The organism is Burkholderia sp. AU18528 (assembly GCF_002223215.2).
In the GTDB taxonomy this organism is placed as follows: domain Bacteria; phylum Pseudomonadota; class Gammaproteobacteria; order Burkholderiales; family Burkholderiaceae; genus Burkholderia; species Burkholderia semiarida.
Window position 1 is genome coordinate 282,397 of sequence record NZ_NKFC02000004.1, and the last position, 56,171, is coordinate 338,567.

At 66.9% G+C, this 56,171-nt stretch carries 52 protein-coding genes (2 of these 52 only partly in view); 33 read left to right on the forward strand and 19 right to left on the reverse strand.

Annotated elements, in window-relative coordinates:
- Positions 1-1,099: the 3' portion of an alanine--glyoxylate aminotransferase family protein gene (locus tag CFB52_RS03925; protein ID WP_059574237.1), read on the forward strand. 113 nt of this gene lie to the left of the window's left edge; 1,099 of the gene's 1,212 nt are visible here — the last part of the coding sequence; its start codon lies off the left edge, out of view; it ends in the stop codon at positions 1,097-1,099.
- A gap of 27 nt (positions 1,100-1,126) precedes the next feature.
- Here the strand turns inward: CFB52_RS03925 and CFB52_RS03930 are convergent, their stop codons facing one another.
- Entirely contained in the window at positions 1,127-2,062 is a 936-nt protein-coding gene (locus CFB52_RS03930) for an AraC family transcriptional regulator (protein WP_059574236.1), read from the reverse strand.
- Between the two features lie 134 nt (positions 2,063-2,196).
- On the opposite strand from CFB52_RS03930, the gene CFB52_RS03935 reads away from it, so the two are divergent.
- From CFB52_RS03935 to CFB52_RS03945, 3 genes are all read left to right on the forward strand, one after another.
- Complete coding sequence (locus CFB52_RS03935; RefSeq protein WP_059642048.1) at positions 2,197-3,087, forward strand: DMT family transporter; 891 nt, start codon at positions 2,197-2,199, stop codon at positions 3,085-3,087.
- 124 nt (positions 3,088-3,211) lie between these two features.
- Entirely contained in the window at positions 3,212-3,862 is a 651-nt protein-coding gene (locus CFB52_RS03940; RefSeq protein ID WP_089464960.1) for a hypothetical protein, read from the forward strand.
- Between the two features lie 58 nt (positions 3,863-3,920).
- Positions 3,921-4,202 carry an RES domain-containing protein gene (locus CFB52_RS03945; RefSeq protein ID WP_257219948.1) on the forward strand — a complete coding sequence of 94 codons (282 nt, stop codon included), beginning with the start codon at positions 3,921-3,923 and terminating at the stop codon, positions 4,200-4,202.
- Between the two features lie 31 nt (positions 4,203-4,233).
- Here CFB52_RS03945 and CFB52_RS03950 read toward each other — a convergent pair whose 3' ends face one another.
- Complete coding sequence (locus CFB52_RS03950) at positions 4,234-5,448, reverse strand: MFS transporter (RefSeq protein WP_099316102.1); 1,215 nt, start codon at positions 5,446-5,448, stop codon at positions 4,234-4,236.
- A gap of 332 nt (positions 5,449-5,780) precedes the next feature.
- On the opposite strand from CFB52_RS03950, the gene xdhA reads away from it, so the two are divergent.
- The 4 genes from xdhA to CFB52_RS03970 all read left to right on the forward strand — a co-directional run bounded on the left by xdhA (position 5,781) and on the right by CFB52_RS03970 (position 11,018).
- Positions 5,781-7,367 carry a xanthine dehydrogenase small subunit gene (gene xdhA / locus CFB52_RS03955; protein WP_099316103.1) on the forward strand — a complete coding sequence of 529 codons (1,587 nt, stop codon included), beginning with the start codon at positions 5,781-5,783 and terminating at the stop codon, positions 7,365-7,367.
- Between the two features lie 18 nt (positions 7,368-7,385).
- Positions 7,386-9,749 carry a xanthine dehydrogenase molybdopterin binding subunit gene (gene xdhB / locus CFB52_RS03960; RefSeq protein WP_099316104.1) on the forward strand — a complete coding sequence of 788 codons (2,364 nt, stop codon included), beginning with the start codon at positions 7,386-7,388 and terminating at the stop codon, positions 9,747-9,749.
- Between the two features lie 84 nt (positions 9,750-9,833).
- Entirely contained in the window at positions 9,834-10,493 is a 660-nt protein-coding gene (xdhC, locus tag CFB52_RS03965) for a xanthine dehydrogenase accessory protein XdhC (RefSeq protein ID WP_099316105.1), read from the forward strand.
- Between the two features lie 123 nt (positions 10,494-10,616).
- On the forward strand, positions 10,617-11,018 hold the full coding sequence (locus tag CFB52_RS03970; RefSeq protein WP_059574229.1) for a polyketide cyclase: 402 nt from the start codon (positions 10,617-10,619) through the stop codon (positions 11,016-11,018).
- A 44-nt stretch (positions 11,019-11,062) separates the two neighbouring features.
- Here the strand turns inward: CFB52_RS03970 and CFB52_RS03975 are convergent, their stop codons facing one another.
- From CFB52_RS03975 to CFB52_RS03985, 3 genes are all read right to left on the reverse strand, one after another.
- A complete protein-coding gene (locus tag CFB52_RS03975) occupies positions 11,063-12,010 on the reverse strand; it encodes a LysR family transcriptional regulator (RefSeq protein WP_059574228.1) in 948 nt (315 codons plus the stop codon).
- A 108-nt stretch (positions 12,011-12,118) separates the two neighbouring features.
- Positions 12,119-12,757, reverse strand: coding sequence for a 2-hydroxychromene-2-carboxylate isomerase (locus tag CFB52_RS03980; protein WP_059574337.1), 639 nt, complete (start codon positions 12,755-12,757; stop codon positions 12,119-12,121).
- A gap of 94 nt (positions 12,758-12,851) precedes the next feature.
- Positions 12,852-14,294, reverse strand: coding sequence for a TAXI family TRAP transporter solute-binding subunit (locus CFB52_RS03985; RefSeq protein ID WP_099316106.1), 1,443 nt, complete (start codon positions 14,292-14,294; stop codon positions 12,852-12,854).
- 432 nt (positions 14,295-14,726) lie between these two features.
- On the opposite strand from CFB52_RS03985, the gene CFB52_RS03990 reads away from it, so the two are divergent.
- Both CFB52_RS03990 and CFB52_RS03995 read left to right on the forward strand, forming a co-directional pair.
- Entirely contained in the window at positions 14,727-15,092 is a 366-nt protein-coding gene (locus CFB52_RS03990) for a BON domain-containing protein (RefSeq protein ID WP_059574226.1), read from the forward strand.
- A gap of 137 nt (positions 15,093-15,229) precedes the next feature.
- Positions 15,230-17,317: a D-(-)-3-hydroxybutyrate oligomer hydrolase gene (locus tag CFB52_RS03995; protein WP_099316107.1), complete on the forward strand. Its 2,088-nt coding sequence runs from the start codon at positions 15,230-15,232 to the stop codon at positions 17,315-17,317.
- A gap of 287 nt (positions 17,318-17,604) precedes the next feature.
- On the opposite strand, the gene CFB52_RS04000 is transcribed toward CFB52_RS03995, so the two are convergent.
- The 5 genes from CFB52_RS04000 to CFB52_RS04020 form a co-directional block, all read right to left on the reverse strand.
- Complete coding sequence (locus CFB52_RS04000) at positions 17,605-18,393, reverse strand: sulfite exporter TauE/SafE family protein (protein WP_059574336.1); 789 nt, start codon at positions 18,391-18,393, stop codon at positions 17,605-17,607.
- Between the two features lie 306 nt (positions 18,394-18,699).
- Complete coding sequence (locus CFB52_RS04005) at positions 18,700-20,139, reverse strand: DHA2 family efflux MFS transporter permease subunit (RefSeq protein WP_099316108.1); 1,440 nt, start codon at positions 20,137-20,139, stop codon at positions 18,700-18,702.
- Positions 20,140-20,284: 145 nt separating this feature from the next.
- Positions 20,285-21,016 carry a DsbA family oxidoreductase gene (locus tag CFB52_RS04010; RefSeq protein WP_060312797.1) on the reverse strand — a complete coding sequence of 244 codons (732 nt, stop codon included), beginning with the start codon at positions 21,014-21,016 and terminating at the stop codon, positions 20,285-20,287.
- Positions 21,017-21,207: 191 nt separating this feature from the next.
- On the reverse strand, positions 21,208-22,002 hold the full coding sequence (locus CFB52_RS04015; protein ID WP_099316109.1) for a transcriptional regulator: 795 nt from the start codon (positions 22,000-22,002) through the stop codon (positions 21,208-21,210).
- The gene (locus CFB52_RS04020; RefSeq protein ID WP_099316110.1) at positions 21,999-22,961 is read right to left on the reverse strand and encodes an ornithine cyclodeaminase family protein; all 963 of its coding nucleotides are present in this window, start codon (positions 22,959-22,961) and stop codon (positions 21,999-22,001) included. Before CFB52_RS04020 ends, CFB52_RS04015 begins: the two co-directional genes overlap by 4 nt.
- Before the next feature lie 378 nt (positions 22,962-23,339).
- Between CFB52_RS04020 and CFB52_RS04025 the strand changes: the two genes are divergently transcribed.
- From CFB52_RS04025 to groL, 11 genes are all read left to right on the forward strand, one after another.
- On the forward strand, positions 23,340-24,119 hold the full coding sequence (locus CFB52_RS04025; RefSeq protein ID WP_059642012.1) for an ABC transporter substrate-binding protein: 780 nt from the start codon (positions 23,340-23,342) through the stop codon (positions 24,117-24,119).
- A 67-nt stretch (positions 24,120-24,186) separates the two neighbouring features.
- Positions 24,187-25,431, forward strand: a complete 1,245-nt coding sequence (locus CFB52_RS04030) for an FAD-binding oxidoreductase (RefSeq protein WP_099316111.1) — start codon at positions 24,187-24,189, stop codon at positions 25,429-25,431.
- A 509-nt stretch (positions 25,432-25,940) separates the two neighbouring features.
- Positions 25,941-28,190 (forward strand): hypothetical protein, encoded by a 2,250-nt coding sequence (locus tag CFB52_RS04040; RefSeq protein ID WP_099316112.1) that lies wholly within the window; start codon positions 25,941-25,943, stop codon positions 28,188-28,190.
- A 328-nt stretch (positions 28,191-28,518) separates the two neighbouring features.
- Positions 28,519-28,878, forward strand: a complete 360-nt coding sequence (locus CFB52_RS04045) for a hypothetical protein (RefSeq protein ID WP_099316113.1) — start codon at positions 28,519-28,521, stop codon at positions 28,876-28,878.
- 27 nt (positions 28,879-28,905) lie between these two features.
- Positions 28,906-29,421, forward strand: coding sequence for a sigma-70 family RNA polymerase sigma factor (locus CFB52_RS04050; protein WP_059574216.1), 516 nt, complete (start codon positions 28,906-28,908; stop codon positions 29,419-29,421).
- On the forward strand, positions 29,418-30,200 hold the full coding sequence (locus tag CFB52_RS04055) for an anti-sigma factor (protein WP_099316114.1): 783 nt from the start codon (positions 29,418-29,420) through the stop codon (positions 30,198-30,200). Before CFB52_RS04050 ends, CFB52_RS04055 begins: the two co-directional genes overlap by 4 nt.
- 26 nt (positions 30,201-30,226) lie before the next feature.
- Positions 30,227-30,649, forward strand: coding sequence for a hypothetical protein (locus CFB52_RS04060; RefSeq protein ID WP_060313559.1), 423 nt, complete (start codon positions 30,227-30,229; stop codon positions 30,647-30,649).
- Positions 30,646-31,278 (forward strand): DUF1571 domain-containing protein, encoded by a 633-nt coding sequence (locus CFB52_RS04065; RefSeq protein ID WP_099316115.1) that lies wholly within the window; start codon positions 30,646-30,648, stop codon positions 31,276-31,278. Before CFB52_RS04060 ends, CFB52_RS04065 begins: the two co-directional genes overlap by 4 nt.
- A gap of 44 nt (positions 31,279-31,322) precedes the next feature.
- On the forward strand, positions 31,323-31,838 hold the full coding sequence (locus tag CFB52_RS04070; RefSeq protein WP_059574213.1) for an SRPBCC family protein: 516 nt from the start codon (positions 31,323-31,325) through the stop codon (positions 31,836-31,838).
- A gap of 392 nt (positions 31,839-32,230) precedes the next feature.
- Positions 32,231-32,524, forward strand: coding sequence for a co-chaperone GroES (gene groES / locus CFB52_RS04075; RefSeq protein ID WP_011351136.1), 294 nt, complete (start codon positions 32,231-32,233; stop codon positions 32,522-32,524).
- A 46-nt stretch (positions 32,525-32,570) separates the two neighbouring features.
- A complete protein-coding gene (gene groL, locus CFB52_RS04080; protein WP_006485462.1) occupies positions 32,571-34,211 on the forward strand; it encodes a chaperonin GroEL in 1,641 nt (546 codons plus the stop codon).
- Between the two features lie 578 nt (positions 34,212-34,789).
- Here groL and CFB52_RS04090 read toward each other — a convergent pair.
- Together CFB52_RS04090 and CFB52_RS04095 are read right to left on the reverse strand one after the other, a co-directional pair.
- Positions 34,790-36,016 (reverse strand): acyltransferase, encoded by a 1,227-nt coding sequence (locus tag CFB52_RS04090; RefSeq protein WP_180278189.1) that lies wholly within the window; start codon positions 36,014-36,016, stop codon positions 34,790-34,792.
- 211 nt (positions 36,017-36,227) lie between these two features.
- Positions 36,228-37,094, reverse strand: coding sequence for a hydroxymethylpyrimidine/phosphomethylpyrimidine kinase (locus tag CFB52_RS04095; protein ID WP_059574212.1), 867 nt, complete (start codon positions 37,092-37,094; stop codon positions 36,228-36,230).
- A gap of 256 nt (positions 37,095-37,350) precedes the next feature.
- Here CFB52_RS04095 and CFB52_RS04100 point away from each other — a divergent pair, with 256 nt between their 5' ends.
- The 8 genes from CFB52_RS04100 to CFB52_RS04135 all read left to right on the forward strand — a co-directional run bounded on the left by CFB52_RS04100 (position 37,351) and on the right by CFB52_RS04135 (position 43,952).
- Entirely contained in the window at positions 37,351-37,521 is a 171-nt protein-coding gene (locus tag CFB52_RS04100) for a rubredoxin (protein ID WP_004186709.1), read from the forward strand.
- A 102-nt stretch (positions 37,522-37,623) separates the two neighbouring features.
- Complete coding sequence (locus tag CFB52_RS04105; RefSeq protein ID WP_060011440.1) at positions 37,624-38,925, forward strand: hypothetical protein; 1,302 nt, start codon at positions 37,624-37,626, stop codon at positions 38,923-38,925.
- A 182-nt stretch (positions 38,926-39,107) separates the two neighbouring features.
- The gene (locus CFB52_RS04110; RefSeq protein ID WP_006491354.1) at positions 39,108-39,686 is read left to right on the forward strand and encodes a YqgE/AlgH family protein; all 579 of its coding nucleotides are present in this window, start codon (positions 39,108-39,110) and stop codon (positions 39,684-39,686) included.
- Entirely contained in the window at positions 39,683-40,132 is a 450-nt protein-coding gene (gene ruvX / locus CFB52_RS04115; RefSeq protein ID WP_006476737.1) for a Holliday junction resolvase RuvX, read from the forward strand. The genes CFB52_RS04110 and ruvX overlap by 4 nt, the downstream gene beginning before the upstream one ends.
- Positions 40,119-40,631, forward strand: coding sequence for a bifunctional pyr operon transcriptional regulator/uracil phosphoribosyltransferase PyrR (pyrR, locus tag CFB52_RS04120; protein ID WP_089464583.1), 513 nt, complete (start codon positions 40,119-40,121; stop codon positions 40,629-40,631). Before ruvX ends, pyrR begins: the two co-directional genes overlap by 14 nt.
- 73 nt (positions 40,632-40,704) lie before the next feature.
- The gene (locus CFB52_RS04125; protein ID WP_099316117.1) at positions 40,705-41,736 is read left to right on the forward strand and encodes an aspartate carbamoyltransferase catalytic subunit; all 1,032 of its coding nucleotides are present in this window, start codon (positions 40,705-40,707) and stop codon (positions 41,734-41,736) included.
- 61 nt (positions 41,737-41,797) lie between these two features.
- Positions 41,798-43,075: a dihydroorotase gene (locus tag CFB52_RS04130; protein ID WP_099316118.1), complete on the forward strand. Its 1,278-nt coding sequence runs from the start codon at positions 41,798-41,800 to the stop codon at positions 43,073-43,075.
- Between the two features lie 19 nt (positions 43,076-43,094).
- A complete protein-coding gene (locus CFB52_RS04135) occupies positions 43,095-43,952 on the forward strand; it encodes a 1-acyl-sn-glycerol-3-phosphate acyltransferase (RefSeq protein WP_099316119.1) in 858 nt (285 codons plus the stop codon).
- 42 nt (positions 43,953-43,994) lie between these two features.
- Here CFB52_RS04135 and CFB52_RS04140 read toward each other — a convergent pair whose 3' ends face one another.
- Complete coding sequence (locus CFB52_RS04140) at positions 43,995-44,834, reverse strand: symmetrical bis(5'-nucleosyl)-tetraphosphatase (RefSeq protein ID WP_099316120.1); 840 nt, start codon at positions 44,832-44,834, stop codon at positions 43,995-43,997.
- 484 nt (positions 44,835-45,318) lie between these two features.
- Between CFB52_RS04140 and CFB52_RS04145 the strand changes: the two genes are divergently transcribed.
- Positions 45,319-46,101 (forward strand): ABC transporter permease, encoded by a 783-nt coding sequence (locus CFB52_RS04145; RefSeq protein WP_059574206.1) that lies wholly within the window; start codon positions 45,319-45,321, stop codon positions 46,099-46,101.
- A gap of 10 nt (positions 46,102-46,111) precedes the next feature.
- Positions 46,112-46,861 (forward strand): ABC transporter ATP-binding protein, encoded by a 750-nt coding sequence (locus tag CFB52_RS04150; protein WP_059641972.1) that lies wholly within the window; start codon positions 46,112-46,114, stop codon positions 46,859-46,861.
- A gap of 155 nt (positions 46,862-47,016) precedes the next feature.
- Here CFB52_RS04150 and CFB52_RS04155 read toward each other — a convergent pair whose 3' ends face one another.
- From CFB52_RS04155 to CFB52_RS04180, 6 genes are read right to left on the reverse strand one after another with little or no spacing between them, the layout of a single operon-like run.
- A complete protein-coding gene (locus CFB52_RS04155; RefSeq protein WP_099316121.1) occupies positions 47,017-48,372 on the reverse strand; it encodes a glycosyltransferase in 1,356 nt (451 codons plus the stop codon).
- Positions 48,369-49,406, reverse strand: a complete 1,038-nt coding sequence (locus tag CFB52_RS04160) for a glycosyltransferase family 4 protein (protein WP_099316122.1) — start codon at positions 49,404-49,406, stop codon at positions 48,369-48,371. Before CFB52_RS04160 ends, CFB52_RS04155 begins: the two co-directional genes overlap by 4 nt.
- The gene (locus tag CFB52_RS04165) at positions 49,403-50,437 is read right to left on the reverse strand and encodes a glycosyltransferase family 4 protein (RefSeq protein WP_099316123.1); all 1,035 of its coding nucleotides are present in this window, start codon (positions 50,435-50,437) and stop codon (positions 49,403-49,405) included. The genes CFB52_RS04160 and CFB52_RS04165 overlap by 4 nt, the downstream gene beginning before the upstream one ends.
- Positions 50,437-51,540 carry a DegT/DnrJ/EryC1/StrS aminotransferase family protein gene (locus CFB52_RS04170; RefSeq protein ID WP_099316124.1) on the reverse strand — a complete coding sequence of 368 codons (1,104 nt, stop codon included), beginning with the start codon at positions 51,538-51,540 and terminating at the stop codon, positions 50,437-50,439. The genes CFB52_RS04165 and CFB52_RS04170 overlap by 1 nt, the downstream gene beginning before the upstream one ends.
- 13 nt (positions 51,541-51,553) lie before the next feature.
- Entirely contained in the window at positions 51,554-52,177 is a 624-nt protein-coding gene (locus CFB52_RS04175) for an acetyltransferase (RefSeq protein ID WP_089464591.1), read from the reverse strand.
- Positions 52,174-53,730 carry an FkbM family methyltransferase gene (locus CFB52_RS04180; RefSeq protein ID WP_180278190.1) on the reverse strand — a complete coding sequence of 519 codons (1,557 nt, stop codon included), beginning with the start codon at positions 53,728-53,730 and terminating at the stop codon, positions 52,174-52,176. Before CFB52_RS04180 ends, CFB52_RS04175 begins: the two co-directional genes overlap by 4 nt.
- Positions 53,731-54,429: 699 nt before the next feature.
- On the opposite strand from CFB52_RS04180, the gene rfbB reads away from it, so the two are divergent.
- Both rfbB and rfbA read left to right on the forward strand, forming a co-directional pair.
- The gene (gene rfbB / locus CFB52_RS04185; RefSeq protein ID WP_059574202.1) at positions 54,430-55,491 is read left to right on the forward strand and encodes a dTDP-glucose 4,6-dehydratase; all 1,062 of its coding nucleotides are present in this window, start codon (positions 54,430-54,432) and stop codon (positions 55,489-55,491) included.
- An 11-nt stretch (positions 55,492-55,502) separates the two neighbouring features.
- On the forward strand, positions 55,503-56,171 hold the 5' portion of the coding sequence (gene rfbA, locus CFB52_RS04190; RefSeq protein ID WP_059574201.1) for a glucose-1-phosphate thymidylyltransferase RfbA. It continues 225 nt past the right edge of the window; 669 of the gene's 894 nt are visible here — the first part of the coding sequence; it begins with the start codon at positions 55,503-55,505; its stop codon lies off the right edge, out of view.

The following is a 56,171-nucleotide window of genomic DNA, read 5'->3' on the forward strand; positions in this document are numbered from 1 at the left end:
CGTCGCCAAGGCGAACACGATCGTGATCAATCACCTCGGCGCGACGATGGCGAAGATCATCGAGCAGGTGAAGGAGATGGCGCGCTACGTGTTCCAGACCCGCACGAAATGGGTGCTCGGCGTCGCGGGCCCCGGCTCGGCCGCGATGGAAATGGCGATCTCGAACCTCGCGTGGCGCGGCACGCGCGTGCTGTCGATCCGCAACGGGTTCTTCAGCGCGCGGATGGCCGAGATGGCCACGCGGGTCGGCGCCGACGTCGCGACGCTCGAAGTGGCCGACCGCGCGGTCGCGAGCCTCGACGAGATCGCCGACGCGATCGCGCGCGAGCGGCCCGAGATCGTCACGATCGTGCAGGGCGAGACGTCGAACACCGTGTGGAATCGCGACCTGCGCGACATCGCCGCGCTCGCGAAGGCGGCCGGCGCGCTGGTCGTCGTCGATGCGGTATGCACGCTGTCGACGATGCCGCTCGAGATGGACGCGTGGGGCATCGACGCGGTGATCACCGGCGGCCAGAAGGGGCTGTCGTCGATCCCGGGCGTGTCGCTGATCGCGTTCTCCGATGCCGCGTGGGAACGCATGAAGCACCGTCCCGAGCCGAATGCGCACTGGTGCCTCGACATGGCGCTCGCGGAGAACTTCTGGCACAACGCCGGCTATCACTACACGGCGCCCGTGTCGGGCGTGCTCGCGCTGCACGAGGCACTACGGCTCGTGTGCGCGGAGACGCTCGAGAGCCGCTTCGCGCGCCACCTGCGCTGCTCGCTGGCGCTGCAGGCGGGCGTCGAATCGATGGGGCTCAAGCTGTATGCGCCGAAGGACTGCCGGCTCAATTCGGTGGTCGGGATCGAGACGCCGGAAGGGCTCACGCCCGGGATGGTGTGCGGCCATATCTCGAAGCAGTACCAGGTCGAGATCTCCGGTTCGTTCGGGTTGCCGATCGTGCGGATCGGCCAGATGGGCGAGCAGTGCCGCGAACACAACCTGTTCCGCACGCTGCATGCGTTCGGCCGCACGATGGTCGACCTGAAGGTGCCGGTCGACCTGCCGGCCGGCGTCGCGGCGCTCGAACAGGAACTGTCGCGGCGCGGCGCGTAAGCCGGGAGGCGCGGCACGGGGCCGCGCTCAGCGGCGCTGCATCGCGCGCCGGTACGTATTCGGCGTCGTGCCGTGCGCGTCGCGAAAGCGATGGCTGAAGTGGCCGGCGTTCGCGTAGCCGCAGTCGGCCGCGATCTGCGCGAGCGGCAGCGCGGTCGTGCGCAGCAGCTCGCGGGCCCGGGCGAGCCGTTGCTCGGCCACCCACGCGTGCGGCGCGCGGCCGAACGACAGCCGGAACATCCGCGAGAAGTGATATTCGGACAGCGCGGCGACCTCCGCGAGTTCGCCGAGCGTCAGCGGCTGCGTCAGGTACGTGTCGATGTAGTCGCGCACGCGGCGGCGCACGGCCGGCGCGAGCCCGCCGCGGAACGACGTGTCGGTGCGCATCGTGCTCTGCCCGCGCAGCAGCAGGCTCAGTACTTCGTGCGCGGTCTCGTTCACGCGCAGCCGCTCGTCGGCATCGTCCCAGCCGTCCAGCGCGAGCGAGCGCAGCAGCGCGGCGACGCGCGCATCCTCGAAATAGGTGCGATCGGCGAGCTTCAGCTCGCGTGGCTCGCGATCGAGCTCGCGGATCGCGCGCTGCGTGAAGTGCTCGGGCAGGAAATACAAGTGGACGAAATGCATTTCGCCGCGCACCCACCAGCGTGATTCGTGATCGCCCGGCAACGCACACAGCAGGCTCGGCGCGCCGTAGCGCGGCACGCGCTGGCGCTCGGTCCGGTAGCCGCCGTCGAGGTAGCACGACAGCGTGTGGTGGCCGGGCTGCTCGTAGACCGTCTCGCTTTCGTCGGTGATTCGCGTCCATTCGGCGATCGCGAGATGGTCGCCGAGCCACGCGAAGCGCTCGAGCGTCGCGTTCGCGTCGGCGAGCGTGCGGCACACCGACTGCAGGCCGAACGGCAGATCGCCGCCGGCCAGGGCGGCGGCGCGGTCGATGGGCGGGGCGCAGAGGGAGAGACTCATGATGCGCCGAGTATAAGCGGGCGCGCGGCGCCGCGTGCGGCGCGCCGAAAAAGACCGCAATTCCGGACAATCGGCACGCGTCGTGCGGCGGCATAGTCGGGATCCCGATTCACCCGATTGTCCGGATTGCCGCCATGAACCTGTCGCTTTATTTCGTCACCGTGCTGATCTGGGGTACCACCTGGATCGCGATCAAATGGCAGCTCGGCTCGGTGCCGCCGCCCGTGTCTATTGCGTGGCGCTTCTGGCTCGCGGCCGCCGTGCTGTTCGCGCTGCTGCGCGTGATGCGCCGCCCGGTGCGGCCGCCGCGCGAAGCGTGGCGCTTTCTCGTCGCGCAGGGCTTCGCGCTGTTCTGCCTGAATTTCCTGTGCTTCTACTACGCGGAGCAGGTCGTGCCGAGCGGACTCGTCGCGGTGATCTTCTCGACCGCGCCGCTGCTGAACTCGATCAACGGCCGGCTGTTCATGGGCCGCCCGCTGCGGCCGTCGGCGATCGCCGGCGCGCTGCTCGGGCTGACCGGCATCGCGTGCCTGTTCTGGCAGCAGATGGCCGGCCATCTCGACGACCACGCGACCTGGGCGGGGCTCGCGATCGCGTTCGCCGGCACGATGTGCTTCTCGGCGGGCAACCTGCTGTCGAGCCGGATGCAGTCGATGGGGCTGCACCCGCTCGCGACCAACGGCTGGGCGATGCTGATCGGCGCGGCGATCCTGACCGTCGGCAGCGCCGCGGCCGGAATGCCGTTCACGCTCGACATGAGCCCGCGCTATCTCGGCGCGCTCGTGTACCTGGCCGTGCCGGGCTCGGTGATCGGCTTCACCGCATACCTCACGCTCGTCGGCCGGATCGGGCCGGAGCGCGCCGCGTACTGCACGGTGCTGTTCCCGATCGTCGCGCTGGCCGTGTCGACGGTGTTCGAGGGTTACCAGTGGTCGCCGCTGGCGGTGGTCGGGCTGCTGCTCGTGGTGGCCGGCAATCTCGTCGCATTCGACCTCGCGCGGAGGTTGTTTCTGCGGACGGCATGAGAAGTTCGCGGTTGCGCGAACACATGATCGACGCAACCGGCGAACGGCCCATTTGGTTGACACGGTTGACTTGGTTTCGATTCAGGGCTACGCTCGATCATTCCGGACGTGACGGGAGGTGATGATGATTGCGCGAGCGCATACGCTGGAAGGGACGGCCGTCGTTCTTGATGTCGAGGCGGAGGAAGCGCTGCGCAGCGCTGTCGGCGCCGCGACCATGCTCGGCCCCGATCGCGCGCGGGCGCTGCTCAGCCTGTCCGACGAGCAATTGGGGCATCTGTTCAAGGCCGGCATCGCGCAGGTCATCGATCTGGCCGGCACGATCACGTTCGGCATCGCCGCTGCCGCGACGCGCGACAGGAAGCCGACCGGCGGGAAGAAGCGGGCGGCGGGCGTCGCCGCCGATCTGGAGCGGCAGGTGCAGGCGGAACGGCGCATGCTGGTCGCCGACGGCAAGCTGCTGCCCGCCGCGCAGACATGGGCCGGCCTCGGCATGACGCGGCAGGCGCTCAGCAAGGCCGTGGCGTCCGGCCGGATCTTCACGGTCGATGTCGGCGCCGCACAGTACTATCCGGCCTTCTACCTGACGGGAGATATCGATCGGAAGACGTTGGGCAGGGTGACGCAATGTCTGGGCGATTTGCCGGGATGGAGCAAATGGCAGTTCTTCACGACGCCGAAGGCGTCGCTGGGCAACGTTACGCCGCTCGTCGCGCTGTCGCGCGGGAAGGTGGACGAAGTCGAGCGCGCCGCCACGGCGTTCGCCGAGCGCTAGGCGGCCCGTTTGCTGACGGCGCCGGGGGAACCTGTCGTTCGATGGCGCGCCGCTGACCGTGGCCGTCCTGCATGGGTTGCCGTCAAAAAACCTGGGCGGCGATGGTGCGTTGTCGACCATCGCGCCGTACGACATTCCGCAGCAATGGTCGCTTGCCGTCCACCGACATCACCGCCGGGTCGACGGCTTTCTATACATGTCCCGGCATCTCAATACGTCGGAGGCACTCGTGCTCTTCGATCGTGCCGGACCCAAACTCTCGCTCAAGAACGCCGTTCCGTTTCGGCGCCATCCCCACGCGGTTCACGTATTGCGGGACTTCAACGTGTTGCTGCGTTGAGCCGCGTTGAACCGCATCGCGCACGACACGCTCACGCCGCCGCACCGCTCCCCGCCACCCGCGCCTGCCGCTGGTACAGCATCATCGACAGCGCGACGCCTGCCGCGGCGGCCACCGCCGCGAACAGGAACACCTGCGGATAGCCGAACGCGCCCGCGACATAGCCGGCGAGCGGGCCGGTGATGCCGAGCGACAGGTCGAGGAACACCGAATACGCGGACAGCGCCGCGCCGCGGCTCGCGGCCGGCACGAGCGCGACGGCCTCGACGCCGAGCGCCGGGAAGATCAGCGCGAAGCCGAAGCCCGTCAGCGCCGCGCCGACCAGCGCGACGTGCGGCACCGGCGCGAGCCACAGCAGCACGAGGCCCGCGCATTCAAACGCAAACGACACGATCGCGACGCGGAAGCCGCCGTACGTCTTGATCGTGTTCGCGAACAGCAGGCGCGCGCCGATGAACAGCGTGCCGAATACGGTCAGCGACAGTGCGGCGTTCGGCCAGTGGCGCGCCGCGTAGTACAGCGTGACGAAGGTCGCGATCGAGCCGAAGCCGGCCGAGCCGAGCGCGAGGCCGAGGCCGTGCGGCAGCACGCGCGTGAACACGCTCGCATACGACATCCGTTCGCCGTGCACGAGCGGCACCGGCGCGATCAGGCGGGCGAGGTAGAAGCCGAGCGCGGCGAGCGCGATCACGATCACGCCGATCAGCGCCGGATTCAGCGTATGCGCGATCGCGACGCCCACCGGCGCGCCGAGCGCGAGCGCGCCGTAGGTCGCGATGCCGTTCCACGAGATCACCTTCGCGTTGTGCGCGACGCCGACCCGCCCGATGCCCCACAGGATCGCGCCGGTGCCGCACAGGCTTTCGCCGACGCCGAGCACGAGCCGGCTCGCGACCAGCAGCACCAGGCTCGCGACCGGCCAGTGCGCGAGCAGCAGCGCGACGAGCAGCAGCACGCCCGACACACCGCAGCCGACCAGCCCGCGCAGCACCGTCTGCTTCGGCCCGAGCGTATCGGCGAGGCGCCCGGCGAGCGGCCGCGACGCGAGCGTCGCGAAGTACTGGACGCTGATCGCGCCGCCCGCGACGATCGCGGAAAAGCCCAGCTCGTCGTGGACGAAGCCCGGCAGCACCGCGAGCGGCAGGCCGATGGTCAGATAGCAGATGAACGTGAAGCAGACGACGGACACGATTTGCAGCGTGAGCGCGAACCCGCTGCGCGGCGGTGTGGCGGAATCGGATGGCATGGGGTCGGAACGAATGGCGAAACGAACGGAAAACGGCGGGAAAGGGAATCGGGATTTTCCCATGGAACCGGTTTTCCCGCAGGTACCGTTTAGTTAACTGCGCCCCTATTCAGGAAGAGGGCGATGGTCGGCGGCCGGGAGCGGGCGAAGCGCCCCGCGCGGCAAGGGCCCGGGCCCGCCGTGCGCGCATATCGCGGCAGTTATATGAGCCGCATGCGTGATGGGCTATGGGTTGCGGAATTTGACGGTGATAGCGTGCAAACTGTCGGAAAAACGTCGGTCGAGCGCTCCGCGCAGGCCGCCTTGCCCCCAATTTGAAGAAACACCGAGACATGAGTGAGCCGATTCGCTTCTACCATCGTCACGCGATCCGCGAAGTCAGCGGCGCGGACGTGACCCGCACCGTGCTGCAATATCTGCGCGAGGATGCGCATTGCACCGGCACCAAGGAAGGCTGCGCGGAAGGCGACTGCGGCGCGTGCACGGTCGTCGTCGGCGAGCTGACCGACGCCGGCGCGGTCGAGTTCAAGGCCGTCAACGCATGCATCCAGTTCCTGCCGACGCTCGACGGCAAGGCGCTGCTCACGGTCGAGGACCTGCGCCGGCCGGACGGCACGCTGCATCCGGTGCAGCAGGCGATGGTCGATTGCCACGGTTCGCAATGCGGGTTCTGCACGCCCGGCTTCGTGATGTCGATGTGGGCGCTGTACGAGAAGCATGGCCACGAAGGCTGCGGCAGTGCATGCGCGAAGGCGAAGGACGTGCCGACGCGCACCGAGATCGCCGATGCGCTGACCGGCAACCTGTGCCGCTGTACCGGGTATCGCCCGATCGTCGATGCGGCGGTGCGGATGTTCGACGCGGCCGGCGAAGGTGCGACCGGCGAAGGCGCACCGGCGCCCGCCGCGCCCGTCGACACGGCCGCGCTGGCCCGCACGCTCGCGTCGCTCAGGCGCGACGACACGTTCGACTACACGACGATCGACGGCGCGCGCTTCGCGGCGCCGCGCACGCTCGACGCGCTGGCCGCGCTGAAGGCCGAGCGTCCCGATGCGCGCATTCTCGCCGGCAGCACCGACATCGGCCTGTGGGTGACCAAGCAGATGCGCCGCCTCGACGACCTGATCTACGTCGGCCAGATCGCCGAGCTGCAGCAGATCGTTCACGGCGACGACTGGATCGGGATCGGCGCGGGCGTGACGGTCGAGAAGGCCTATGCGGCGCTGGCCGGCACGTATCCGGAGCTGACCGAGATGTGGAAGCGCTTCGCGTCGCTGCCGATCCGCAACGCGGGCACGATGGGCGGCAACGTCGCGAACGGCTCGCCGATCGGCGATTCGATGCCGGGCCTGATCGCGCTCGGCGCGCGCGTCGTGCTGCGTGGCGGCGACACGGTGCGAGAGCTGCCGCTCGAGGCGCTCTACACGGGCTACCAGCAAAAGGACATGGCGCCGCACGAATTCGTCGTCGGCCTGAAAGTGCCGACCCGCACCGGCGCGCGCGACAAGCTGCGGTTCCGCACGTACAAGCTGTCGAAGCGCTTCGACTCGGACATCTCGGCCGTGTGCGCGGCGTTCGCGTTCATCGCGGACGGCGACACGATCCGCGAGCCGCGCATCGCGTTCGGCGGGATGGCCGCGACGCCGAAGCGCGCGACCCACACGGAAGCCGTGCTCGACGGCGCGCAGTGGCACGAAGCCACCGCGCAGGCGGCGATGCAGGCGCTCGAGCGCGACTACCAGCCGCTGTCCGACATGCGCGCGACGAGCGCGTATCGCCTCGATACCGCGAAGAACCTGATCTATCGCTTCTGGCTGGAGACGCGTGCGCACGACCCGCTGCCGCCGCAGGCGCTGAACGTGCGCGAAGTGGCCGCCGAAGCAGGCGCCGAAGTGGCCGACGACGCGGCGCGCGTCTGACGACGGAGAACACCGAACATGAACCAGCAAGCAGAACCGTTCCTGAGCACCCTCGACCCGCAGGCCGACGCCGCGCAGGTGCACGTCTCGCGCGCCCACGAATCGGCCCACCTGCACGTGAGCGGGCGCGCCACCTACACCGACGACATTCCGGTCGTCGCGGGCACGCTGCACGCGGCGCTCGGGTTGTCGGCGAAGCCGCACGCGAAGATCGTGTCGATGAACTTCGACGCGGTGCGTGCGACGCCGGGCGTGGTCGCGGTATTCACGGCCGACGACATCCCGGGCGTCAACGATTGCGGCCCGATCATCCACGACGATCCGGTGCTCGCGAAGGGCGTCGTGCAGTTCGTCGGCCAGCCGATGTTCATCGTCGTCGCGACGTCGCATGAAACCGCGCGGCTTGCCGCGCGCCGCGCGCAGGTCGAGTACGAGGAGCTGCCCGCGATCCTGACCGCGCAGGAAGCGCGCGCGGCCGAATCCTACGTGATCCCGCCGCTGAAGCTCGCGCGCGGCGACGCGGCCGCGCGGCTCGCCGCCGCGCCGCACCGCGAGTCGGGCGAGATGCTGCTCGGCGGGCAGGAGCAGTTCTACCTCGAAGGACAGATCGCATACGCGGTGCCGAAGGACGACGACGGCATGCACGTGTACTGCTCGACGCAGCACCCGAGCGAGATGCAGCACCTCGTCGCGCACGTGCTCGGCGTCGCGTCGCACAACGTGCTGGTCGAATGCCGCCGGATGGGCGGCGGGTTCGGCGGCAAGGAATCGCAGTCGGGCCTGTTCGCATGCTGCGCGGCGCTCGCCGCATGGAAGCTGCTGTGCCCGGTGAAGCTGCGTCCGGACCGCGACGACGACATGATGATCACCGGCAAGCGGCACGACTTCCATTACCGCTTCGACGTCGGCTACGACGACGCCGGCCGCATCGACGGCGTCGCGCTCGACATGACGTCGCGCTGCGGCTTCTCGGCCGACCTGTCCGGCCCGGTGATGACGCGCGCCGTGTGCCATTTCGACAACGCGTACTGGCTCGGCGACGTCGACATCGCCGGCTACTGCGGCAGGACCAACACGCAGTCGAACACCGCGTTCCGCGGCTTCGGCGGCCCGCAGGGCGCGTTCGCGATCGAATACATCCTCGACGACATCGCGCGTTCGCTGGGCCGCGATCCGCTCGACGTGCGCTACGCGAACCTGTACGGCAAGACCGAACGCAACGTGACGCCGTACGGGCAGACGATCGAGGACAACGTGCTGCAGGAGCTGCTCGGCGAACTCGAGGCGACGAGCGACTACCGCGCGCGGCGCGCGGGCGTGCGTGCATTCAACGCACGCAACACGGTGCTGAAGAAAGGCATCGCGCTCACGCCGGTGAAGTTCGGCATCGCGTTCAACGTCACGCACTTCAACCAGGCCGGCGCGCTCGTGCACATCTACACCGACGGCTCGGTGCTCGTGAACCACGGCGGCACGGAGATGGGGCAGGGGCTCAACACGAAGGTCGCGCAGGTGGTCGCGCACGAGCTCGGCATCCGCTTCGGCCGGGTCCGCGTGACGGCGACCGACACGAGCAAGGTCGCGAACACGTCCGCGACGGCCGCGTCGACGGGCTCGGACCTGAACGGCAAGGCCGCGCAGGACGCGGCGCGCCAGTTGCGCGAGCGGCTCGCGGCATTCGCGGCGAAGCAGTTCGGCGACGGCAAGGTCGAGGCGGCCGACGTGACGTTCGGCAACGACGTCGTGTGGGTCGGCGGCCATGGCGTGCCGTTCGGCGAAGTGGTCGCGAAGGCATACCTCGCGCGCGTGCAGCTGTGGTCCGACGGCTTCTACGCGACGCCGAAGCTGCACTGGGATCAATCGAAGCTGCAGGGCCGGCCGTTCTACTACTACTCGTACGGCGCGGCGGTGTCGGAAGTCGTGATCGACACGCTGACGGGCGAGATGCGCACGCTGCGCGTCGATGCGCTGCACGACGTGGGCGCGTCGCTGAACCCGGCGCTCGACATCGGCCAGGTCGAAGGCGCGTTCATCCAGGGGATGGGCTGGCTGACGACCGAGGAGCTGTGGTGGAACAAGGGCGGCAAGCTGATGACGCACGCGCCGTCCACCTACAAGATCCCGACCGTGAACGACACGCCGCCCGAGTTCAACGTGCGGCTGTTCCAGAACCGCAACGTCGAGGACAGCATCCACCGCTCGAAGGCCGTCGGCGAGCCGCCGCTGCTGCTGCCGTTCTCGGTGTTCTTCGCGGTGCGCGATGCGATTGCCGCGGTCGGCGACTATCGCGTGAACCCGCCGCTCGACGCGCCGGCCACCGGCGAGTCGATCCTGCGCGCGGTGCAGGCGGTGCGGGCGGCGAACGCCGCGCGGGCAGGCTGACGTGAACGGCCTCTGCCCGCTCGCTTCGTGCGTCGGCTCCGACGGGGCGATCGGCCTCGTTGGGGCGACCCGTCGGAGGCCGGCGTGAACGGCCCCGCTCGTTCGCCGCGTGCCGCGTCCGACGCGGGGTGCGAAGGCGCGTGCGGCAGCGCGCCTTCGCCGTTGCAGCCGTTCGCGCCGGGCACCGGCCAGCGCAACCGCGCGACCGGTGCGCCGCCGCCGATGCACGTCGTGCTGTTCGGCGCGGGCCACGTCGGCCATGCGCTCGTCACGCTGCTCGGCGCATTGCCGTGCGTCGTGCAGTGGGTCGACACGCGCGACGAGCTGTTCCCGGACGAATGTCCGCCCAACGTGCAGCCGGAGCCGACCGACACGCCGGAGGCCGTCGTCGACGCGGCGCCGCCCGGCGCGTATTTCCTCGTGATGACGCACAACCACGCGCTCGACTTCTCGCTCGCCGCGCGGATCATGCGGCGGCGCGACTACGCATACTTCGGGATGATCGGCTCGCGCACCAAGCGCGTGAGGTTCGAGCGCCGGCTCGCCGCGCGCGGCGTCGATCCGGCGCGGCTCGTCGAGATGGTGTGCCCGATCGGCGTCGCCGGCATCGTCGACAAGGCGCCGGGCGCGATCGCGGTGGCCGTCTGCGCGGAGTTGCTGCAGGTGCGTTCGGGGATGCCGGTGGCCGATGCGAAGGCAGCCGCGGCCGGGCGCGCACGCGGCGAGGTGTCCTGCGCGCGGTAAGACAGCGGTAAAACAGCGGTAAAACGGTCATGCCGCGCGGTCGGCGCACGGCCGCGCGTTTTTGCCTACACTGCACGGCAACGCGCGGCAGCGGGCCGCGCTCACTTTACCGTGCACGCGCCCATGTCCGATCATTCCGTCTATCTCGACGCGCTCGATGCGAGCCTCGTCGCCATCGAGCGCTGGCTGTCCGGCGTCGATACCGCGCCGGCGGCGCTCGATGCGCTGCTCGCCGCGTTTTCCGCCGACTTCACGATGATCCTGACCGACGGCCGCATGGTCGACCACGACGGCATGCGCGCGCTGTTCGCGAAGCTGGCCGGCGCGAAGCCGGGGCTGCGCATCGCGCTGTCGGAGATCCGCGTGCTCGCGGCGGACGCGTCGCACGCGGTGCTCACCTATCGCGAAGCGCAGCACGCGGCGGCGGGCGAGTTGCCCGCGCGCCGCGCGACCGCCGTGTTCGCGCGCGACGCGGCGGGCGTCGTACGCTGGACCCATCTGCAGGAAACCTTCTGCACCGTTTGAGCGGCCGCGCTGCCTGACCCGTCGCGCTGCGCTTCGGCCGCGCGTCAGCGCTTGCGCGTGCGGGCGACCGTCAGCTCGTCGGACACGCTCTGCATCAGCGCGCACAGCCACGCGATGTCGGTCGGCCGGTCGGGCTGCGGGTGCGTGAGCAGGTAGCTCTTGATGCGCGGGAACGGCACGGGCGGCGCGACGACGACGAGCGGCAGCAGTTGCGCATAGTGCGTCGCGAAGCGGCGCGTCGTCGTGAAGATCAGGTCCGACTGCAGCAGCACCTGCGGCACGATCCCGAAGTACGGCAGCGTCGTCACGACGCGCCGCGCGAGGCGCGCGCGTGCCAGGCCGATCTCGATCGCATTGCGCTTGTCGCCGGTGTACGGGGTGGGCGCGACGTGCGCGGCCGACGCATACGCTTCGCGCGTGAGCGGCTCGCGGGCGAGCGGATGCGCGTCGCGCATCAGGCACACGATCGTGTCGGAGAACAGGTCCTGGCGCGCGAACTGCGGGTCGGGCTTCGGCCAGTTGCCGATCACGAGATCGAGCGCGCCCGACTCGAGCGCGGCCGCGTGGTCGAGCGCGGGGTTCAGCGAATCGATTTCCAGACGGGCATGCGGCGCCGCGTCGCGAAAGCGCTCGATCAGCGTCGGCATGAAGAAATCATTCAGGTAGTCGGGCGCGGCGACGCGGAACGTGCGCCGCGCGGACGACGGATCGAACTCGCCGTGCGGCGTCGCGATGAAATCGACCTCGCGCAGCGCGCGCGACGCGGCTTCAAGCAGCGACGCGCCGTATTCGGTCGGCACCATGCCGGATTTGCCGCGCACGAGGATCGGATCGTTGAGCGTCTCGCGCAGCTTGCGCAGCGCGGTGCTGATCGCGGGCTGGGTCTGGTTCAGCCGCAGCGCGGCCTGCGTGACGCTGCGCTCGAGCAGCAGCGTGCGCAACACGCGCACGAGCCAGATGTCGAGCGAGGCGGTACGGTCGTCGTCTTCCATTGGTGGGGGATGCGGGGGACGCCAAGGGGCCGTTTTCATATGAAAACAGCCCGTTACCTTACCGCAGCCGTGCGTTGCCGTGCGTGATACCGGCCATCACGCACGCCATCACGCGCGGCCCTTCGGCAGCGTGCTGATCCGCTTGACCTCGCCCGATTCGAGCCAGTTCGGCGTGCGCGCGCAGTACAGCACCATCGGCAGCGCGTCCTCGCCCCAGAACAGTTGCTGGTTCATCCAGAAGGTCGGCACGCCGAACACGCCGAGCGCGATCGCGTCGGCCGTGTTGCGGGTCAGTTGCGCGGCGGTTTCCTCGAATTCGATCAGCTCGTCGCCGTGGCCGACGCCGACGCGTTCGCACAGCGCCGCGAAGCCTTCCGGCGTCGACGGATCGTTGCCTTCGCGCCAGATGAAGCGGAACATTTCCAGCACCGTCGCGATATCGGCGCGCAGCGCGATCGCGAGGCGCAGCACCTTGTCCGAATCGAACGGGTGCGCGGGCGGCATCTTGAAGCGGATGCCGAGCTGTTCCGCGCGAAACAGCGCGTGACGGTACGTGAACACGCGCTTGGCCGGCACGTCGGCGCTCGGACGCTGGCCCCAGTGGCGCTGCAGGTCGGCGAGCGACACGGCCACGGGATCGAACGGCACGTCCGGCCATTTGTCGTGCTGCTCGAGCAGCAGATACGAGAACGGCGACACGAAGTCGAAGAACCAGGCGGGTTGGGCGGTATCGAGGCCGGTTGTCATGTCGTTCTCCAGAAGGTGGGGCGTGCGGCGCCTGACGGCGGCCTCCATGTTACGCGGCGGCGCGCGCATGCAGCAATGATCGCGGATCGTCCGCTCATGCGGAACCGGGAGTCGCCCGGGGGGCGTCGCCCGCCGGCTGCGGCGCGCTTGTCGTGCGTGCCGGCGGGCTGCCGGCGGCGGGCGGGCCCGCCGGCGTGTCCGGCTCCTGCGCGGTGAGCCGTTCGCGCACGAAGCCGATGTGCTCGCGCAGCACGTAGAACTGCCCGGCGTACGCGAGCGGCATCTTCATCCGGTTCACGGCTTCCTCGATGTCGTCGAGCTCGTCGAGCAGCTGGACGCGCTCCTCGGCCGTGTGTTCGCCGAGCGCGCGGCGCTCGAGCGCGATCAGCGCGCCGTACCAGCGGTAGATGCGCGAGCGCACGCGCCAGCCGTACAGCGACGGTACGAGCCGCAGCCCGGGAATCAGCACGACGATCAGCGGCACGACCACCACCAGCAGCCGGTCGACGAGGCTCGCGACCCAGAACGGCAGCCGCCGGTACAGGAAGCTCTTGCCCGACTTGTAGTAGCGGGCGGCGTCGTCGGACAGCGGGAAGCCGCGCGTGACGGACGACGGGAATTCGCCTGCGTGCTGCAGGATCGTCGCGTGCCCGTGCACTTCGCGCGCGGCCTCGATCAGCAGGTCGGACAGCGCGGGGTGCAGCGAGTCGCGCGCGACGAGTTCGATCGTCGGCGCGACGGTGTGGATGTCGGCGGGCGGCAGGTTGCGACCGAGATCGTAGACGCCCATCGGCAGCGTGATCGCGGTCAGGTACGGAAACCGCCGCGCATACGCCTCGGCCTGCGTGAACGAATACACGTGCACGCCCGCCGCGCGGAACAGCTTCGCCATCACCGGGATCTGCGTCGAGTCGCCCGACAGGAAGGCCGCGTCGATCTTGCCGTCGAGCAGCGCGGTCGCGGCGTCCTCGCCGGCGGTCGGCAGCAGCTCGGTCGAGCCGCCCGGCACGATGCCGTTCATCTTCAGCAGCGCGAGGCTCAACTCGCGCGCGCCGCTGCCTTCCGCGCCGAGCGCGAGCCGCTTGCCCTTGAAGTCGGATAGCCGCGCGACGACCGGGCCGCGGTACATGATCGCGAGCGGCACGTAGCCGATGCTGCCGAGCGACACGAGATGCTCGTCGCGCTCCTTCGGGCCGATGCCGCTCTGCACGAAACCGACGTCGACCGGCGCGTTCGGGTTCGACAGCCGCGCGAGGTTCTGCGCGGAACCTTCGGACGATTGGACGTCGAGCGTGACGCCGTTTTTCGCGAGGATCGTCTTGTATTTCTGCGCGGCGTTCCAGTACGTGCTGCCGGGCGGCCCGGCCGAGATCACGAGCGTGGACGGCGGCGCCGGCTGGATCAGCTTGACCGCGAGCCAGACGGCCGCGCCGGCGAGCAGCACGGTCGGGCCGATCGACAGCGCGAGGTCGCGCCACGAGACGGCGACGAAGCGGGCGAGGATGCGGCGCGGCGGGCGAGGGCTGGCAGGCTTCATGGGGTGGGTGGATGACGCTGGCGTGACGCATCGGTGACGGTCGTCACCGGACGACACGGATGCTCGCGGCGATGGTACCCGGTTTCGCCGCGCATGCGCGAGTCGGGTGGGCTCGCGCGGCTGTCCGGCGACAGCGGCGGCGGCCGTCGCGTCAAAAGCTTTGCGCTTCGGCGGGCGCTGGATTACATTGTGCGACGCAGCCGCGCCCGAATCGCGCGCGACCCGGCACGTCATGAGACCGGGCGCGTCCGGCCGGCGGCTGTCCGGCCCGGCTGGCCCGCTTCTCGCGTGCGCCGGCCGCCGGCCCGTGCCGCCTCTCTCGTATCGCCGTGGAAAACACCGGCTGTCCCGCCCGTTCGCGCGCGGGCCGGCTGTTTTTGGGGGTATCCGGCCGTACTGTGCACGGCCGTTCCGAAGTGATAAGGAGATAGCATGAAGTCGATCGTGTTGAGAGCGTTGGGTGTCGCCGCCGTGGCGGCCTGTCTGTCGGGCAGCGTGTATGCGCAGTCGAGCGACGCAGCGGCGACGGAAGCGCCGGCGGCCGCAGCGAGCGCGCCGAAGGCCGCCGCGAAAACCGCGAAGAAGGCGAACCGCAAGCTCGGCTACGCGGTGCGCAAGGCCATTACGAAGGCGGGCGGCATCGACGTGGCGAACATCGTCGTGCGTTCGAAGGGCGGCGCGATCTCGCTGGAGGGCACGGTGCCCGACCAGGCACAGATCGACAAGGCGGAAGAGGCAGCCAAGAGCGTGAAGGGTGTGACGTCGGTCTCGAACAAGCTGACGGTTCAGCAGCAGTAACGCCGGGCGGCGGCGCGCGAGCGCCGCGTGCGCCCGTTTCCAGCGGGCCCCGGCATGCCGGGGCCCGTTTGCGCTTCAGAGGCCGAAAGCCGCGCGCGGCGCGGCGGCGGACCGATAACGATATCGAGGGGGCGGCGATGACGAAGCTCGGGTGGGGCAGGCGGGTGGTGTGGGGAGCGGCGCTGGCCGCGGTCGCGATGCTCGGCGCCTGCAACGGCGACGAGTCGGCCGAGCGCAACCGGTTGCCCGGCTTCGTGTCCGGCAGCGTGCGCACGACGGCCTACGACGGCGCGAGCGACGACCTGCTGACGGCCGGCCTCGGCAAGACGGGGCTCGCCGCGACGAGCGCGCCCGGCTTCGCGAATCCGGCGCGGCCGACGAGCGCCGAATTGCGGCGCCTCGCCATCTGGTCGAACTACCGCGCGCTCGTCGACATGAGCGCGAACGGCGGCTACGGCCGCTTCTGGGGGCCGAACGTCGACCTCGACGGCAACGATACGCTCGGCGAAGGCAAGATTCCCGGCACCGAATACCTTGCGTATGCCGACGACGGCAGCGGCACCAAAAACGTCACGCTGCTCGTGCAGGTGCCCGCCCGCTTCGATCCCGCGCAGCCGTGCATCGTCACCGCGACGTCATCCGGCTCGCGCGGCGTGTACGGCGCGATTTCCGCGGCCGGCGAGTGGGCGCTCAAGCGCGGCTGCGCGGTGGCCTACAACGACAAGGGCGGCGGCAACGGTGCGCACGAGCTCGGCTCCGACACCGTCACGCTGATCGACGGCACGCTCGCCAACGCGGTGCTGGCCGGCACCGCGAGCCTGTTCACCGCGAACGTGACGAGCGGCGATCTCGCCGCGTTCAACAACCGCTTCCCGAACCGCTATGCGTTCAAGCACGCGCATTCGCAACAGAATCCCGAGCAGGACTGGGGGCGCGTGACGCTGCAGTCGGTCGAATTCGCGTACTGGGCGCTCAACGAGCAGTTCGGGCCGCTGATCGACGGCTCGCGTCGCGGCGTGCGCTATCGCGCGGGCGACATCACGACGATCGCCGCGTCGGTCAGCAACGGCGGCGGCGCGTCGCTCGCGGCAGCCGAGCAGGACAACCGCGGCTGGATCACCGCGGTCGTGGTCGGCGAGCCGCAGATCAACGTGCGGATGGCGCCGAACGCGGTGGTCCGCGCGGGCGGCCAGCCGGTGCCGTCGTTCGGCCGGCCGCTGGCCGATTACGCGACGCTCGCGAACCTGCTGGAGCCGTGCGCGGCCGCATCGGCGTCGCTCGCCGGCGCGCCGTACCTGAGCGCGCTGCCGGCCGCGACCACGCAGTCGATCCGCACGCAGCGCTGCGCGACGCTCGCCGCGGCCGGGCTCGTGTCGGGCGCCGACACGCAGAGCCAGGCGGCCGACGCGCTCGCGCAGCTCCACGCGGCCGGCTATCTGGACGATTCCGACCTGCTGCAGGCGTCGATGTGGGATTCGCAGGCGATTCCCGCGATCGCGGTCACCTATGCGAACGCATACACGCGCTCGCGCGTCACCGACAACCTGTGCAACTTCAGCTTCGCGACGACGAACGCGACGGGCGCGGTCGCGGCGCCCGCCGCATCGCCGATGCCGGCCGTATTCGGCGCCGGCAACGGCGTGCCGCCGACGGCCGGCATCAATCTCGTGTTCAACGACGGCGCGGGCGTCGACCACCGGCTCGCGACGCCCGATGCGAGCTTCGCGGGCGCGCTGTGCCTGCGCCAGCTATGGACGAACGGAATGCTCGGGATGCCCGCGAACGTCGACGCGGTGCGCGTGAACGCGAACCTGCACGGCAAGCCGGCGATCATCGTGCAGGGCCGCGGTGACGCGCTCGTGCCGGTGAACCACGCGTCGCGCGCGTACGTCGCGCAGAACGGGATCAGCGAAGCCGGGCGCAGCCGGCTGGTGTTCTACGAAGTGACGAACGGCCAGCACTTCGACGCATTCCTGTCGGTTCCGGGCTTCGATACGCGTTTCGTGCCGGTTCACTACTACAACGTGCAGGCGCTGAACCTGATGTGGAAGCATCTGAAGAGCGGCGCGCCGCTGCCGCCGTCGCAGGTGGTGCGCACGGTACCGCGCGGCGGCACGCCGGGCGCCGCGCCCGCGCTGTCGAGCGCGAACCTGCCGCCGATCTCGACCGCGCCGGGCGCGAACGCGATCACGACCGGCGTGGGCACGATCGACGTGCCGCTCTGACGGCGGCCGTCGCGCCGCCTCGTGCAAGCCGGACAGCCGTCCGGCTTTTTTCTGCGCGTCGTCTGGAATCGGTCGCACCGCGTTCAACGCGCAGAACCTGACGATCAAGAACGACCCGTCGGGCCACATGATCTGCCTGAACGACGCGTCGCGGACCGCGCTGAAGGGCGATCTCGCCAACTTCTACGACGGCATCCTCGCGAACCGTACTGCGCTGCAACGCGTGCTGAAGCTGCGGGCGCGCACGCAGCACCGGGACGGCGTTGTTCGTCAGGAGCGGTGCCCGCTTACGCCAGCACGAGCCGCACGCCGACCGCGACCAGGGTCGACGCGAGCAGGTTGCGCAGCAGCCGCTCGGGCGCGCGTGCCGACAGCAGGCTGCCGATCACGATGCCGGGCAGCGAACCGAGCAGCAGCGACAGCAGCATCGACCAGTCGACCGAGCCGAGCAGCCAGTGGCCCATCCCCGCGACCAGCGTGAGCGGCACCGCGTGCGCGATGTCGGAACCGACGATGCGGGTCGTCGCGAGCAGCGGATACAGCAGCAGGAGCACGGTCACGCCGATCGCGCCGGCGCCGACCGACGTCATCGACACGAGCACGCCGAGCACGGCGCCCGTCAGCACGGTCGACCACAGCGTGCGCGCGGGGCTCGGCGCGAGCGGGTTGCGCGCGGCGAATGCGGTGAGCTGAGGGCGGAAGATCAGCGCGAGCGACGTCAGCAGCAGCGCCACGCCGAGCACGAGCTGGATCATCCGCGCGGTACCCGGCGTGTTCATCCCGTGCGTGTGCAGCCACCACAGCGTGAGCGCCGCGGCCGGCACGCTGCCCGCCGCGAGCCGGCCCGTGATGCGCCAGTCGACCGAGCCTTTCAGGCCGTGGACGAGCGTGCCGGTGGCCTTGGTCGCGGCCGCGTACAGCAGGTCGGTGCCGACCGCCGTCGCAGGGTGGACGCCGAACAGCAGCACGAGAATCGGCGTCATCAACGAACCGCCGCCGACGCCCGTCAGGCCGACGAGAATGCCGACGAACAGGCCGGACAGCGAGTACAGCAGATCGATATGGGGAAGCGACATCGGAAGCAGGCGGTTATGCGGCGTTCGGCGGCGGCGCGCGGCCCGTGGCGTGCGCGTCAAAGTCCGCCATTGTCGCAAAAGTGACGCGTCAATGGACGACTGCGTTAAAAATCGGCCGCGAAGGCCCGCCCGGCAGGCGGCCGGCGGGACGTGAAACGCGCGTTCGGGCGGGCGCGCCCGACGACGATGATCTGGCCCGAAAGCGGCGGCGAACCGGGCGCGTACGCCGCGTGGCCCGCGCGCACAAAAACGGCGCGACGATGCGCGCCCCGATCCGATGCCGGTTCCCGGCCCGTCCGTCGACGGTCAGTGCATCGCGGGCCCGGCGCCTTCGACCGCGCGCGGCGGCCGGATGCGCAGCGCGAAGCCGGTCAGCGCGGCCACGGCCGCAAACGCCGCGCCGAACGCGAAGGCCGCATGGTAGCCGCCGTTCAGCGCGTCGAGCGGCGCCGCTTGCGCCGCCGCCAGTGCGTCGCTGCGGGCCTCCGCGAGACTCGCGAGGACCGCGAGCCCGAGCGCGCCGCCCATCATGAACGCGGTGTTGACGATGCCCGACGCGAGCCCGGAATCGGCCGGATCGACGTCGTTCATCGCGGCGAGCAGCACCGGATTGAACGCGACGCCCGCGCCGATGCCGAGCAGCGCCATCCCGGGCAGCACGTGCCACACGAAACCGCCGTCGACCGGCGCGCGCGAGAACAGCGTGAGGCCGCATGCCGCGATCAGCAGGCCGGCGGCGATCGGGCCGCGGATCCCGAAGCGCATCACGATGCGCGCCGACAGCCCGAGCGAGAACGCGGCCATGATCAGGTTCGCCGGCAGGAACGCGAGGCCGACCTGCAGCGGCCCGTAGCCGAGCACGCGCTGCATGTACAGCGCGGACAGGAAGAACCACGCGAACATCGCGGCCGCCCACAGCACGGCGATCGCGTTCGCGAGCGCGACGTTGCGCGCGGCGAACAGCGTGAGCGGCATCAGCGGATGCGCGGCGCGCGACTCGATCGCGATGAACAGCGCGAGCAGCACGACGGCCGCGCCGATCAGCGCGACGGTCTGCGTCGACAGCCAGCCGGCCTCGTTGCCGCCGACGATCCCGTAGACGGCCAGCATCAGCGACGCGGTTACCGTGATCGCGCCGGCGACGTCGAGCCGGGCCGTGCCGGCCGGCGCACGCGTGCGCGGCAGCAGCGCGACGCACATCGCATAGACCGCGACGCCGATCGGCAGGTTGACGAGGAAGATCCAGTGCCACGACAGCGAGCTCGTCAGCAGCCCGCCGAGCAGCACGCCGATGCTGCCGCCGCCCGCGCACACGAAGCCGTAGACGCCCATCGCACGTGCGCGCTCGCCGGGCTCGGTGAAGAGATTCATGATCAGCGACAGCGAGACGGCCGACACGACCGCGCCGCCGAGCCCCTGCACCGCGCGCGCGGCGATCAGCATCGCCTGCGATTGCGCGAGGCCGCAGGCGAGCGACGCGAGCGTGAACACGACGAGGCCCGCGAGGAACATGCGCCGCTGGCCGTACAGGTCGCCGAGCCGGCCGCCGAGCAGCAGGCAGCCGCCGAACGTCAGCAGGTACGCGTTGACGACCCACACGAGGGCCGTTTCGGTGAAGTGGAGGTCGGTGCTGATCGACGGCAGCGCAACGTTCACGATCGTGCTGTCGAGCACGATCATCAGCACGCCGAGGCAGAGCACGATCAGCGCATACCAGCGCTTCTCGCCGTGGATACCGTGGGTCATGGGCGCTCAGCCTTCTCTCTGATAGTTATTTGAAAGGAGGCATTGTAGACGTCATCGGCGCGGGCTTCCTGCCGGTTTGTGGCAGCAGCGAAGCGTAGTCGTGGCGGCGCGTCCGGCGGGACGCGCACGCGGTATTCGAGGCACGTTACGACCGGGCCGGCAGTTCGCAGCCGTCGGGGCCGCAGGCGGCCGCGTCGCTGCCGCCGAGTTCGACGACGCCGTCGCGCCATGCCTGGTCGAGCGCCTGCGCGAACGCGTCGGCCGGCTGCGCGCCGGACACCGCGTAGCGGCCGCCGAACACGAACAGCGGCACGCCGCGCCCGCCGATCTGTTCGGCGCGCGCGATGTCGGCTTCGACTTCGTCGCGGTAGGCGTCGCTGCGCAGCACCGCTTCGACGGCCGGGCGCTCGAGCCCGGCTTCGACCGCGAATTCGGTCAGCGCGGCATGATCGAACAGCGAGCCGTGCTCGCAGAAATACGCGCGATAGAGCCGCTCGGTCAGCGCGTGCGCGCGGCCCGACGCTTGCGCGAGCTTCACGAGCCGGTGGCCGTCGAGCGTGTCGCCGACCAGCGTGCCGGGCAGGTCGTAGCGCAGCCCGACGCTCGCGGCCGCATCGGTCACCTGGCGCAGCATCTGGTCGACCTGCGCCGGCGCCATCCGGTATTTGCCTGCCAGCATCGCCTCGACCGGCTCGACGGGCTGGCCGGGCATCAGCCGGTACGCGCGCGGCACGACGTCGACGCGGTCGGCGTGCGCGAACGCGGCCAGCGCCTCGTCGAAGCGGCGCTTGCCGATCCAGCACCACGGGCAGATCAGATCGGACCAGATTTCGACGGTCAGGGTCGGGCGGGCAGTCGGAGCGGGAGCGGTCGTCATGGGCGGTTCGGGGCGGCAAAAAAAAATGTAACTGCGACTATATCATTTTATGCTGCCGCGCTTCGGCGCTTCGGCGGCGGGCCCGCGCGGAACCCGGGCTGCACCCGCGCATCGCGAGGCTTGGACGCGGAACCGGAAGGCCGGTGCCGATGGCGCGAAGCCTGCGCGTCATCGCGCCCGCCGCATCCCGCTCAGGCGTCGCCCTGCGTTTCCTTCAGGTGCTTCAGATGCTTGTAGACCGTCGCGCGCCCCATCCCGAGCACGTTCGCGACGTAGTTCGCCGCGCTCTTGCCGCGGAACGCGCCTTCCGCGTACAGCGCCTCGACGAGCTCGCGCCGGTGCTCGCGCGTGAGCCCGTTCAGCCCGACCTGCCGCTCGCGCAGCCATCCGTGCAGGAACGTGTTGATGCGCTCCTGCCAGTCGTCGCGGAACAGTTCGTCGGGCTGCGCGACGACGCCCGCGCCCTTGATGAACAGGTCGAGCGTCGCGCGCACCTCGTCGAACACCGCGATGTTGAAGTTGATGCACATCACCCCGGCCGGCCGGCCTTCGTCGTCGAACAGCACGTTGCTCACGCAGCGCATCCGCCGGCCGTCCCAGTTCAGCTTCTCGTACGGGCCGATCACGCGTTCGCGCGCCGAATGATCGATTTCCTCGAGCGCGGAATCGTCGCCGACCTCGCGCTTCGACAGGTTGTTCGCGAGATACAGCACGGTCTGGTCGTGCAGGTCGTGGATCACGACTTCCGCGTACGGGAAGAACAGCGCGGCGATACCGTCGGCGATCGGCGCATAGCGGGTGAGCAGCAGGTCTTTGACGGGAGATTTCTTCTTGCGCATCGGTGTCGCGATCTCGGGTGGGCGGGAGCGGGGCAGCGTGTCGGGCCGGCGGGCCGGGCCACCGCCGGCCGGCATGCCCGTGCGCCCGCGCGCGGCCGCCGCGGCGGTTGCGCCATTGTATCGGCCCCGTGTGCGCGTGCCGCTCATGCGTGCGTCAGATGCGTGTACAGCGCGTGCGCGATCGCGATGTCCTCGAGGCCCAGGCCGATCGAGCGGAACAGCGCGTGACGCGTGCGCGACGGCGCCGCGCAGGTGCCGGCGACGAGCGCGGGCAGGTCGCCGACGATCCGGCCGGCATCCCAGCCGTGCTCGGCCGCGGCGATCTGCATCTCGCCCGCGCTCGCGGGCGTCGTGTGCCGGTAGTCGCAGTAGACGTCCATGTCAGGCAGCCACGCGGGCGGGATTTCGTGCGCGTGCGCGACGTTCGTGCTGATCGACGTGACGAGCGCGGGACGCGTGAGCATGCCGTCGCCGAGCACGGGCGTGCCCGACGACGTGCACAGCATCACCACGTCCGCGTCGCGCACGCAGGCCTCGACGCTCGCCGCCGCGCGTGCGCGTGCGTCGAGCGCGGTCAGGCTCGCCTGCAGCGCCGCGTCGCCGGCCAGCGCGGGCGAGTACACGCGGATCGTGTCCCAGTCGCGCAGCGCCGCCGTGTGCCGCAGGTGCGCGAGGCCGACCGCGCCCGCGCCGACGATCGCCAGATGGCGCGCGTCGCGCGGCGCGAGACAGTCGACCGCAAGCGCCGTCGTGCCGGCCGTGCGTTCGACGGTCAGCAGCCCCGCGTCGCACCACATCAGCGGCTGGCCGGTCTGCATCGACATCAGCGCGGTCCATGCGGTGACGACAGGTTTGCCGCCTGTCACGACATACGGCGACAGCTTCGCGCCGAACACCTGCTCGTCGGCGAGCGCGCCGAGATACGTGATGAAGTCGCCAGCCCGGTCGGGAAACAGCGTGAGCGTCTGCGGCGGCTGCACCGCGCGCGCCGCGGCCAGCGACGCGAACATCCGGCGCAGCGTGCCGAGCACGTCGAGCGACGGCAGCGCCGCGCGCACCGCGGCTTCGTCGACGGTCAGCGGCAGGGTGGGGACGGTTTGCGTCATGGGGCATCTCCGGTTCGGGCTGGACAGAAAGTCTCGAAAGACGGTGTTCTGCGGGATTTGTGATGGACGAAAAGTCTAGTATAGACAAACAAAGTCGTGAGAGTTTTTATTTTCGAGATGCTGTTTCGGAGTCGGGGTCACGAAAAATGCCATGAAATCAAAGGTGTTTATGGCGGCCGAAAGAAATTTCGATATGGAGCACCGAGGCTGCATCCTCGTATCCCCTATAGTCTATAGTAGACTTTGAGTCTATATTTCGCATGCAGGACCCGCCACGTCGCCATGCGGCGGCGGCCTGCACTCGAATGCCGACCCGCCGCCCACCGAGGGCGTCGGGCGACCGATCTTCATCGCCTCAATCCGGAACGGAAGACCGTCATGAACTGGAAGCTTTCCCTCTGCGCCGCTGCGGCGCTCGCGTGCGCGGCCGTCACGGCCCATGCGGAACAAACCACGTTGCGCTTCGGGATCGAAGCCGCCTATCCGCCGTTCGAGAGCAAGACGCCGGCCGGTCAGTTGCAGGGGTTCGACGTCGACGTCGGCAACGCGGTGTGCGCGAAGCTGAACATGAAGTGTGTATGGGTCGAGAATGCGTTCGACGGGCTGATCCCGGCGCTGCAGGCGCGCAAGTTCGACGCGATCAACTCGGCGATGAACATCACCGCGAAGCGCAAGCAAAGCATCGACTTCACGCCGGCGATCTACGTGGTGCCGATCGTGATGGTCGCGAAGCGCGGTGCGCCGCTGAAGCCCGACGTCGCGAGCCTGCGCGGCAAGCACGTCGGCGTGCTGCAGGGCTCGTCGCAGGAGGATTTTCTGAAGGCGCACTGGGCCAATGCGGGCGTGGCCGTCGTGTCCTACCAGGAGCAGGACCAGATCTACGCCGATCTCGTCGCGGGGCGTCTCGACGCGGCCGTGCAGGAAGCGCAGACCGCGCAGGACGGGTTCCTCGACAAGCCGGCCGGCCGCGACTACCAGATCGTCGGCGAGCCGCTGAAGGATCCGGCGACGCTCGGCGAAGGCACGGGCTTCGGGATGCGCAAGAACGACAAGGCGCTGCAGGCGAAGATCGTCGGCGCGCTCGATGCGCTGAAGAAGGACGGCACGCTGAGCGCGCTGTCGCAGAAGTACTTCAAGCGCGACATCATCGCGAAGTAAGCGCCGCCGCGCGCCGGCCGCGGGGCCGGCGCACCGCGCATCCCATCTCGACGCAGTGTGGGGAACCATGGATTTCGACGTCATCGTTCTGGGGGCCGGCATCGTCGGCGTGTCGTCGGCGCTGCATCTGCAGGATCGCGGGCTGCGCGTCGCGCTCGTCGACCGGCGCGCGCCCGGCGAGGAAACCAGCCACGGCAATGCGGGGCTGATCGAGCGCTCGTCGGTCGTGCCGTATGCATTTCCGCGCCAGCTCGGCACGCTGCTGCGCTATGCGCGCAACCGCTCGGTCGATCTCTATTGGGACTACCGCGCACTGCCGGCGTACGCGGGCTGGCTCGCCCGCTTCTGGCGCGAATCGTCGCCGCGGCGGCTCGCGGCCGCCGCGCGCGACCTGCTGCCGCTTGTCGCGGCGAGCGTCGTCGAGCACGAGGCGCTCCTCGCGCGCACCGACGCGCAGCCGCTCGTGCACGACGGCGGGTGGATCGAGGCGTTCCGTTCGCCCGCGCTGTTCGACGAGCAAGCGCGCGCGCAGCAGCGCGTGGCGGCCGAGCACGGGCTGCGGATGACCGTGCTCGATGCGCATGCGCTGCGGGCGCGCGAGCCCGGCATCGGCGATGCATTCTGCGGCGCGTTCCACTGGCAGGACCCGAAGACCGTATCGAGCCCGGGCGGGCTGACCAAGGCGTATGCGCGGCTGTTCGAGCGCGACGGCGGCACGTTCGTGCGCGGCGACGCGACGACGCTCGTGCAGATGGATGGCGGCTGGCAGGTCCGGTCCGAACACGGGCCGATCTCGGCACGCTCGGCCGTGGTCGCGCTCGGGCCGTGGTCCGATCATGTGTTCGCGCCGCTCGGCTACCGGATTCCGCTGCGCGCGAAGCGCGGCTATCACATGCATTACCGGCCGACGCGCACGCCGCTGAACGTGCCCGTGTGCGATACCGAGGCCGGTTTCGTCGTCGCGCCGATGGAGGGTGGCCGCCTGCGGCTCACCACAGGCGTCGAGATCGCGCCGCGCGATGCGCCGCCGACCGGCGTGCAACTCGCGCGCGCCGAACCGCTGGCGCGCGACGCGTTCGGCATCGGCGAGCGGCTCGATCCGCAACCGTGGCTCGGGATGCGGCCATGCACGCCCGACATGCGTCCGGTGATCGGGCCGGCGCCGCGCCACCGTCATTTGTGGTTCGCGTTCGGCCATTGCCATCACGGGCTCACGCTCGGGCCCGCGACCGGCCGCCTGCTCGCCGAGATGATGACGGGCGCGCCGACCTATATCGATCCTCATCCGTATCGGCCCGCCCGCTTCGGCTGAACCTGCGGCGCGCGGATGCGGTTTCGGTCGCCGGCACGCGCCGGCGGCCATGCGCTTGCTTCACAGTTTTTCATTCTGCTGTCCGGTTCGTCGAAATCCGCACAATTGGAAATGATCTGCGTAATCGACAAGAAAGAAAATTTCGCGACAAAAGAAAATCAGCAAATTCGCGATTGATCAATGCATTTTCATATTGCCGAAATGCGTAATGGTCGGCCCGTCGTAACGGTATTGGGCTGCATTGCCGGCGCGTGTTCCGGCATTGGCGGAATGTACCGGAACACGTCACCACGAGGCTCGCAAACGTTACGTTACATCCTCGCTCCGATGGCGCTTTTCGTCAGACTATTGTGGCGTCGCGACGCGTGAATTCGTCGGAAATCAATTAAAAAAGCGTTATTGCCGACAAATAAGCAGACAAATCCATCCGGTTTTTGTATTGGCACGCTTCGTGCAATCCGTCCCCATGCTTTGTCAACGTAGTGCCAACCGAGATGGGGAAAATAACGATGGGACAGAATTTTAAATTGACGGGTGTGGCGCTGTCGGTCGCGACGGTGTTCGGGGTGCTGGCTTCGGGGTCCGCGATGGCCGCGGCGCTCGATTCGCTGCCGATCCCGCAAGTGATCGTCAATCCGCCGACGAACAGCGTGTCGGTCGGGTTGGGCGCGACGGGGACGTCGCCGCTGGGTTCGGTCACCGTGACGGCGGGTGGGTCGGGCACGATCCAGACGTCGCTCGGCGAGCCGGGACAAGTGCTGTCGGGCGCCGTGGGGGCGGTGACGGGGGCACTGGGTAATGTCGGCGGCGGCACGAATCCGCTGGCGCCGGTGCAGGGCGTGGTGAATCAGGTGACGGGCGCGCTCGGTGGCGGTAACCCGGCAGGTGCGCTGAGCGGTGCCGTGGGTACGGTGACGGGCGCACTCGGCGGCATCGGTGGCGGCAACCCGGCCGGCGCACTGACCGGCGCGCTGAACACGGCAACCGGCACGCTGAGCAACGCGCTCGGCACGGCAACGGGTGCGCTGGGCGGTGTCGGCGGTGGCGCGAATCCGCTGGCGCCGGTGCAGGGCGTGGTGAATCAGGTAACGGGCGCGCTCGGTGGCGGTAACCCGACAGGCGCGCTCAGCGGTGCCGTGGGTACGGTGACGGGCGCACTCGGCGGCATCGGCGGCGGCAACCCGGCCGGCGCATTGACCGGCGCCCTGGACACGGTGACGGGCGCACTGGGCGGCGCTGGCGGCGGCAACCCGGCCGGCGCGTTGACCGGTGCCCTGGGCACGGTGACGGGCGCACTGGGCGGCGTTGGTGGCGGCAATCCGGCCAGCGCATTGACGGGCGCCCTGGGCACGGTAACCGGTGCACTGGGCGGCGTTGGCGGCGGCAATCCTGCAGGCGCGTTGACCGGCGCCCTGGGTACGGTAACCGGTGCACTGGGCGGCATCGGCGGCGGCAATCCCGCCGGCGCGCTGACCGGCGCCCTCGGCACCGTAACCGGCACACTGGGCAACCTCGGCGGCGGCGCGAACCCGATCACCCCGATCCAGAACGTCGTGAACCAGGTCACCGGCACGCTAGGCAGCGGCAACCCGGCCGGCGCATTGAGCAACGCGGTCAACACGATCACCGGCACGCTCGGCAACGTCGGCGGCGCAGGGAGCCCGCTCGCGCCGGTGCAAGGCGCCGTCACGCAACTCGCCGGCACGCTCGGCAGCGGCGATCCTGCCGGTGCGCTGACGAACGCGCTGAACTCCGTGACGGGCGCGCTCAGCGGTGCGAACCCGCTGGCGCCGGTGCAGGGCGTCGTGAACCAGGTCGTCGGCACGCTGTCGGGTGCAGGCGGCGGCAGCCCGATCACGCCGATCACGAACCTCGTCAACGGTCTGCAGAACGCATTGCCGGGCGGCAACCCGGCCGGCGCGCTGACCGGCGCCCTCGGCTCGGTGACGGGCGCGCTCGGCAGCCTCGGCGGCGCGAACCCGCTGGCGCCGGTGCAAGGCGTCGTGAACCAGGTCGTCGGCACACTCGGCGGCAGCAATCCGGCCGGCACGCTGAGCAACGCGGTCGGGACGGCCACCGGCGCACTCGGCAACGCGGTCGGCTCGGCAGCGGGCGCGCTCGGCGCGCTGGGCGGCACGAACCCGCTGGCGCCGGTGCAAGGTGTCGTGAACCAGGTCGTGGGCGCGCTCGGCAGCGGCAATCCGGCCGGCGCACTGACGGGCGCGCTGAACTCGGTGACGGGCGCCCTCGGCAACCTCGGCGGCTCCAACCCGCTCGCGCCGGTGCAAGGCGTCGTGAACCAGGTGGTCGGCACACTGTCCGGCGCTGCCGGCAACAACCCGATCGCGCCGATCACGAGCCTCGTGAGCGGCCTGACGGGCGGCGGCAACCCGGCGGGCGCCCTGACCGGTGCGCTCGGTTCGGTGACGGGCGCACTCGCGTCCGGTCCGGCGGCGCTCGGCCAGGCGGCCGGCGCGCTGTCGGGCGCGGCCGGTTCGACGGCAGCGGCAGGCGGCAGCCTGCTCGGCTCGGGCGCGAACGCGGCCGGCGGCACGGCCGGCGCGGTCGGTTCGCTGCTGACGGTGGGGGCCAATTCGACCGCGACGGTCGTCAATGCGGTCGGCACGTCGGTGGGTACGGCGCTCGGTTCCGCGCCGAGTCTGTCGGTGACGCCGCATTCGGGCAACAGCTCGCCGAACAACCCGCTCGCACCGGTGACGACGCTGCTCCAGTCGCTGACCGGCGCATTGCCGAGGTAACCGGCCGAAACCGCCCGACGGCGCCGCATCGGCCGTCGGGCGAGACGGTCGCGCAATACGGGCCGTGCAATACCGGCGATGCAGTACCGGCCGCCCAACGCGGCATGACAGCGATGTCATGCCGCGTTGTCATTTCGGGCTTCCCGCGCTCTTTCGTCACATGAACGATCGCGGCTGCCGGTCGCGGCGCCGCATGGAATAACAGGCCGTCGCCGTCCGTTTACATACCGAGTTCCGGCACCGCCGGCCGGCGGGATAATGATCGCGACGAAGCCGATCGTCTCGTCTGGCCGCATCGTGTCGCGACACGACGCCAAGGAGAACGGGAATGAAACGGATGCTCTTCGCTGCCGCGCTGACGGCGGCGATCGTGCGGCCGGCGGCCGCGGAACCGCCCCAGGCCGGCGACGGGAAACTCGTCGACGAAGCCCACATGACGCTGTACGTGTTCGACCGCGATGCGCCGGGCAAGAGCATGTGCGACGGCGCGTGCGCGGCCAACTGGCCGCCCGCGCTCGCCGACGCATACGACAAGCCGTCGGGTGCGCTGAGCGTCGTCGCCCGCGACGACGGCACTAAGCAATGGGCGTACCGCGGCCGTCCGCTGTATCGCTGGAAGATGGACCGCAAGGCTGGCGACGCCGGCGGCGACGGGATCGGCGGCATGTGGCACGTCGCGCGGCCGTGACCGCGCGGCGACGCGCGAGGCGCCCCGATGAGCTATGAATCGGACCTGCTGGTGTGGTTGCCGCATCTCACGCGCTATGCGCGTGCGCTGACGGGCGAGCGCGCGTGGGCCGACGATCTCGTGCAGGACACGCTCGAGCGTGCGCTGAACCGGCCGCCGCGCGACGGCGGCAACCTGCGCGCGTGGCTGCTGACGCTGCTGCGGCACCGCTTCATCGACCAGTTGCGCGCGCGGCACGAGATCGCCGTGGACGACGCGACGGCGCCGTGGCAGACGATGGCGGCGCCCGCTGGCGAAGTCGGCGGGCTGGAGCTGCGCGACGTGCAGCGCGCGCTGTATCGGCTGCCGGTCGAGCAGCGCGAGGTGCTGCTGCTGGTCGCGCTCGAGGAACTGAGCTATCGCGATGCCGCGCAGGTGCTCGGCGTGCCGGTGGGTACGGTGATGTCGCGGCTCGCGCGGGCGCGCGCGCAGATGCGCGCGTTGCTGACCGACGCGCCGGCGGCGCACGGCACGGCCACGTTACGGGTGATCGGGAAGCCATGATGGACGATCCGCGCAAGCCTTCGAACCGGCAGGACGACGACGCGTCGGCGCAACTGCTGTCCGCGTTGCTGGATGGCGAACTGTCCGGGCACGAGCGGCGCGAGATGCTCGAGCGCCTGCAGTCCGATCCGCAGGAAGCCGAACGATTCGCGCATTACCGTGCCCAGCGCGATGCGCTGAAGGCGTTGTTTCCGTTGCCGGGCGCCGCGCCCGCATTGTTCGTGCAGCGCCGCGCGTCGCGCTGGCGCGCCGCCGTGCACGCGTGCGCGGGGCTGGCGGCCGGGCTGCTGATCGGTGTCGCGCTGCATGCGGGCTGGGCGGCATTCGGCCGCGAACCGGCGTTTGCCACGCGCGCCGATGCCGCGTACGCGGTGTACGCGGCCGACCGCGAGCATCCGGTGGAAGTCGGTGCGGCCGATCCCGCGCGTCTCGCCGCATGGCTGTCGGCGCGCGTCGGCCGGCCGGTGCGCGCACCGTCGCTCGACGAATATGGTTACGCGCTGCTGGGCGGCCGGTTGCTGCCCGGCGACGCGGGGCCGGCCGCACAGCTGATGTACCAGCGCGCGGACGGCGCGCGCGTGACGCTGTACATGACCGCCTACGATGCGCGGCGCCTCGCGCCGCAGGCGCTGTCGGCGGACGGCCGCTACACGTATTTCTGGTCGGATCGTGGCATGGGTTATGCGCTGTCCGGCCGTGGCGACGAACGGCGTCTGCGCAAGCTGGCGATCGACGCATGCGCAGCGCTGGGCGGGCCGGCCGATGCGTGGAAGGGATGACGCGCGGCGCCCGCGGGGAGCAGGCGATGAAGACGGCGATGATGAAGGGACTCGTGCTGGCGGCGTGCCTCGCGGGCACGATGCTTGCGCGAGCGCAGGGAAATGCGCCCGTGCGCGTGCCGGTCGATGCCGACGGCGTACAGCGTGTGACGATCGTCGGCGGCAGCTATTTTTTCCGGCCGAATCACGTGATCGTCCGCGCGAACCTGCCGGTGGAGCTGACCGTGTCGGCCGAGCCCGGCGTGGTACCGCACAGCTTTGAGATCGACGCGCCGCCGCAGGCGGGCATCGCAGTGCATACCGAACTCGGCACGACGCCGAGGACGTTCCGTTTCACGCCGCAGCAGCCGGGTCGATTCGCCTACTATTGCACGCACCGGCTGCTGTTTTTCAGCAGCCATCGCGAGCGCGGGATGGAAGGCGTGCTCGACGTCGAGGCGGCGCCGTGATCGCCGCGTTGCTGGCCGCGAGCCTGATAGGAGCGAGCATGACCGCCGATCCCGTGACCGTCGCGCAGGCGCATTTCGACCACGTCCGTTCGTACCGCGCGACGATCCGCTCGTCGGCGCGCGACGGCGAGCACACCGAAATCCGTTACGCGTACCTGAAACCGGGCTTCGTCCGGATGGATTTCGTGTCGCCGCATCGCGGCGCGGTGCTTGCGTACGATCCCGGCGACGGCAAGGTGCGGCTGCGCCCGTTCGGCACGCATGCGCCGCCCGCGCTGACGCTGTCGCCGTCCAATCCGCTCGTGCGCGACCGCAGCGGCCACCGGGTCGACCGTTCGGACGTCGGCGAACTGCTGCGCAACGTGCATGCGCTGCAGCAGGGCGGCGCGACGGTGACCGAAGGCGAGGAAACCACCGGCGGCCGGCGCGCGCTGCGCGTGCTGGTCACGGGCGCGCCCGCGCATGCGATCGACGGCGTGCATCGCTACCGGTTATGGCTCGACACCGACGACGGTTTTCCGCTGAAGGTAGTCAGCTACGCCGGCGACGACGATGTGCCGCTCGAAACCGTGACGCTCGACGATGTGGAGATCGACGTCGCGTTTCCCGAGCGTTTTTTCGCGCCCTGACGGCGCGCCGATCCGCGTTCCTGACGCGCAATGCCGGAGGCTGCATGGCGGAGTACCGGTTCTCGACGACCTGGCGGGTAGACGCGCCGCTCGCGGCGGTCTGGGACGCGATCTACCAGGTCGACCGCTGGCCCGACTGGTGGAAGGGTGCCGTGCGCACGGTCGAGCTCGAACCGGGCGACGCGCGCGGCGTCGGCGCGCTGCACCGGTATACGTGGAAGGGCGCGCTGCCGTACCGGTTGACCTTCGACATGCGGGTGCGTCGCGTCGAGCGGCCGCATGCACTGGAAGGCCATGCGAGCGGCGCGATCGAGGGCGACGGCCGCTGGTCGTTCGCCGCCGACGGCGCGCGCACCGTCGTGCGCTACGACTGGCACATTCGTACGCACCTGCGCTGGATGAACTGGCTCGAGCCGCTCGCGCGGCCGCTGTTCCGATGGAATCACGACGTCGTGATGCGCGAAGGCGCGAAGGGGCTCGCGCGGCGGCTGGGCGCGACCGTCGAGACGGACGGCCGGACCTTCCGGCCGCTGTCGGGCGCGGATTGCGCCGACGCGTGAGGATCGGTCCGGCGACGCCGGCGAACGAACGTGCCGCGGCGGATGAAATTGGCGCCCGCACGTTTTTTTTGATGCGATGTCGGCGGCCTCGGGAACTCCGGGCTTACCCGGTGTCCAAACGGGGCTGGATGGGATTCGCGGGCCTCGCGAGCCCACCGGTCGGGTCGGCTTCGATCTTCATGGCTTTGTTTTGAAAGGGTTTTTCGTTGTTTTCAGCCGTTTTCCCGCCGCGTCGCCGCCTCGAAAATTCCTCCGGTTTCCCTTCTTGAATTTGTCAAAACCCGTCCATATAATTAGCACTCGCTGCACGAGAGTGCTAACAATTCTCTGCCGGGCGATGAGCCGGGCAGTTCCCTAAGCGTTCTTCAATCTCAGTCAAGAGAGGAGTGAATATGAACCTTCGTCCTTTGCACGATCGCGTGATCGTCAAGCGCCTGGATCAGGAAACCAAGACCGCCTCGGGCATCGTGATCCCCGACGCCGCTGCTGAAAAGCCGGATCAGGGCGAAGTCCTGGCCGTCGGCCCGGGCAAGCGCGACGACAAGGGCGCCCCGATCGCGCTCGACGTGAAGGTCGGCGATCGTGTTCTGTTCGGCAAGTACGCAGGCCAGACCGTGAAGGTCGACGGCAACGAACTGCTGGTCATGCGCGAAGAAGACATCATGGCCGTGGTCAACGCCAAGTAAGCGTCCTCCGACGGTACATATTCCCAAGAATTCAAGGAGTTAGAAGATGGCAGCTAAAGACGTCGTATTCGGCGATTCCGCCCGTTCGAAGATGGTCGAAGGCGTGAACATTCTCGCCAACGCAGTCAAGGTCACGCTGGGTCCGAAGGGCCGCAACGTCGTGCTCGAGCGCAGCTTCGGCGGCCCGACGGTCACCAAGGACGGTGTGTCGGTCGCGAAGGAAATCGAGCTGAAGGACAAGCTCCAGAACATGGGCGCGCAGATGGTCAAGGAAGTCGCTTCCAAGACCAGCGACAACGCAGGCGACGGCACGACGACGGCAACCGTCCTCGCGCAATCGATCGTCCGCGAAGGCATGAAGTACGTCGCATCGGGCATGAACCCGATGGACCTGAAGCGCGGCATCGACAAGGCAGTCGCAGCGGCTGTCGAAGAGCTGAAGAAGATCAGCAAGCCGTGCACGACCAACAAGGAAATCGCCCAGGTCGGCTCGATCTCGGCGAACAGCGATTCGTCGATCGGCGATCGCATCGCTGAAGCGATGGACAAGGTCGGCAAGGAAGGCGTCATCACCGTCGAAGACGGCAAGTCGCTCGCCGACGAGCTCGACGTCGTCGAAGGCATGCAATTCGACCGCGGCTACCTGTCGCCGTACTTCATCAACAACCCGGACAAGCAAGTCGCCGTCCTCGACAACCCGTTCGTGCTGCTGCACGACAAGAAGGTGTCGAACATCCGCGATCTGCTGCCGGTGCTCGAGCAAGTCGCGAAGGCTGGCCGTCCGCTGCTGATCATCGCAGAAGACGTCGAAGGCGAGGCACTGGCCACGCTGGTCGTCAACAACATCCGCGGCATCCTGAAGACCGTTGCGGTCAAGGCGCCGGGCTTCGGCGATCGTCGCAAGGCGATGCTGGAAGACATCGCGATCCTGACCGGCGGTCAAGTCATCGCGGAAGAAACCGGCCTGACGCTCGAGAAGGCAACGCTGGCAGAACTGGGCCAGGCGAAGCGCATCGAAGTGGGCAAGGAAAACACGACGATCATCGACGGCGCAGGCGAAGCTGCAAGCATCGAAGCACGCGTGAAGCAAGTGCGCGCGCAGATCGAAGAAGCGACGTCGGACTACGACCGTGAAAAGCTGCAAGAGCGCGTGGCCAAGCTGGCAGGCGGCGTGGCAGTGATCAAGGTCGGTGCTGCGACCGAAGTCGAAATGAAGGAAAAGAAGGCACGTGTCGAAGACGCACTGCACGCTACCCGCGCAGCTGTGGAAGAAGGCATCGTGGCAGGCGGCGGCGTTGCGCTGATCCGCGCACGCACCGCGATCGCAGGCCTGACCGGCGCGAACGCCGACCAGAACGCCGGCATCAAGATCGTGCTGCGCGCGATGGAAGAGCCGCTGCGCCAGATCGTCACGAACGGTGGCGAAGAAGCCAGCGTCGTGGTGGCGGCAGTTGCTGCAGGCAAGGGCAACTACGGCTACAACGCAGCAACGGGCGAGTACGTCGACATGGTTGAAGCCGGCGTCGTCGACCCGACCAAGGTCACGCGCACCGCACTGCAGAACGCAGCTTCGGTCGCAGGCCTGCTGCTGACGACGGACGCTGCTGTCGCGGAACTGCCGAAGGAAGACGCACCGATGCCGGGCGGCATGCCGGGCGGTATGGGCGGCATGGGCATGGACATGTAATCGACTTCGGTCGACGGTGTCCGGAGCGCGCAGCGATGCGCGTTCCAGCCAAAAGAAAAGACCCGCAGCGATGCGGGTCTTTTTTTATGGTGCGCCCGGCATGGGCGCATTCCTGCGGGTGCGAGTCCCGCCATGAGCTGGTCACAGCGAGTGAAGTAAAGCGCAACTGCATGAGGGCGACCGAGTGTGGGGAGGAAGCGTGGGCCGTAAATCGCGAGCCGACGGACAAGAACTGCATAGAAGGCGCTGCCAAGCAGGGCGCGCGGGCTATACCTGACGCCCCTATCCCGATCGTGCGAAGTGGGGCAGACCGGCCGATTAGCGGGTAACCGATGCTCGATTTCGACGCAGGCCAGACATTGCTTCGCGCGCTGACGTCTAAGGGCAAGAATCGGCATCCCGGTTCAGTCAGCGGGCCGATTGAAGAAATGGCAGTGGATGGATCGAAGAGTCAGATGCCGGGATGTAGTTCAGAGGCGGCTGTTGTGAGCGGTACCGCGGCTCTAACGGACTTGCTCTGCCCAACGCAGCGGCATCATTCAGTGGCAGAGCTTATGATTGCGGGGCCATTGTCTTCTTTACGCTGCTCGTGCAGGCGTTTCTTGATCGGGTACGCGCTTCCGTAGCTTCCAAATATTTGCAGTGGGCATTTCCACGATTCGGTGCAGGACATAGGCAACACCAACAGCAAACGTGAAGGCGATCGCAGCGGCCTGGTAGTACCTGAAATTGTGCGCCATCAAAATGCGGATGATTGCGTAGCCAGTCACCGCATGCACGAGATAGAGCGGATAGCTGATGTCGGCGAAAAAATCGACAATCTTCAGTGGCCTAAAGCGGTCTCGCAGCAGGAAGCAGAACGAGAAAACCACCAGGGCATAGAAGTAGTTGAGCGGTGTCGCCAAAAACTGCCCGGCCAAGGACGTATGCGGCCACGACGCAAGAAACGCGATGAAGATCGCAGCAGCGGAGCCGGATAAGGTCGTGGTCGAGATACGCTGCTTCAATCGGAAATTGAACAAGGTTCCGATGAACAAGAAGCTGACCATCATGAGCTGGTACTTGAAAAAGACCAACCTTACTGGAGTAGCGCCCACATGGACTGAGTCCCACGACTCGGGCCACCAGGTGACGAGAGCCATAACGGCAAGCGAGAAGTTCACTAGTGCAAGGGCTGATGCGCGCTGGATGAATGGCCACATCAACAAGGCCGCGACGTAGAACAGCACCTCGATGCACAGTGTCCAATTCACCATATCGATGCTAGGGACGTTCATCAGCTCATGGAGCAGCAGCAGATTCCACGTTATCTGGTCCGAAGTGATGTAGAACTTGCTTCCCCAGTGTCCCGTGGAGAGATGGATGGCGGCCAATGTGAGCAACGTGGCCGTCCAGTACGTTGGAAAAATTCTGCATAGTCGAGCTACGAGGAATTTCAAGCGTCCCAGCTTCTCTAGCGAGAACGGGATGACGAAGCCGCTGATCAGGAAAAAGACCGCGACGCCGAACGGACCGTAGTTGAACGTAGGTGCGAAGAAAACATATGGGAAGATACGCGGCGCACCTCCTTCCACGACCGGTGCACCGATCGTGTGAGCGACAACGTCACGAGCGAACCAGTAAACGCCGAGATAATGAGCGACGATGACTGACAGCACAGCCAAGCCCCGTAGCTGGTTCGCAAATACGATTTTTTCGCTTTTCTTTATTAGTGTCATGTTGTTATGGTCGTGGTGCTTTAAAGCGCGAATATACCACTCGCGTGGATTTCGACGCCCCGGAGTCGGCCTGTAGGTACGATCCAATCGCATCCTGGTATCGCGAATACATCGACAGCGCGGCTAGGCTGAAAAACCTGGCCGTAGTTCCGGTAAACGTGATCCGCTTATACGGTGTCGAGTCGGTCCGTGTCCGAGCGGCCCATGGCCGACGACAGCCCATCCCCAGGGCCAATCGATCACGGACTATCGCGATGTTCCGTGCGGAAACACGGCGCCGTGCGCTGCGCGGGTGATCTCAATGCCGATGCGACGTCCTCGGCGCCGAATCGGCCTTCACGGCCGGCGGCGTGTCCGACTCGTCGTTGCTGCGCGCCCAGAAGAACCGGTCGGGCAGGTACGCGCCCATGCCGGGCCGGAACGCGTCGCGCACGGCCTGGTACAAATATTCCTGCGCCTCGCGCACCGCTTCCGGCGGCTCCTGGCCGTTCGCGAGCAACGCCGCGATGGCCGCGCCCAGCGTATCGGTGATGCCCATCAGCCGGTGCGGCGAGCGATCCCACATGTCTTCGCGAAGCTGGCCTTCCTCGCCGTACAGCGTGTTGACGAGCCGGTGCGAACCCGTTTCCGACGACAGGATGTATTCGCAGCCCTGCGACAGCAGGTGCGACACGGCCGCGTCGAGATTCGGCGCCTCGGCATCGCCGTCCGGCTGCGCGAGCGCGATCAGCGTCGCGTGGTCGGCGACCAGCAGCGTGGTTTGCGGCGCCAGCAGGTCGGCGATCGATTCGCGCAGGTCGTCGGCCGCGAGCACGTGTTCGTCGTCGAGCGTGAAATCGGGCGCGAGCACGAGCGGCACGCCGTCGTAGTCGGCAACGACTTCGGCGATCGCGCTGACGACTTCCGCGCGCGTGGCCGCGCCGATCTTGAACGCGGCGACCGGCATGTCTTCGAGCAGCATGCGCGCCTGCGCCGCGACGACGTCGGGGTCGAGGCCGGTCACCTCGTCGCAGGCGGCCGAGTCGCGCACGGTATAGCCGGTCAGGACGGACACGCCGTGACAGCCCATGCTCGCCAGGGTCATCAGATCGGCTTGGAGGCCGGAGCCGCCGGTGGGATCGGACAGGCCGAAGGTGAGGACGATCGGAGGGGCGTTGCTGGACATGTAAAAATGGGGCAAGAGAAAAACGGACAAGCGACGGACGTGCGGACGGCGAGGCGAATGGGCTTTGTTCGGCCCCGTGTTGCCCGGCAGGCCGCACTTTTCAACCATTATGCGGTGGAATCCGGCCGGGACGACGGATTTTTTAGCGCGGCGCAACGTAGTTGCCGTCCTCCAGCGCGATTGCTAGGCAGTCCGGCCCCGACACGGTACCATCATGGCTCCCGAATTTACCGACTTTTCCCCGACGCGGCTTAAGATGGAATACAAGAGCTGGATGTGCCTGATTTGTGGCTGGATTTACGACGAAGAAGCCGGGCTGCCGGAAGAGGGCATTGCCCCGGGCACGCGCTGGGAAGACGTCCCGATCAACTGGACGTGCCCTGAATGCGGCGCCCGCAAGGAAGACTTCGAGATGGTCCAGATCTGACCGGACCGCTGGCCCACGAGCACTCCGCTCAGGCCTCGCACCGGCCCGGCGCTCGCGCCGCGGCACGCGCGAGCGACTTGACGATGACAGGCGCGCGTGCCCATGACGTCCGATCCGGCGAACGTTCCCCACCCTGACGCATTGCCCAACCCGCGCGGCGGCGCCGTGCGCGCGGCCGACGCGTGGCTGGCGGCGGCCGCCGACGCGTTCGAGCGGCGCGACGACGCCGCGGCGCCGCTTGCCGCTGCCGCGGCCGTGCTGGCGGAAGCCGGCTGGCTGCCGGCCGCGCGCTTCGCCGGGCAACTGTCGGCCGCGGTGCCGCTCGTTGCCACCGAGCCGACGTCGGCCGGCTGGCGTGCGGCGCTGCGCGATTTTCGTGCGGCGGTCGGGCGCCACAATCTGCGCGAGCTTGCGTGCTCGCCCGTTCTCTTCGAGCATTTCCGTGCGATGCGCGCGCAAAGTGCTGCCGACCTGCGCGCGAGCGTGCCGCTCGATGCGCTGGCGCTGGTCGGCCGCGCGGTGCCGCCCGCCACGCTGCGCGCGCTGCCCGATACCGTCGCACCCCGGATTCGCGCCCGCTACGAGCAGGCGCTGCTCGGCGTGCTGCGTGCCGAACACGGCGCGCCGGGCGCGGCGCTCGATGAACTCGACGCGCTGCTCGCCGCGCTCACCGACGACGCACCGTACGATTTCTGGCGGCTCGCGGCCGCGTGCATGCGTGCGCTGCGGGCAAGCGGCGCGCCCGAGCTCAAGCGCTTTCTCGCGCGGACCAACCTGCTGCTCGGCGAACACGCGCAGGGCCGGCGCAGCGCGCCGCCCGACCTGGTGCGCGAGACGGTGGCGCTGCTGTGGCGCGATTTCGCGCTGTTCGGCGCCGCGGCCGAGGATGTCGCGTTCGTCGACGTGCTGCACGACTACGGGTTGACGGTCGACTGGCACGTCGCCGGCACGCCCGCATCGGAGGCGCTGTGGGAGGCCGATGCCGCGCGGGCCGAGCACGATGCGGTCGCCGCCGCCCCCACTCGTGCGCTCGGCGTCGTGACCGTCAACGCGCATGCCTACGAGGATTTCCTGCAGACCGCCGATGCGTCGATGGCCGATCTGGCGGCCAATCCGGCCACGGCCGACGCCGGCGCCGCATGGCACGCGTCCGGCGCCGCCTATCGGGTCGGCACGGCCGCGTGCGCGCTCGGGCTCGGCCACGCGGCGCTGCTGGCCGATACGCTCGGCCTGGCGTGGCGCCGTGCGGCGCACGGCGTGCCGCTCGCCGACGGCGGCCTCGATGCGCACCGCCATGCGTCCGACATGCTGCGCGCGGCGCTCCTGAAGATCGCGGCCGGCGTCGCGCCGCCGGATCTCACGGCGGCGTCCGAAGCGCTTGGCGCGGCGCTCGGCCGGAGCTGACGAACAAGGGGACGGACACGCGACGGCGGGCCTCGCCGGGCGGGCCTGCAACACGCTGCCGACAGCGCCCGCGCGCGTGTTAGAGTGCCGTGTGATCCGCGCGCGCCGTTGCCAGCGCGGCGCGGCGTTGCTTGTTGATCGCGGCCCGGTCAGGTCGCGGCGTCTTTGCTAAAATTCAAACCATGTCAAAGCCTTCCGATCGCATCAATCTCACCAACCAGTTCCTGATCGCCATGCCGAACATGGCCGATCCGACGTTCTCGGGGACGGTGGTCTATCTTTGCGATCACAGCGAGCGCGGTGCGCTCGGCCTCGTCATCAATCGTCCCACCGACATCGACCTCGAGTCGCTGTTCAACCGCATCGACCTGAAGCTCGACATCGAGCCGTTGCTGCACATTCCCGTGTACTTCGGCGGCCCGGTCCAGACCGAGCGCGGCTTCGTGCTGCACGAGCCGGTCGAGGGCGCGAGCTACAACTCGTCGATGTCCGTCGACGGCGGGCTCGAGATGACGACGTCGAAGGACGTGCTCGAGGCGGTCGCGACGGGCACCGGCCCGAAACGCTTCCTGCTGACGCTCGGCCATGCGGGCTGGGGCGCCGGCCAGCTCGAGGAAGAAATTTCCCGCAACGGCTGGCTGACCGTCGCCGCCGATCCGCGCATCGTGTTCGACACGCCGGCCGAGGAGCGCTTCGAAGCCGCGCTCGGCCTGCTCGGCGTGAGTTCGTCGATGCTGTCCGGCGAAGCAGGGCACGCATGAGTGGCGCGAGCGCGCGCGATGCGACGCTCCTGGCGTTCGACTACGGCGAAAAACGGATCGGCGTCGCGATCGGCAACGCGCTGACGCGCTCGGCGCGTGCGCTCGTCGTGATCCAGAACCTGAACCGCGAACACCGCTTCAAGGCGGTCGGCGACCTGCTGGCCGAATGGCGGCCGGACGCGCTCGTCGTGGGCCTGCCGATGCATCCGGACGGCACGCCGCACGACATGACGCAGCAGGCGAAGCGCTTCGGCAACCAGTTGAACGGCCGCTTCGGGCTGCCCGTCACGTGGGTCGACGAGCGCTATTCGTCGGTCGAGGCCGAGGCCGGGCTGCGCGAGCGCAACGTGCGCGGCCGCGCCCGCACCGACATGCTCGATGCCGAGGCCGCGCGCGTCATTCTTCAACAGTATCTCGATCAATTGTCCGACCATGAGCATCATTGACGCCGAGGCGCTTTACCGCGTCCTGCTCGACCAGATCCGCGCCGCGTACGGCACGGCGTTCGCCGAACCGGGCGGCCCGCGGCTCGCCGGCATTCACAGCGGCGGCGCGTGGCTCGCCGAGCGCCTCGCGCGCGATCTCGGCGCACCGGCGTTCGGCGTCGTCAACGTCGCGCTGCACCGCGACGACTACGCGAAGAAGGGGCTGCACAGCCAGGCCAGCCCGACGTCGCTGCCGTTCGACATCGACGGCGCGCGCATCGTGCTCGTCGACGACGTGCTGTACACCGGGCGCACCGTGCGCGCGGCGCTCAACGAGCTGTTCGACTACGGCCGTCCGGCCGCGGTCGAGCTCGCGGTGCTCGCCGATCGCGGCGGCCGCGAGCTGCCGGTCGCCGCACGCTTCGCGGGCGGCACGCTCGACGTGCCGGCCGGCGCGACGCTTGTGCTCGCGCGCGACGACGCGCGGTTCACGCTGCGCGTCGAGTCGCACGGCGCCTGAACTACACGCGAACCGTATCCCGGGCCGCTGGTTTGCACCGCGGCCCGTTTGCATAGTTGGAATCACGCACACCATGACCACCGACACCACTGGCCGCACCGGCAATCCCGCGGCGGCCGCGAGCCCCGACCGGTTTCGCTACGGTTTCCTGAAGGGCAACCCGCAGCTCACGAAAAACGGCGAGCTGAAGCATCTGCTGTCGATCGAGGGCCTGCCGCGCTCGATCGTCAATCACATCCTCGATACGGCCGAGCAGTTCGTCAGCGTGACGGATCGTGAAGTGAAGAAGGTGCCGCTCTTGCGCGGCAAGTCCGTGTTCAACCTGTTCTTCGAGAACTCGACGCGCACCCGCACGACCTTCGAGATCGCCGCGACGCGCCTGTCGGCCGACGTGCTGAACCTGAACATCAACGCGTCGTCCACGAGCAAGGGCGAATCGCTGCTCGACACGATCAACAACCTGTCGGCGATGCATGCCGACCTGTTCGTCGTACGCCACGCGTCGAGCGGCGCGCCGTACCTGATCGCCGAGCACTGCGCGCCGCACGTGCACGTGATCAACGCCGGCGACGGCCGCCACGCGCACCCGACGCAAGGCCTGCTCGACATGTACACGATCCGCCACTACAAGCGCGACTTCACGAAGCTGCGCGTGGCGATCGTCGGCGACATCCTGCATTCGCGCGTCGCGCGCTCCGACATCCACGCACTCACCACGCTCGGCGTGCCCGAAGTGCGCGCGATCGGCCCGCGCACGCTGCTGCCGGGCGGCCTCGAACAGATGGGCGTGAAGGTGTTCCACAACCTCGACGAAGGGCTGAAGGGCGTCGACGTGATCATCATGCTGCGCCTGCAGAACGAACGGATGAGCGGCGCGCTGCTGCCGTCCGCGCAGGAGTACTTCAAGACGTGGGGCCTGACGCCCGAGCGCCTCGCGCTCGCCGCGCCCGACGCGATCGTGATGCACCCGGGGCCGATGAACCGCGGCGTCGAGATCGATTCGCAGGTCGCCGACGGCCGGCAGTCGGTGATCCTCAACCAGGTCACGTTCGGCATCGCCGTGCGGATGGCGGTGATGGGCATCGTCGCCGGCAACAGCGACTGAGCCCGCTTTCGCGCGTCCTCATTCAGGCATTCAACGCAATCAACGCATTCACAGACAGCGCATGAAGATTCATATCAAAGGCGGCACGCTGATCGACCCGGTCGCCGGCACCGAACGGCAGGCCGACGTATTCGTCGCGGAGGGCAAGATCGCCGCGCTTGGCGGCGCGCCGGCCGGTTTCAACGCGGACAAGACGATCGACGCATCGGGCCTGATCGTCGCGCCCGGCCTCGTCGACCTGTGCGCGCGACTGCGCGAGCCCGGCTACGAACACAAGGCGACGCTCGCGTCCGAGATGGCCGCGGCCGTCGCGGGCGGCGTCACGACGCTCGTGTGCCCGCCGGACACCGACCCGGTGCTCGACGAGCCGGGCCTCGTCGAGATGCTCAAGTTCCGCGCGCGCAACCTGCGGCAGGCGAACGTGCATCCGCTCGGCGCGCTGACCGTCGGCCTCAAGGGTGAAGTGATCACCGAGATGGTCGCGCTGACCGAATCCGGCTGCGTCGGCTTCACGCATGCGAACGTGCCGGTGCGCGACACGCAGGTGCTGCTGCGCGCGCTGCAATACGCGAGCACCTATGGCTACACGACGTGGCTGCGTCCGCTCGACGCGTTCATCGGCCGCGGCGGCGTGGCCGCGAGCGGCGCGCTCGCGTCGCGGCTCGGGCTGTCCGGCGTGCCGGTCGCGGCCGAGACGATCGCGCTGCACACCATTTTCGAGCTGATGCGCGTGACGGGCGCGCGCGTGCACCTCGCGCGGCTGTCGTCGGCGGCCGGCCTCGCGCTCGTGCGCGCGGCGAAGGCCGAAGGGTTGCCCGTGACCTGCGACGTCGGCGTGAACCACGTCCACCTGATCGACGTCGACATCGGCTACTTCGATTCGCAGTTCCGGCTCGATCCGCCGCTGCGCGGCGAGCGCGACCGCGAAGCGATCCGCGCGGCGCTCGCCGACGGCACGATCGACGCGATCTGCTCCGATCACACGCCGGTCGACGACGACGAGAAGCTGCTGCCGTTTGCCGAAGCGACGCCGGGCGCGACGGGGCTCGAGCTGCTGCTGTCGCTCACGCTGAAGTGGGCGGACGAGACGCGCACGCCGCTCGCGCAGGCGCTGCGCCGCATCACGGCCGCGCCGGCCGACGTGCTGCAACTGCCGGCGGGGCGCCTCGCCGAAGGCGGCGCGGCGGACCTGTGCGTGTTCGACCCGCGCGCGCACTGGCGCGTCGAGCCGCGTGCGCTGAAGAGCCAGGGCCACAACTCGCCGTTCCTCGGCTACGAACTGCCGGCCACCGTGCGCGCGACGCTCGTGGGCGGGCAGGTCGCGTTCGAGCGCCACTGAACCACGCCGGACCTTCGCCATGATCGCCTTTCGCAAGCTGCGTCTCGTCTTTCACCTGTTGCGCGGCATGGTGATCGTCGCGCTGCGTTTTTCGCACGTCACGCCCGCGCGCCGCGCCGAGTTGACGCGCCGCTGGTCGCTCAAGATGCTGCGCATCTGCGGGATGCGCCTCGTCGTCCACAACGACGACGCGCGGCTCGACGCGAGCGCGCTCGTCGTGGGCAACCACGTGTCGTGGCTCGACATCTACGCGGTCAACGCGTGGCGGCCGACGCCGTTCGTGTCGAAGGCCGAGGTGCGGCAGTGGCCGGTCGTCGGCTGGCTCGCCGAGAAGCTCGACACCGTGTTCCTGCAGCGCGAGAAGCGCACCGAGGCGATGCGGATCATGCACGAGATGGCCGAACGCCTGCGCAACGGCGGCGTGATGTGCGTGTTTCCGGAGGGGACGACGTCCGACGGCCAGGATCTGCTGCCGTTCCATGCGAACCTGTTCCAGGCCGCGGTATCGGCCGGCTGCGCGGTGCAGCCGATCTGCCTGATGTACGAGGATGCGCACGGGCGGCAGTCGGTCGCGCCGGCCTACACGGGCGATTTGTCGCTCGGCAAGTCGCTCGACATGGTGCTGCGCGGCGGCCCGCTCGTCGCGCATTTGTACGTGTGCGAACCGATCGCGCCGGGCGGCGATCGCCGCGCGACGTCCGCGGCGGCGCGCGATGCGATCGCGGCCGCGCTGGCGGCGATGCAGGAGAAGGTCGGCAAGCCGACGGCCGAGTCGCTCGCCGAGTTGCAGAAGCATGCGTATCCGGCGACCGAGCTCGGCGCCGGTGCGGCGGGCGAGGCGGCAGCGGACGCGCCCGTGCCGGGGCGCGAGGGCTGACGCGCTGCCCGGCCCGGCCGGGTCGGGCGAATCAGCGTGCGGTTAGTCGCCGCCCGGCGAGCGGCACGCTTCGCACTGCACCTGCGTGACCGTGCGCTGCGCCGGATCGGCCGTCAGCCGTACGGCCGACAACTGGTTTCCCCATACGCAGCCCGAATCGAGCGCGACGACGTTGTCGCGCAGCATCAGGCCGAGCGCGGCCCAGTGCCCGAATACGACCGTCACGTCCGCGGTGCGGCGCCCCGACACGTCGAACCACGGCAGGTAGCCGGGCGGCGCGCTGTCGGGGCCGCCGTTCGCCTTGAATTCCATCGCGCCGTCGGGCGTGCAGAAGCGCAGGCGCGTGAACGCGTTGAATGCGACGCGCATGCGGTCGCGCTTTTTCAGGTTCGGGTTCCATTGGTTGGGTTCGTTGCCGTACAGGCCTTGCAGCGTGTCGCGCCAGTCGGGGGCGCGGAGTGCGCGCTGGAGCTCGTCGGCGAGTTCGAGTGCGAGCGTGGCGTCCCATTGCGGCAGCACGCCGGCGTGGACGAGCAGCTTTCCGTCTTCGACATGCACGAACGGGCGGTGGCGGACCCAGTCGAGCAGGGCTTCGGCGTCGGGCGCGTCGAGGATCTCGCCGATCGTGTCGCCGGGGCGTTCGGTGCGCAGGCCGGCGGAGACTGCGAGCAGGTGGAGGTCGTGGTTGCCGAGTACCACGGTCGCGCGCGGGCCGAGATCGACGACCGCGCGCAGCGCGGCGAGGGAGCCCGGGCCGCGGTTGACGACGTCGCCGGCGATCCAGAGCGGGATGTCGGCGGGGGCTGAGAGCTTGGCGAGCAGCGACTGGAAAGCGGAATGGCAGCCTTGGATGTCGCCGATGGCGATGGGGGGATGGGGCATGGGTTCGTGGGTGTTCGGGAGTCGAGCATACGGTAGCAAAAGTTCGTTCCCGGAGGCTACGCGAAAAATTTCATCCGACACTAATAACTTCACCATGCCCGCGCTTTGGCCACCAAGCACGGGTCGGCGTCGCTGTTTCAAGTTGTTAGCAACGTGGCTTTTGCATCCGGCGGCTTCATATAATTTGCCGTTCCCGCGCGAAAATTACCATCAGATGACTCTGGCGGGCATGGCGACCGGGTAAAATGCCGGGCCTGAGGCGGCTCGGATGGTTGTTCCCCCTTGCGATCTGCGGCATGGCAACGTTCGCGGCGTGCTTGTTTTGTACTCGCAGGGACGCCAAATGATCCGATTCGTGGTCATGCCTGCCCCATTTGACTGCTGTCGTAGTGGGCCAGGCATCGACTCGATAACGTGCCAGGGCGCGCTGACATAGTCGACAATTCTGTCTGACGCCCCTATTCCTTCATTTTTGAAAGCTTGCATGCTGACCCTTTCACTTGCGGACCTAAAGAAAAGCATCACGGCGTGGCGGTTGTGGACCTTGCTCGGCTGGCTCGAAATTCGGCAACGCTATGCGCGTTCGCGCCTGGGGCCGTTCTGGCTCACGATCAGTATGGGTGTGATGATTTCGTCGTTAGGTGTCGTTTACGGCACGTTGTTCGGCCAGAAAATCAACGAATACCTGCCGTTTCTTGCTGCCAGCATCGTGCTGTGGGGTTTATTCTCGACGACGATCGTGGAAGGCAGCGTCGCGTACATCAACAGCGCGCCCTATATCCGGCAAATGGCCACGCCGAAACTGATCTATATCCTGCAGGTCGTGTGGCGAAACTTGATCGTCCTTACCCACAACTTCGTGATCGTCATCGCGCTGCTGGCGATCTACGGCGTGAAAAGTTGGGAGACGTTGCCAGTATTCATTCCGGCGTTGCTGGTGTACGTGCTGAACGCCACATGGATCGCGATGGTGGTGGGGCTGCTGTCGGCGCGCTTTCGCGATCTGCCGCAGATCGTGAGCGCATTGCTTCAGGTCGCGTTCTATGTGACGCCGATCATTTTCCGCCCCGATGCGCTTAATCGCTTCTCTTTCATTGTCGAGTGGAATCCGCTCGCGTATCTGATCGACCTCGTGCGTGGCCCGCTTATCGGACAGATGCCCAGTGAATTGACCTGGGCGATCACGGTCGGAATGGCAGCGATTGGATGGCCTGTCGCCCTGTTGATGACCGGACGTTATCTGAAGCGTATTCCGTACTGGGTCTGAGAGAAACGATATGGCGTTTATCGAATTACAGAGCGTAACGCTCGATTTGCCGATCTTCGACGTGCAAGGGCGTTCGCTCAAGAAGCAGGTGCTCAACATGGGGCGCCGCAACAGGATCGCCGAGGGCAACGACGGTGTGATCGTCGTGCGTGCGCTGGACGAAGTGAGTTTCCGTTTTGAGCGTGGCGACCGCGTTGGGCTGATCGGACACAACGGGGCGGGGAAATCGACATTGCTTCGCGCGATGGCGGGCATCTATCCGCCATCGTCTGGCCAGTTGTTGCGTGAAGGAAGCGTGGTGCCGCTCCTCGATATCGGCCTCGGCATGGACGAGAACTCGACCGGCATGCAGAACATTCGGCTCAGAGGGCTGTTGCTCGGCATGTCAGATGCGGAGATTCGGGAGAAGCAGCGCGAAATCGCTGAGTTCTGTGAACTCGGCGATTATCTGGACCTGCCGATTCGTACGTATTCCAGCGGGATGAAGGTGCGGCTCGCGTTTGCAGTGTCCACTGCAGTCGATGCCGAAATCCTGTTGCTCGACGAAGTGATGGGCGTCGGTGATGCGTCGTTCATGCACAAGGCGGAAGCGCGATTGGCCGATCTTCATAGCCGGGCCGAAATCGTCGTGCTGGCGATGCACTCGAACTCCGAAATCCGCAAGGTATGCAACAAGGTGCTTTGGATGGAGCGTGGTCGTGTACGCGCTTTCGGGCCGACGGAAGAAGTCGTGTCGGAGTATGAGGCGACGACGGCGTGACTTAGCGCATGCCGGGTCATGGGCCATCCTGCGCGCGGGCAGGATGTCCATGCAGGCTCGCATGCTTTAATGGCGAGCCAGGATGCATAAATCAACCGCTGGGCGGATAAACCGGGATGTATCGTTCGTTGCGGGCGCGAACCCGCAACGACAGTTCAGGTGAGTTGCAAACCGTTGGCTTGCGGCACGCTCCATGCAGGTGCGACCTCCGCCGATCTGCGTCCGCTGAAAATCTCCAGTGTCGCCAGATCTTCTTCGCGTAGCGGATTCGCAATCGTCGCTGACCAGCGCCCCGCAATTTCCGAGATCGAATGGCATGCGTCGATGACCGGTTTCGCGGCGAGCGCGCGCCGCGTCATGTCCGCTAGCGACCGCGCGTAGGCGGCTGCCGAGAAGGTATCGGTGGCCCAAAGCTGCGCTTTTTTGCCAATTGTCCTGATTTTTTCCCGATCGCGGATCAAGGCGGTCAAGCTGGACGAAATGTCGTTAATTTCATTCTTGACCGATACCTTCAGCACGTACTCGTCGGGAATCTCAGAATAGAAGCCGGCATCGGTACAGATGACGGCTTTTCCATAGAGCATTGCCTCGATCGCGGACGCAGATGCTGCTTCGAGCGTCGGCCAGCGCAAGCAACTGACGACGTCGCTCTCGGCGATCGTTTGCGCGAGCACAGCATCATCGACTTCTCCGACGATCACCAGATTCACACCGTGGCTTCTGGCCATACGAGACAGCGACAGCACTATCTCTGGCTGAACATGGCCCACGAGCTTGTAAGTGATGTTGTTTCGGAGCGTTGCACTCGCGCCAATCGCCGTGATAACGCTTTCGACACGCTTGTTCGAATTGACGTGCCCGATGGTCAGGACTTGCACGCGCCCACAGTCCTTGTGATGCGGGTGCCGTTCGGTCTGAGCAGCCGGCGCATCATAAGGGAGTGCTGACACGCTGACAGGCCCCGAGCACGCTTTCAGCACGCGATCGCATCCCCACGAACTGTGAGTGACGACGCCGAGCGCCATCGAGCAGATCCATTCGGTCATCGGCGAGTCTTCGCACGTGGCGTCGATGAACGCGTCGCCGTTGGTGTAGGCGAAGAAGCGCGCGGCAATCGCTTCACCGTACCAGTTCTTCAGGACGGCATTGGCCTCTGGTAGGTGTGACTGCGCCCAGCCGTAAAACAGATGTCCGAGGTAAAAATCGTGAAGGCATACGATACCCGGCGCCTTCGATATCCAGTGTAGGCAACCCTCATGAAAATCGTAGCTGTTGCCGATCTGGTAGACGCACATATCCGCCGACGCAGTGGCCTGCTGTACGCTCGTGAATTCGTTCCACGCAATAAGTGGCGCGTTGAATTCGTGCGTCGGAAGATCCAGAAACCGGACCGATTCCGTTTGCACAACGCTGACTTCGTGACCTTGCGCAACGAGCTGACGAACAACCAACGACGCCATGCGACCAATTGCCGAGCGTTTGATCGTCGGCGTGAAGATCAATAGCTTCATTGCAGGAGCGCCTCCACGGTTTGCGGCCAATTCACGCCCATGCTTTCCCACAACGCCTTGGCTGCCTGTCCATAAGTGTGTGCTCGTGCGGCGTTCTGAACGACAGCGTGCATGACGCTTGCGAGCGAGGCGGCCTCGGGTTGCGCAACCCACCCCGTCTCGTTGTGCTTGACGAGCCCTAGAATACCGCCGCTATCGTCGGTCGTGATCAGCGCCTTGCCGGCCGTCGCGGCTTCCATGGCAACGTAACCCAGCGAATCTTCGTCGAATGGCAGATAGGCCACGGCCGAGGCCTCGTTGATGTAAGTGGCATACACGTCGCGCGGCAGGAAACGCAAGTCGAGCTTGACGCGATCCGACAGGCCAAGCCGCTCGACGAGTTGATGCAGGCGCGTGCCGTCGGCCGGCGCGTCCGGCGGACCGGCGATGATCAGCCGTACTCCACGGTCGGTTTTCGCGAGCGCTTCGAGGAGGAGATACTGACGCTTCATGTCGTTTACGCGGCCACCTGCGAATACGTAGCCACCGGGCTCGCCTCCGGGAAACATCTCAGGATCATTGACGGGTGGAAGCAGGACTTCAGCGTCGAAGCCGTTGTACTGCTTGAGCCGACGTTGAGTCACCGCAGAGTTCGTGAAGATGTGGCGGCTTTCCGCAAAGCTTTCGTTATCGGCATTGCGGATCATTTCGCGCAATGCGTCACCTTCCGGGCCGGGCGGGAGATTGGTCTGGCCTGCATCGAACAGGTCATACGCCTGCCGGTATTGATGCAGCAGCCAAAGCGACTTCCGGTGGTGGCGAATCAGGTACGCCGGAAATTTGAGTGCGATGACGTGGTCCGCATTCGACAATTCGAACGCCCGCACCATCAGCATCTGCGACGGAATACGCGTTGCAGGTTCCCATCGGAACGGGATGCGGAGCACTTCGGCTTCGTGGCCGGCAATCACCAGGTTTCGCTGCAGATGCGCAGCCAACTCTTCCGCACCACCCCAGACGAACGGGGCCATATTGTTGACGACGAGCACCTTCATGCGAGCAACCTTTGGAGCACGTGTTCCCACGAAATGTTGAGCGCCTTCAGGCGTTTGGGTGCCGCTTTCCCCATTTGAATCGTTTTGTTTCGATCGAGATAAAGCCGATCCATCGCTTCCGCGAGTGCTTTGGGATCGGGATCTGCCACATAACCATTGATGTTGTCTTGTACCAACTCCAGCACGCCGCCGGAATCGGACACCGTCAAGACAGGCTTCTCGGCGTGACTGGCCTCGACGCTCGGATAGCCGTACGAATCCTCATCAACCGGGATATAGGCTGCAGCGAGACAATGGGCCAGTTGCTCGATCTTTTCCTCCTCGGAAATCCAGCGATCTTCCAGCAGTACCTTTTCGTCAAGAGCCAGAGCGGAAATGGTTCGCCGGAGGTCGTCTGCGTAGCCTTGCGATCCACTTTTGCCATAAAGGCGCAGCCGGACGGGCGTGGTGACGTATTGCATCGCTTCGATCAGCAGGTGCTGCCGCTTGTGATGTTCGATTCGGCAGATACACACGATATCGTTCGAATAATCCGCGCAGTGGAACCGTTCCGGCTCGAATACCGGCGGGTACAGGATTTCGCTCGGGACGTTGTTGTACTTGTCCAGGCGTTCGGATACGACGCGACTGTTCGTGAAGACCGCCTTGGCTTCTCTCAGACCCGCGTCGTCGACCTGTCGTAGCGCGTCGCGCATGCCCAGATGCTTTTGATCATCCGGGAAGCCCCGGTACGGCGAATCCCACAGATCATAGAATGCGCGCAGGTGATGGATAAACCATACGATCTTGTGCCGATGGGGAATCAGATGCGCTTGCGGCCGGAAACAGATGATCCGGTCAGCTGCGTCCAAGTCGATCCACCGATAGGCCATCATCTGTTTGAACAGCAGATCTGGAGCATCTGTCTCCGGCAGATAGACGCGCTCGACGCGATGTCCTTGCCTTTCGAGCATGATCTGAAGCCACTCGACGATGTTTCTGTAGCCGCCATTGACGAATGGCACGAAAGACGAAACAAGCGCAATCTTCATCAGTCGGCAAGAACCTGCTGCAGGCTGTCGGCAATGCGTTGCACGTCGGCCCGCGTTAAATCCTGATGCGTCGGCAGATTGATGCCGCGCTGCGACCATAGATCAGCGATCGGATAGGTCGACTCCTCCATGTAAGGCGGCAGCACATGCATCGGGTAAAACACCGGGCGCGTTTCGATGGCCATTTCGTCGAGGCATCGCATCACGTAATCCCGCTTGTGCTCGTCGCCTTCGCGCAAGAACACGTTGTACATCCAGAACACCTGCTTGGCCCAAGAAGCTTCGGACGGCAGGACGAGCTTGTCGCGCAGTTCATTCAGGGCTTCGTTGTACCAGCCTGCCAGGCGTTCGCGCTCGGCGAGCGCATTGTCGATGCCTTCCATCTGCGCCAGCCCGATTGCTGCCTGGATGTTGGTCATCCGATAGTTGTAGCCCACGACGGGGAACCAGTAGCGGCGCGTGGGGTCCATTCCTTGGCCGCGATACAGGCGCAATTTCGCTGCAAGCTCGTCGTCGTCGGTGGTGACCATGCCGCCTTCGCCGGTCGTAATGATCTTGTTGCCGAAGAAGCTGAAGGTCGCGCAGGTTCCGAGGCTACCGACACGCTTGCCGCGCACTTCCGCGCCATGGGCTTCGGCGGCATCCTCGACGACCCACAAGCCATGTTTTTTCGCGATCTCGTTGACGGCATCCATTTCGGCCGGGTGACCGTACAAATGGACGGGAATGATGCCCTTGGTCCGAGCGGTGATTTTGCGTTCGATGTCGTTTGGATCGATATTCATCGTGTCGGCGCTAACGTCGACGAGCACCGGGGTCGCGCCGCAATAGCGAACGGCGTTGGCAGTGGCGATATAAGTGACCGTCGGGATGATCACTTCGTCACCGGGCTGCAGGCCGAGAGCGACCAGCGCGAGGTGAAGGGCAGTCGTACCGTTGTTTGCCGCAATCGCGTGCTTGACGCCGCAAAATTTCGCAAATGCCTCTTCGAACGCCGGAATGTATTTTCCGTTCGAGGAAATCCAGTTCGTATCGAGGCAATCGAGAACGTACTTGCGCTCGTTTCCGGCCATCTTCGGCTGAGCTACCATGATTCGCTGCATATGAATATTCCTGTTACTTTATTTGTTTGGCGGGCACGCCAACGGCCGTGCAACCCTCGGAAATATTGCTAACCACAACGCCGCCAGCGCCGATGACAGCTCGCTCGCCAATGACGATTTCCGGAATGACCTTGGTACCGATGCCGAGAAATGTGTAATCGCCGACTACGACGTTGCCGGCCAGCGCGCTTTGAGGCGCGACATGCACCGCGCGTCCGATCCGGCAATCGTGATCGATCGTGGCACCCGTATTCACGATCGACAGGTCACCGATGCTTGCCTCTGCGTTGATCACGGCGCCGGCCATGATTGCTATACCCGAACCGATCGTCGCGCTCGGCGAAATCGTCGCCGACGGGCTGATCGCATTGACGAGCGTGTAACCGTGGCGCAGCGCCAGTGTCGCCAGGCGGTCTCGGAGCCTGTTGGCGCCAATGGCGATGAATACGCGCGCGTAACCTTCGTGCCTCAGCGTCTCTAGATTCTCGTCGCCCTTCAGCACAGGAACACCGACGCATTGTTCCGGACTGTCGGCTCCACCAATGCAGTAAGCCACGCGTTCGCCAGCCGCCTGCAGCAGTTCGATGCAGACTTTCGCATGCCCTCCGGCCCCAACGACAACAATTTCCTGCGTCATGCGTCCAACCTTTCCCAAACGCCCGAATTCTTTCGGCTGAAAAGCAAATTGATCGAATCACAGGCAAGCAGATTTTCGATGGTCCAGTGCTCCAGCACGCCGGAAACACTATTGATTGCTCGATATTGCAAGCCGTGCGCCGCAAAGGCATTCAACCAGTCGCCGGGCGCGATGCCTGTTCGCTTGAGGTGCGCCGGGCCGAATTCGACGATGATCGCGAGTTCCGTATTGCGCTCGATGAGTCCGGCTGCGGATTCGATGACTTGGAGTTCGGCGCCTTCCGCGTCGATTTTCAGAAGATCGACCTTTTGTGTGGCCGGAACGATGTCGTCTATCTTGACCACGGAGACTTCGACCGGCTCGGTATCCGTGCTCGTGCGTTCGTCAAGCGGGAAAAGGGAGTGGTGGCCGCTCGTCGCACCGAGAAACAGTTTGTGATGTCCGGTTTCGTTTGAGACGGCGGCTTGATGAATCTCCACCAGCGACGCAAACCCGTTCATCCACACGGACCGTTCGAGCAGTGCTTTGGTCGGCCCGAACGGCTCGAATGCAATAATCTTTCCTTGACCTTGCATCGATCGCGCTGCGGCAAGCGTATGGAGTCCGATATTTGCGCCCACGTCGATGAAACAGTTTCCTGGCTCGACAAGCTTTTCGATGAGCAGTCGTGTACCGCGTTCCAATTCGCCGGTCTCGAGCAGGGAGGCAAGAAGCGCGTGATCGTTCTCGGCGCAAAGCGCGAAGCCGGCTTCGGTTCTGACAAGCACGGCACCATTGCCGCAGTTGACGGCGACTCGGCGAGCCGTTGCGTGGCTGTAAATCTCGATACGGTCCAGCTTGGGATTGATGTTGGCAAACCACTCGTCAAGCCGTTGCGTCGTTTCGGACACCGCTTGTTGGGTTTCGAGATGGGTCAGACTATGGGACTCGAGCGCCTTCTGATGCGCAGCAACGATTTCCTGGCGAAGGGGGACCTGCGTGTCCCGGAATTCCTGTGCGGTCGTCGACGTTGCCTGTCGAATTTCGTGGGTGAGCGCCTGCCGGGTCGTCAGTACATCCCCTTGAATCGACGCTTGCGCCTTCTGAAGCTCCTGCACCATATGAGCGGTCGCTTTCTGCAATTCCTGATGAATTGCAGATTGAGCGTGATGGATCGCCGACTGGGAGGCGAATGCATCCTGCAAGAGCTGGTGGCGAATCTCCTGCAGCTTGGTCAGGTTTGCCGACAGGGAGTTCTGAATTTCCTGGCGGAAGTCCTGCTGCAATTCAGCCATCAGATACCGGCGCGCCCTGAGCGCGATGGGGCGGATAGCGGGTTTGAGAAGCCTGTACGTGATTTGCGCCAGCGGGCGCAGCAGTTTCTTCACCTGTTGCCGGATGCTGGTATGCGTTGGATGCGTCGACGCGATGGCGTCGCTTTCGCCCGGATGAGCGGAGGCCGGGGGCGCGTTTCCTGTCGCCGTCGCCTCGTGCTGATGGGCGCGCGCGTCTCGTTTCGTTGTCGATGCAAAGGCAACGCCGACATCAGCGCCAAGCCTCAGATTTTTTTTCATTGGGGAATCCCGATCCGGCGTGTCTGGAACTTCAAACTTCAAAGTGAGTCGTGCGGGAATGCATCCGATGTTCCGGGTTGGCGTGTCCGACGACCAGTTCGGTGGCATGCCTGCGTCAGAAATGCGACGAGGATGTCTGATCCGCATGATGCGTTGCAGGCCATCCTTGAAACGATAATTATCTCATTATGTTCCGGGGAACTCCAAACGTGCTCGGCTGCATGCACGCGTCATCGCCGGTTCACATCGCCGTGCTTGTCTCGATAGTGCGCGGCAGTAGGGATCCGCTTCCCCGAAAAAACACGAGAACATTGGGACGCGTCGGAGTGCGCACGGGGTCGCGTGGGGCCTGCGGCAGTACGACTCCGAAGGCATGGCACGTATCATTTCGTGATTGTGCGTCCGGCTGGATCGACCCCGTTGGAGCACGATATATTCGCCTTAACTGCATGATTATGCAGGATTTTTTGGGCGTTGCGGTGGGGCCGGAGCGTTGTTTCGAGTTGTTAATGGCATGGCCCTTGCGCCGGGGTACTTCTTATAATCGCCGGTCCGTCGCAAAATTCGCATTTCTTGACTTTGATACCTACGGTGACCGGTTAAAATCCGGGCCTGACGAGGCTCGGGCGTTGCCACCCGTGATATGTCATGCGACGAGCGCCCCGACCGGGCGTGCCGCACATTTCTAGAGGGAGTCCCATGATTCTGGTGACGGGCGGTGCGGGTTTTATCGGTGCCAACTTCGTTCTCGACTGGCTACACCACCACGACGAACCCGTGCTCAATGTCGACAAGCTGACCTATGCGGGCAATCTGCGCACGCTGCAGTCGCTGATCGATAATCCGAAGCACGTATTTGCGCGTGTCGATATTTGCGATCGCGCCGCGCTCGACGCACTGTTTGCCGAACACAAGCCGCGTGCGGTCGTGCACTTCGCCGCCGAAAGCCACGTCGATCGTTCGATCCATGGCCCTGCCGATTTCGTGCAGACCAATGTGGTCGGCACGTTTACGCTGCTCGACGCGGCGCGCGCGCACTGGAGCGGGCTGAGTGATGCCGACAAGGCCGGATTTCGCTTCCTGCACGTGTCGACCGACGAGGTATTCGGCTCGCTATCCCCGACCGATCCGCAATTCTCCGAAACGACACCATACGCGCCGAACAGCCCGTACTCGGCGACAAAGGCCGGCTCCGATCATCTGGTGCGTGCCTATCACCATACGTACGGCCTCCCGACGCTGACGACGAACTGCTCGAACAACTATGGCCCATATCAGTTTCCCGAGAAGCTGATTCCGCTGATGATTGCGAACGCGCTTGCGGGCAAGGCGCTGCCGATCTACGGCGACGGCCAGAACGTGCGCGACTGGCTGTACGTCGGCGATCATTGCAGTGCCATCCGCGAGATACTTGCGCGTGGCGTCCCGGGCGAGACGTACAACGTCGGTGGCTGGAACGAGAAGAAGAATCTCGACGTCGTGCATACGCTGTGCGACCTGCTCGACAGCGCGCGTCCGAAGGCGACGGGTTCCTATCGTGACCAGATCACCTACGTGACGGATCGTCCAGGCCACGATCGCCGCTATGCGATCGACGCGCACAAGCTCGAACGCGAACTGGGGTGGAAGCCGGTGGAGACGTTCGAGACGGGGCTGGCGAAGACGGTACGCTGGTATCTCGACAATCAGGCTTGGGTTGACGATGTCGTATCGGGCGAATATCGCAAGTGGGTCGAGACGAATTACGCGCAACGCACTTGAGGGCATGGCCGATGGCACGTAAAGGCATCATTCTCGCGGGCGGTTCCGGCACGCGACTGTATCCGATCACGCATGTCGTATCGAAGCAGCTCCTGCCGGTCTACGACAAACCGATGATCTACTATCCGCTGTCCACGCTGATGGTGGCCGGGATCCGCGACGTACTCATCATTTCGACGCCGCAGGATACGCCGCGCTTCGAGGCGATGCTTGGCGATGGCAGTCAATGGGGGATGAATATCCGCTACGCGGTGCAGCCGTCACCGGACGGGCTCGCGCAGGCATTCATCATTGGCAGGGAATTCATCGGCAACGATCCGTCGGCGCTGATTCTCGGTGACAACATTTTCTACGGGCACGATCTGGCGAAAAAACTGGAGCGGGCGGACGCGAAGGAGTCGGGCGCGACTGTGTTCGCATATCACGTGCAGGATCCCGAGCGTTACGGCGTCGTCGAATTCGACACGCAATTTCGCGCGCTGTCCATCGAGGAAAAGCCAGCCGTGCCGCGCTCGAATTATGCGGTGACAGGCTTGTACTTCTACGACAATCAGGTGTGCGACATCGCCGCCGATATCAAGCCATCCGCGCGTGGCGAACTCGAGATCACTGACGTGAATTCACGCTATCTCGCCGATGGCAAGCTCGACGTCGAGATCATGGGGCGCGGCTATGCCTGG

Bases quoted from the DNA above. Each gene is read 5' to 3' on its own strand.
- CFB52_RS04045 (WP_099316113.1), top strand. From the start codon at position 28,519: ATGAAACGGATGCTCTTCGCTGCCGCGCTGACGGCGGCGATCGTGCGG.
- CFB52_RS04180 (WP_180278190.1), bottom strand. From the start codon at position 53,730: ATGAAAAAAAATCTGAGGCTTGGCGCTGATGTCGGCGTTGCCTTTGCA.
- CFB52_RS04165 (WP_099316123.1), bottom strand. From the start codon at position 50,437: ATGAAGATTGCGCTTGTTTCGTCTTTCGTGCCATTCGTCAATGGCGGC.
- CFB52_RS04095 (WP_059574212.1), bottom strand. From the start codon at position 37,094: ATGTCCAGCAACGCCCCTCCGATCGTCCTCACCTTCGGCCTGTCCGAT.
- CFB52_RS04135 (WP_099316119.1), top strand. From the start codon at position 43,095: ATGATCGCCTTTCGCAAGCTGCGTCTCGTCTTTCACCTGTTGCGCGGC.
- groES (WP_011351136.1), top strand. From the start codon at position 32,231: ATGAACCTTCGTCCTTTGCACGATCGCGTGATCGTCAAGCGCCTGGAT.
- CFB52_RS04175 (WP_089464591.1), bottom strand. From the start codon at position 52,177: ATGACGCAGGAAATTGTTGTCGTTGGGGCCGGAGGGCATGCGAAAGTC.
- CFB52_RS04160 (WP_099316122.1), bottom strand. From the start codon at position 49,406: ATGAAGGTGCTCGTCGTCAACAATATGGCCCCGTTCGTCTGGGGTGGT.
- CFB52_RS04010 (WP_060312797.1), bottom strand. From the start codon at position 21,016: ATGACGACCGCTCCCGCTCCGACTGCCCGCCCGACCCTGACCGTCGAA.
- CFB52_RS04025 (WP_059642012.1), top strand. From the start codon at position 23,340: ATGAACTGGAAGCTTTCCCTCTGCGCCGCTGCGGCGCTCGCGTGCGCG.
- groL (WP_006485462.1), top strand. From the start codon at position 32,571: ATGGCAGCTAAAGACGTCGTATTCGGCGATTCCGCCCGTTCGAAGATG.
- CFB52_RS04100 (WP_004186709.1), top strand. From the start codon at position 37,351: ATGGAATACAAGAGCTGGATGTGCCTGATTTGTGGCTGGATTTACGAC.
- CFB52_RS03980 (WP_059574337.1), bottom strand. From the start codon at position 12,757: ATGACAACCGGCCTCGATACCGCCCAACCCGCCTGGTTCTTCGACTTC.
- CFB52_RS04015 (WP_099316109.1), bottom strand. From the start codon at position 22,002: ATGAGCGGCACGCGCACACGGGGCCGATACAATGGCGCAACCGCCGCG.
- CFB52_RS04110 (WP_006491354.1), top strand. From the start codon at position 39,108: ATGTCAAAGCCTTCCGATCGCATCAATCTCACCAACCAGTTCCTGATC.
- CFB52_RS03970 (WP_059574229.1), top strand. From the start codon at position 10,617: ATGTCCGATCATTCCGTCTATCTCGACGCGCTCGATGCGAGCCTCGTC.
- CFB52_RS03975 (WP_059574228.1), bottom strand. From the start codon at position 12,010: ATGGAAGACGACGACCGTACCGCCTCGCTCGACATCTGGCTCGTGCGC.
- CFB52_RS04155 (WP_099316121.1), bottom strand. From the start codon at position 48,372: ATGAAGCTATTGATCTTCACGCCGACGATCAAACGCTCGGCAATTGGT.
- CFB52_RS03995 (WP_099316107.1), top strand. From the start codon at position 15,230: ATGACGAAGCTCGGGTGGGGCAGGCGGGTGGTGTGGGGAGCGGCGCTG.
- CFB52_RS04105 (WP_060011440.1), top strand. From the start codon at position 37,624: ATGACGTCCGATCCGGCGAACGTTCCCCACCCTGACGCATTGCCCAAC.
- CFB52_RS03935 (WP_059642048.1), top strand. From the start codon at position 2,197: ATGAACCTGTCGCTTTATTTCGTCACCGTGCTGATCTGGGGTACCACC.
- CFB52_RS04060 (WP_060313559.1), top strand. From the start codon at position 30,227: ATGAAGACGGCGATGATGAAGGGACTCGTGCTGGCGGCGTGCCTCGCG.
- CFB52_RS04030 (WP_099316111.1), top strand. From the start codon at position 24,187: ATGGATTTCGACGTCATCGTTCTGGGGGCCGGCATCGTCGGCGTGTCG.
- CFB52_RS03990 (WP_059574226.1), top strand. From the start codon at position 14,727: ATGAAGTCGATCGTGTTGAGAGCGTTGGGTGTCGCCGCCGTGGCGGCC.
- CFB52_RS04170 (WP_099316124.1), bottom strand. From the start codon at position 51,540: ATGCAGCGAATCATGGTAGCTCAGCCGAAGATGGCCGGAAACGAGCGC.
- CFB52_RS04020 (WP_099316110.1), bottom strand. From the start codon at position 22,961: ATGACGCAAACCGTCCCCACCCTGCCGCTGACCGTCGACGAAGCCGCG.
- xdhB (WP_099316104.1), top strand. From the start codon at position 7,386: ATGAACCAGCAAGCAGAACCGTTCCTGAGCACCCTCGACCCGCAGGCC.
- CFB52_RS03940 (WP_089464960.1), top strand. From the start codon at position 3,212: ATGATTGCGCGAGCGCATACGCTGGAAGGGACGGCCGTCGTTCTTGAT.
- CFB52_RS04150 (WP_059641972.1), top strand. From the start codon at position 46,112: ATGGCGTTTATCGAATTACAGAGCGTAACGCTCGATTTGCCGATCTTC.
- rfbB (WP_059574202.1), top strand. From the start codon at position 54,430: ATGATTCTGGTGACGGGCGGTGCGGGTTTTATCGGTGCCAACTTCGTT.
- CFB52_RS03985 (WP_099316106.1), bottom strand. From the start codon at position 14,294: ATGAAGCCTGCCAGCCCTCGCCCGCCGCGCCGCATCCTCGCCCGCTTC.
- CFB52_RS03930 (WP_059574236.1), bottom strand. From the start codon at position 2,062: ATGAGTCTCTCCCTCTGCGCCCCGCCCATCGACCGCGCCGCCGCCCTG.
- CFB52_RS04130 (WP_099316118.1), top strand. From the start codon at position 41,798: ATGAAGATTCATATCAAAGGCGGCACGCTGATCGACCCGGTCGCCGGC.
- CFB52_RS04040 (WP_099316112.1), top strand. From the start codon at position 25,941: ATGGGACAGAATTTTAAATTGACGGGTGTGGCGCTGTCGGTCGCGACG.
- CFB52_RS04070 (WP_059574213.1), top strand. From the start codon at position 31,323: ATGGCGGAGTACCGGTTCTCGACGACCTGGCGGGTAGACGCGCCGCTC.
- CFB52_RS04055 (WP_099316114.1), top strand. From the start codon at position 29,418: ATGATGGACGATCCGCGCAAGCCTTCGAACCGGCAGGACGACGACGCG.
- pyrR (WP_089464583.1), top strand. From the start codon at position 40,119: ATGAGCATCATTGACGCCGAGGCGCTTTACCGCGTCCTGCTCGACCAG.
- CFB52_RS03950 (WP_099316102.1), bottom strand. From the start codon at position 5,448: ATGCCATCCGATTCCGCCACACCGCCGCGCAGCGGGTTCGCGCTCACG.
- CFB52_RS04000 (WP_059574336.1), bottom strand. From the start codon at position 18,393: ATGTCGCTTCCCCATATCGATCTGCTGTACTCGCTGTCCGGCCTGTTC.
- CFB52_RS04125 (WP_099316117.1), top strand. From the start codon at position 40,705: ATGACCACCGACACCACTGGCCGCACCGGCAATCCCGCGGCGGCCGCG.
- xdhA (WP_099316103.1), top strand. From the start codon at position 5,781: ATGAGTGAGCCGATTCGCTTCTACCATCGTCACGCGATCCGCGAAGTC.
- CFB52_RS04145 (WP_059574206.1), top strand. From the start codon at position 45,319: ATGCTGACCCTTTCACTTGCGGACCTAAAGAAAAGCATCACGGCGTGG.
- CFB52_RS04005 (WP_099316108.1), bottom strand. From the start codon at position 20,139: ATGACCCACGGTATCCACGGCGAGAAGCGCTGGTATGCGCTGATCGTG.
- CFB52_RS04050 (WP_059574216.1), top strand. From the start codon at position 28,906: ATGAGCTATGAATCGGACCTGCTGGTGTGGTTGCCGCATCTCACGCGC.
- CFB52_RS04140 (WP_099316120.1), bottom strand. From the start codon at position 44,834: ATGCCCCATCCCCCCATCGCCATCGGCGACATCCAAGGCTGCCATTCC.
- ruvX (WP_006476737.1), top strand. From the start codon at position 39,683: ATGAGTGGCGCGAGCGCGCGCGATGCGACGCTCCTGGCGTTCGACTAC.